50 protein-coding genes, 1 tRNA gene, 4 pseudogenes and 1 riboswitch (1 of these 56 cut by a window edge) are annotated in these 56,827 nt (G+C 59.2%); of the genes and pseudogenes, 26 read left to right on the plus strand and 29 right to left on the minus strand.

The features are described from left to right. Window positions 1-292: transposase (locus BM321_RS24410; protein WP_139230479.1), on the minus strand; the 292-nt coding region annotated here is incomplete at its 3' end. 192 nt (window positions 293-484) lie between these two features. Here BM321_RS24410 and BM321_RS24415 point away from each other — a divergent pair. Continuing rightward, window positions 485-1,699 carry a class I SAM-dependent methyltransferase gene (locus tag BM321_RS24415; protein ID WP_092445302.1) on the plus strand — a complete coding sequence of 405 codons (1,215 nt, stop codon included), beginning with the start codon at window positions 485-487 and terminating at the stop codon, window positions 1,697-1,699. A gap of 224 nt (window positions 1,700-1,923) precedes the next feature. Further along, window positions 1,924-2,505 (plus strand): DJ-1/PfpI family protein, encoded by a 582-nt coding sequence (locus BM321_RS24420; RefSeq protein ID WP_092332775.1) that lies wholly within the window; start codon window positions 1,924-1,926, stop codon window positions 2,503-2,505. Between the two features lie 157 nt (window positions 2,506-2,662). Here BM321_RS24420 and BM321_RS24425 read toward each other — a convergent pair whose 3' ends face one another. Continuing rightward, on the minus strand, window positions 2,663-3,682 hold the full coding sequence (locus BM321_RS24425) for a DUF4917 family protein (RefSeq protein ID WP_092445305.1): 1,020 nt from the start codon (window positions 3,680-3,682) through the stop codon (window positions 2,663-2,665). 140 nt (window positions 3,683-3,822) lie between these two features. Between BM321_RS24425 and yiaY the strand changes: the two genes are divergently transcribed. Then, window positions 3,823-4,971 carry an L-threonine dehydrogenase gene (gene yiaY, locus BM321_RS24430; RefSeq protein WP_092445307.1) on the plus strand — a complete coding sequence of 383 codons (1,149 nt, stop codon included), beginning with the start codon at window positions 3,823-3,825 and terminating at the stop codon, window positions 4,969-4,971. Here the strand turns inward: yiaY and BM321_RS24435 are convergent. Further along, window positions 4,968-6,131, minus strand: a complete 1,164-nt coding sequence (locus BM321_RS24435) for an MFS transporter (protein WP_092332769.1) — start codon at window positions 6,129-6,131, stop codon at window positions 4,968-4,970. The genes yiaY and BM321_RS24435 overlap by 4 nt on opposite strands. A 13-nt stretch (window positions 6,132-6,144) precedes the next feature. After that, window positions 6,145-7,380: an aminotransferase class I/II-fold pyridoxal phosphate-dependent enzyme gene (locus tag BM321_RS24440; protein ID WP_092445310.1), complete on the minus strand. Its 1,236-nt coding sequence runs from the start codon at window positions 7,378-7,380 to the stop codon at window positions 6,145-6,147. Window positions 7,381-7,636: 256 nt separating this feature from the next. Between BM321_RS24440 and BM321_RS24445 the strand changes: the two genes are divergently transcribed. From BM321_RS24445 to BM321_RS24465, 4 genes are all read left to right on the plus strand, one after another. Then, window positions 7,637-8,053, plus strand: coding sequence for a VOC family protein (locus BM321_RS24445; protein WP_092332765.1), 417 nt, complete (start codon window positions 7,637-7,639; stop codon window positions 8,051-8,053). 175 nt (window positions 8,054-8,228) lie between these two features. Beyond that, complete coding sequence (locus BM321_RS24450; protein WP_092445311.1) at window positions 8,229-9,578, plus strand: sensor domain-containing protein; 1,350 nt, start codon at window positions 8,229-8,231, stop codon at window positions 9,576-9,578. A 344-nt stretch (window positions 9,579-9,922) separates the two neighbouring features. After that, the gene (locus BM321_RS24460; RefSeq protein ID WP_092204403.1) at window positions 9,923-10,426 is read left to right on the plus strand and encodes a DUF4142 domain-containing protein; all 504 of its coding nucleotides are present in this window, start codon (window positions 9,923-9,925) and stop codon (window positions 10,424-10,426) included. A 79-nt stretch (window positions 10,427-10,505) separates the two neighbouring features. Then, on the plus strand, window positions 10,506-11,414 hold the full coding sequence (locus BM321_RS24465; protein WP_092332759.1) for an SDR family oxidoreductase: 909 nt from the start codon (window positions 10,506-10,508) through the stop codon (window positions 11,412-11,414). A 46-nt stretch (window positions 11,415-11,460) separates the two neighbouring features. Here the strand turns inward: BM321_RS24465 and BM321_RS24470 are convergent, their stop codons facing one another. Beyond that, window positions 11,461-11,865: a low affinity iron permease family protein gene (locus tag BM321_RS24470; RefSeq protein WP_025212333.1), complete on the minus strand. Its 405-nt coding sequence runs from the start codon at window positions 11,863-11,865 to the stop codon at window positions 11,461-11,463. 176 nt (window positions 11,866-12,041) lie between these two features. On the opposite strand from BM321_RS24470, the gene BM321_RS30610 reads away from it, so the two are divergent. After that, window positions 12,042-12,188 (plus strand): hypothetical protein, encoded by a 147-nt coding sequence (locus BM321_RS30610; protein ID WP_170866878.1) that lies wholly within the window; start codon window positions 12,042-12,044, stop codon window positions 12,186-12,188. A gap of 139 nt (window positions 12,189-12,327) precedes the next feature. Here the strand turns inward: BM321_RS30610 and BM321_RS24475 are convergent, their stop codons facing one another. From BM321_RS24475 to BM321_RS24485, 3 genes and pseudogenes are all read right to left on the minus strand, one after another. Then, window positions 12,328-12,738, minus strand: coding sequence for a type II toxin-antitoxin system HicB family antitoxin (locus tag BM321_RS24475; protein ID WP_058543061.1), 411 nt, complete (start codon window positions 12,736-12,738; stop codon window positions 12,328-12,330). Window positions 12,739-12,778: 40 nt separating this feature from the next. Then, a pseudogene (locus tag BM321_RS24480) lies at window positions 12,779-12,955 on the minus strand (type II toxin-antitoxin system HicA family toxin); the annotation flags it as partial. Window positions 12,956-13,250: 295 nt separating this feature from the next. Continuing rightward, window positions 13,251-13,880: a LysE family translocator gene (locus tag BM321_RS24485; protein ID WP_092445317.1), complete on the minus strand. Its 630-nt coding sequence runs from the start codon at window positions 13,878-13,880 to the stop codon at window positions 13,251-13,253. A 145-nt stretch (window positions 13,881-14,025) separates the two neighbouring features. Here BM321_RS24485 and BM321_RS24490 point away from each other — a divergent pair, with 145 nt between their 5' ends. Then, on the plus strand, window positions 14,026-14,502 hold the full coding sequence (locus BM321_RS24490) for an Lrp/AsnC family transcriptional regulator (protein ID WP_092445319.1): 477 nt from the start codon (window positions 14,026-14,028) through the stop codon (window positions 14,500-14,502). A 118-nt stretch (window positions 14,503-14,620) separates the two neighbouring features. Here BM321_RS24490 and BM321_RS24495 read toward each other — a convergent pair. Next, window positions 14,621-14,924 (minus strand): annotated as a pseudogene (locus tag BM321_RS24495) (DUF3077 domain-containing protein). A 530-nt stretch (window positions 14,925-15,454) separates the two neighbouring features. Here BM321_RS24495 and BM321_RS24500 point away from each other — a divergent pair. The 4 genes from BM321_RS24500 (at window position 15,455) to BM321_RS24515 (ending at window position 19,982) form a co-directional block, all read left to right on the plus strand. After that, window positions 15,455-15,640 carry a hypothetical protein gene (locus BM321_RS24500; RefSeq protein ID WP_092445321.1) on the plus strand — a complete coding sequence of 62 codons (186 nt, stop codon included), beginning with the start codon at window positions 15,455-15,457 and terminating at the stop codon, window positions 15,638-15,640. 643 nt (window positions 15,641-16,283) lie between these two features. After that, the gene (locus BM321_RS24505) at window positions 16,284-17,003 is read left to right on the plus strand and encodes a helix-turn-helix transcriptional regulator (RefSeq protein ID WP_092445323.1); all 720 of its coding nucleotides are present in this window, start codon (window positions 16,284-16,286) and stop codon (window positions 17,001-17,003) included. A gap of 100 nt (window positions 17,004-17,103) precedes the next feature. Further along, complete coding sequence (gene iaaH / locus BM321_RS24510; protein ID WP_092445325.1) at window positions 17,104-18,615, plus strand: indoleacetamide hydrolase; 1,512 nt, start codon at window positions 17,104-17,106, stop codon at window positions 18,613-18,615. Between the two features lie 65 nt (window positions 18,616-18,680). Next, window positions 18,681-19,982: a carbohydrate porin gene (locus BM321_RS24515; RefSeq protein WP_092445327.1), complete on the plus strand. Its 1,302-nt coding sequence runs from the start codon at window positions 18,681-18,683 to the stop codon at window positions 19,980-19,982. A 57-nt stretch (window positions 19,983-20,039) separates the two neighbouring features. On the opposite strand, the gene BM321_RS24520 is transcribed toward BM321_RS24515, so the two are convergent. Next, on the minus strand, window positions 20,040-20,954 hold the full coding sequence (locus BM321_RS24520) for a LysR family transcriptional regulator (RefSeq protein WP_092445329.1): 915 nt from the start codon (window positions 20,952-20,954) through the stop codon (window positions 20,040-20,042). 117 nt (window positions 20,955-21,071) lie between these two features. Between BM321_RS24520 and mdlC the strand changes: the two genes are divergently transcribed. The 5 genes from mdlC (at window position 21,072) to BM321_RS24545 (ending at window position 27,905) form a co-directional block, all read left to right on the plus strand. Then, window positions 21,072-22,661 (plus strand): benzoylformate decarboxylase, encoded by a 1,590-nt coding sequence (gene mdlC / locus BM321_RS24525; RefSeq protein ID WP_092445331.1) that lies wholly within the window; start codon window positions 21,072-21,074, stop codon window positions 22,659-22,661. Window positions 22,662-22,727: 66 nt separating this feature from the next. After that, on the plus strand, window positions 22,728-24,062 hold the full coding sequence (locus tag BM321_RS24530) for an MFS transporter (RefSeq protein ID WP_092445333.1): 1,335 nt from the start codon (window positions 22,728-22,730) through the stop codon (window positions 24,060-24,062). Between the two features lie 65 nt (window positions 24,063-24,127). Further along, entirely contained in the window at window positions 24,128-25,573 is a 1,446-nt protein-coding gene (locus tag BM321_RS24535) for an aldehyde dehydrogenase family protein (RefSeq protein WP_175534964.1), read from the plus strand. A gap of 150 nt (window positions 25,574-25,723) precedes the next feature. Continuing rightward, window positions 25,724-26,962: an OprD family porin gene (locus BM321_RS24540; RefSeq protein WP_371856650.1), complete on the plus strand. Its 1,239-nt coding sequence runs from the start codon at window positions 25,724-25,726 to the stop codon at window positions 26,960-26,962. A 10-nt stretch (window positions 26,963-26,972) separates the two neighbouring features. Beyond that, complete coding sequence (locus BM321_RS24545; RefSeq protein WP_092445339.1) at window positions 26,973-27,905, plus strand: ketopantoate reductase family protein; 933 nt, start codon at window positions 26,973-26,975, stop codon at window positions 27,903-27,905. A gap of 51 nt (window positions 27,906-27,956) precedes the next feature. On the opposite strand, the gene BM321_RS24550 is transcribed toward BM321_RS24545, so the two are convergent. Beyond that, entirely contained in the window at window positions 27,957-28,931 is a 975-nt protein-coding gene (locus BM321_RS24550) for an AraC-like ligand-binding domain-containing protein (protein WP_092445340.1), read from the minus strand. A gap of 421 nt (window positions 28,932-29,352) precedes the next feature. Between BM321_RS24550 and BM321_RS31400 the strand changes: the two are divergent. The 4 genes and pseudogenes from BM321_RS31400 to BM321_RS24570 all read left to right on the plus strand — a co-directional run. Further along, a pseudogene (locus BM321_RS31400) lies at window positions 29,353-29,796 on the plus strand (carbohydrate porin); the annotation flags it as partial. A 101-nt stretch (window positions 29,797-29,897) separates the two neighbouring features. Continuing rightward, the gene (locus BM321_RS24560) at window positions 29,898-30,905 is read left to right on the plus strand and encodes a carbon-nitrogen hydrolase family protein (RefSeq protein ID WP_175534962.1); all 1,008 of its coding nucleotides are present in this window, start codon (window positions 29,898-29,900) and stop codon (window positions 30,903-30,905) included. Between the two features lie 29 nt (window positions 30,906-30,934). Further along, window positions 30,935-32,182, plus strand: coding sequence for an MFS transporter (locus BM321_RS24565; RefSeq protein WP_256573480.1), 1,248 nt, complete (start codon window positions 30,935-30,937; stop codon window positions 32,180-32,182). A gap of 103 nt (window positions 32,183-32,285) precedes the next feature. Continuing rightward, complete coding sequence (locus tag BM321_RS24570) at window positions 32,286-33,416, plus strand: alpha-hydroxy-acid oxidizing protein (protein ID WP_092445344.1); 1,131 nt, start codon at window positions 32,286-32,288, stop codon at window positions 33,414-33,416. Window positions 33,417-33,841: 425 nt separating this feature from the next. Here BM321_RS24570 and BM321_RS24575 read toward each other — a convergent pair. The 12 genes and pseudogenes from BM321_RS24575 to BM321_RS24630 form a co-directional block, all read right to left on the minus strand. Continuing rightward, window positions 33,842-33,915 (minus strand) — tRNA-Gly (locus BM321_RS24575). A 159-nt stretch (window positions 33,916-34,074) separates the two neighbouring features. Further along, window positions 34,075-34,959, minus strand: a complete 885-nt coding sequence (locus BM321_RS24580) for an alpha/beta fold hydrolase (protein ID WP_092445346.1) — start codon at window positions 34,957-34,959, stop codon at window positions 34,075-34,077. A gap of 310 nt (window positions 34,960-35,269) precedes the next feature. Further along, a complete protein-coding gene (locus tag BM321_RS24585) occupies window positions 35,270-35,962 on the minus strand; it encodes a pseudouridine synthase (RefSeq protein WP_092445348.1) in 693 nt (230 codons plus the stop codon). Between the two features lie 35 nt (window positions 35,963-35,997). Beyond that, window positions 35,998-36,216 (minus strand): cysteine-rich CWC family protein, encoded by a 219-nt coding sequence (locus tag BM321_RS24590; protein ID WP_092445350.1) that lies wholly within the window; start codon window positions 36,214-36,216, stop codon window positions 35,998-36,000. Continuing rightward, window positions 36,209-36,814, minus strand: a pseudogene (locus BM321_RS24595) (GGDEF domain-containing protein); the annotation flags it as partial. The gene BM321_RS24590 and the pseudogene BM321_RS24595, both read right to left, overlap by 8 nt. A 356-nt stretch (window positions 36,815-37,170) precedes the next feature. Then, on the minus strand, window positions 37,171-38,949 hold the full coding sequence (gene atzF, locus BM321_RS24600) for an allophanate hydrolase (RefSeq protein ID WP_092445354.1): 1,779 nt from the start codon (window positions 38,947-38,949) through the stop codon (window positions 37,171-37,173). Between the two features lie 22 nt (window positions 38,950-38,971). Further along, a complete protein-coding gene (gene uca / locus BM321_RS24605) occupies window positions 38,972-42,613 on the minus strand; it encodes an urea carboxylase (RefSeq protein WP_092445356.1) in 3,642 nt (1,213 codons plus the stop codon). Between the two features lie 286 nt (window positions 42,614-42,899). Then, window positions 42,900-43,541, minus strand: coding sequence for an urea amidolyase associated protein UAAP2 (locus tag BM321_RS24610; protein ID WP_092445358.1), 642 nt, complete (start codon window positions 43,539-43,541; stop codon window positions 42,900-42,902). A gap of 11 nt (window positions 43,542-43,552) precedes the next feature. Next, entirely contained in the window at window positions 43,553-44,278 is a 726-nt protein-coding gene (locus BM321_RS24615) for an urea amidolyase associated protein UAAP1 (protein ID WP_060738779.1), read from the minus strand. A gap of 13 nt (window positions 44,279-44,291) precedes the next feature. After that, window positions 44,292-45,080, minus strand: coding sequence for an ABC transporter ATP-binding protein (locus BM321_RS24620; RefSeq protein ID WP_092445360.1), 789 nt, complete (start codon window positions 45,078-45,080; stop codon window positions 44,292-44,294). Then, entirely contained in the window at window positions 45,077-45,892 is an 816-nt protein-coding gene (locus tag BM321_RS24625; RefSeq protein ID WP_092445362.1) for an ABC transporter permease, read from the minus strand. The genes BM321_RS24620 and BM321_RS24625 overlap by 4 nt, the downstream gene beginning before the upstream one ends. 15 nt (window positions 45,893-45,907) lie before the next feature. Further along, window positions 45,908-46,975: a putative urea ABC transporter substrate-binding protein gene (locus tag BM321_RS24630; protein ID WP_092445364.1), complete on the minus strand. Its 1,068-nt coding sequence runs from the start codon at window positions 46,973-46,975 to the stop codon at window positions 45,908-45,910. A gap of 60 nt (window positions 46,976-47,035) precedes the next feature. Beyond that, a riboswitch (guanidine-I (ykkC/yxkD leader) is annotated at window positions 47,036-47,137 on the minus strand. A 304-nt stretch (window positions 47,138-47,441) separates the two neighbouring features. Between BM321_RS24630 and BM321_RS24635 the strand changes: the two genes are divergently transcribed. Further along, window positions 47,442-47,831: a hypothetical protein gene (locus BM321_RS24635; RefSeq protein WP_092445366.1), complete on the plus strand. Its 390-nt coding sequence runs from the start codon at window positions 47,442-47,444 to the stop codon at window positions 47,829-47,831. Between the two features lie 171 nt (window positions 47,832-48,002). On the opposite strand, the gene BM321_RS24640 is transcribed toward BM321_RS24635, so the two are convergent. Beyond that, window positions 48,003-49,115: an enoyl-CoA hydratase/isomerase family protein gene (locus tag BM321_RS24640; protein ID WP_092445368.1), complete on the minus strand. Its 1,113-nt coding sequence runs from the start codon at window positions 49,113-49,115 to the stop codon at window positions 48,003-48,005. Window positions 49,116-49,247: 132 nt separating this feature from the next. Between BM321_RS24640 and ung the strand changes: the two genes are divergently transcribed. After that, the gene (gene ung / locus BM321_RS24645; RefSeq protein ID WP_092332725.1) at window positions 49,248-49,940 is read left to right on the plus strand and encodes a uracil-DNA glycosylase; all 693 of its coding nucleotides are present in this window, start codon (window positions 49,248-49,250) and stop codon (window positions 49,938-49,940) included. 107 nt (window positions 49,941-50,047) lie between these two features. Here the strand turns inward: ung and BM321_RS24650 are convergent, their stop codons facing one another. Genes BM321_RS24650 through BM321_RS24665 form a run of 4 tightly spaced genes read right to left on the minus strand, consistent with a single transcriptional unit; the run spans window position 50,048 to window position 54,109 of the window. Then, window positions 50,048-51,085, minus strand: coding sequence for an AbrB family transcriptional regulator (locus tag BM321_RS24650; protein WP_092445370.1), 1,038 nt, complete (start codon window positions 51,083-51,085; stop codon window positions 50,048-50,050). Next, a complete protein-coding gene (locus BM321_RS24655) occupies window positions 51,078-52,592 on the minus strand; it encodes a tripartite tricarboxylate transporter permease (protein ID WP_092445372.1) in 1,515 nt (504 codons plus the stop codon). The genes BM321_RS24650 and BM321_RS24655 overlap by 8 nt, the downstream gene beginning before the upstream one ends. Before the next feature lies 1 nt (window position 52,593). After that, entirely contained in the window at window positions 52,594-53,055 is a 462-nt protein-coding gene (locus BM321_RS24660) for a tripartite tricarboxylate transporter TctB family protein (protein ID WP_060738771.1), read from the minus strand. Window positions 53,056-53,110: 55 nt separating this feature from the next. Further along, on the minus strand, window positions 53,111-54,109 hold the full coding sequence (locus tag BM321_RS24665) for a Bug family tripartite tricarboxylate transporter substrate binding protein (protein ID WP_170847648.1): 999 nt from the start codon (window positions 54,107-54,109) through the stop codon (window positions 53,111-53,113). Between the two features lie 448 nt (window positions 54,110-54,557). On the opposite strand from BM321_RS24665, the gene BM321_RS24670 reads away from it, so the two are divergent. Both BM321_RS24670 and BM321_RS24675 read left to right on the plus strand, forming a co-directional pair. Further along, entirely contained in the window at window positions 54,558-55,229 is a 672-nt protein-coding gene (locus BM321_RS24670) for a response regulator (RefSeq protein ID WP_003198779.1), read from the plus strand. Then, window positions 55,222-56,613, plus strand: a complete 1,392-nt coding sequence (locus BM321_RS24675; protein ID WP_092445374.1) for a sensor histidine kinase — start codon at window positions 55,222-55,224, stop codon at window positions 56,611-56,613. Before BM321_RS24670 ends, BM321_RS24675 begins: the two co-directional genes overlap by 8 nt. A gap of 165 nt (window positions 56,614-56,778) precedes the next feature. Here the strand turns inward: BM321_RS24675 and BM321_RS24680 are convergent, their stop codons facing one another. After that, a protein-coding gene (locus BM321_RS24680) for an HDOD domain-containing protein (RefSeq protein ID WP_092445376.1) crosses the window boundary here: on the minus strand, window positions 56,779-56,827 show its 3' portion. It continues 773 nt past the right edge of the window; 49 of the gene's 822 nt are visible here — the last part of the coding sequence; its start codon lies beyond the right edge, outside the window; it ends in the stop codon at window positions 56,779-56,781.

Genomic DNA, 56,827 nt, shown 5'->3' on the forward strand with positions numbered 1-56,827 from the left:
TGCCATCCCGGTCGCGTGGGATATCCAGCCGCAGCGGACCATCTCCGGTCAAAACGGTTTTTCCACTCTTGCCATTGCGCTGATTAGTTTCATCCTCCGGGCGCTGCGCGCCCGGGGGATAGCCCAAGTGGTGGCCGAGTTCAGCGGTCAAGGCTCGTTCAATCAGGGCCTTCTTGAACGCTGCCGAGGCGTCCTCGATGGCTTCCGCTGTCATCAGCCCCTCACCAAACTGCTCAAGCAGCTCTTTGGGGATTTTGGGCAGGTCACGCAGGGGTTTCTTTTTGGTTGGCATACATGCACCTCTTACTCATGTTATGCCCGAACACAAAATTTCTGACACTCCCGAATCGCGGCGTATTCATCGCGGGCAAGCCTTGCTCCCACAGAGGCTACTGCTCGCCACACCAACTTTTCCGTGCCCTCGCTGCCCATCCCCCCTAAAATACCGCCATTCCCGATCCGCCCGCCCCGAGGCCGCTTGTCCATGTCCGCCACCGCAACTCCAGCCCGTCCCGCGCCGGATCACCACGCCCAGTTCATCGAACTGCTGCACACCAGCCTTGAACAAAACGCTTTCATCAAACTGGTGCTGGCCAAGTACGTCGGGGATGAGGCGGACCTCCAGCGGCTGATCATCAAGCAGCTGACGGTCAAGGATCAGCCGTGCCTGTCCTTCGTCTACCGCTACAAGACTCGCGACATCACCAAGAACTTCCCGCTGGTCGAAGGCGTGGACACCATCGCCGCGTTGTTGCCAGCGTCGTTCAAGAACGCGCATTTGCTGGCGGTCACCGACGAGGCGCAACTGGAGTACAGCAAAAAGGGCAAGAGCTCGCTGTTCAAGAGCAAGCCCCAGCAACTGCGGGAAGTGCCGTCTGCCGAGCACAACCGCGAGAAGAACCGCTTCCTCGACCTGAGCCGGCCATTTTTGGCCGACCTGGGCGTGACCAACCACAAGCACGAGCTGATTCCGGCGATGTCGCGCAAGTGGAAGCAGATCAACAAGTTCATCGAGGTCTTCAGCCACGCGCTGACGTCTTCGCCGCTGGCCCTGGACAAACCGGTGCGGGTCTCGGATTTCGGTTCGGGCAAAGGCTACCTGACTTTCGCCATCCACGATTACCTGCGCAACACCTTGCAGGCCGAAGGCGTGGTGACCGGTGTCGAGCTGCGCGAGGACATGGTCAAGCTGTGCAACGAAGCCGCCGCGCGGCTGGAGCACCCGGGCCTGAGCTTCCAGCACGGTGACGTGCGCAGCGTGGCGCCGAGCGCGGTGGATGTGATGATTGCCTTGCATGCCTGCGACATCGCCACCGACTACGCGATCCACATGGGCATTCGCTCGGGTGCCTCGATCATCATGTGCTCGCCGTGCTGCCACAAGCAGATCCGCCTGCAGATCCAGAGCCCGGCCTTGCTCAAACCGATGCTGCAATACGGCCTGCACCTGGGCCAGCAGGCGGAAATGGTCACCGACAGTTTGCGGGCGCTGTTCCTGGAAGCCTGCGGCTACGAGACCAAGGTCTTCGAGTTCATCTCCCTGGACCACACCAACAAGAACAAAATGATCCTGGCCGTCAAGCGCGCCGAACCTGTGGATCCCTCCGAGCTGCTGGCAAAAATCGAAGCACTCAAGGCCTTCTACCACGTCACCGAGCATTGCTTGGAAACGCTACTGCGGGCGGATGGTTATCTCTAGCACCGAGCCCCTGTGGGCGCGAGCTTGCTCGCGATGGAACGATGACGCGGTGTGCCTGAAGGACCCCATCGCCTGAATCGCGAGCAAGCTCGCTCCCACAGACTGTCCTGCCACTTCATTTTTGTGCAGCCCGTCAGGTAATGACGGGTTATCGCTCATCCGACGACTTACCGGACTACCTTTAATGCGTTCACCCCTCACGCATTTCCAAAGGAGCCCAACCCATGGCCGCCAAGAAAATCCTGATGCTGGTCGGCGATTACGTCGAAGATTATGAAGTCATGGTGCCATTCCAGGCGTTGCAGATGATCGGTCACACCGTGCACGCGGTGTGTCCTGACAAAACAGCTGGGCAGACCGTGCGCACGGCGATCCACGACTTTGAAGGCGACCAGACCTACAGCGAGAAACCGGGGCACCTGTTTGCCCTCAACCATGATTTCGCCGATGTCGAAGCCGCTGACTACGACGCGTTATTGGTGCCGGGCGGTCGTGCGCCGGAATACCTGCGCCTGAATGAAAAAGTCCTGCAACTGGTGCGTGATTTCGATCTGGCGGGCAAGCCGATTGCCGCGGTGTGCCACGGTGCGCAATTGCTGGCCGCGGCAGGCATTCTTGATGGACGCGAATGCAGCGCCTACCCGGCGTGTGCGCCGGAAGTACGCCTGGCGGGCGGGACCTATATCGACATTCCGGTGACCGAGGGCCATGTCCAGGGCAACCTGGCGACCGCACCGGCCTGGCCCGCGCACCCGAACTGGCTGGCGGGGTTCCTGACCCTGCTGGGCACGGCCATCACCCTGTAGCGCTGCGACATCGTTGGTGCCAGGGATAAGGCCTTGGCGCGCGTTGACGGCAAACCAACCGACGCAATGCTGCGATCCTGTGGCGAGGGGATTTATCCCCTCGCCACAAGTCCAGCCTGTCTCTAATCCATAGAGTCGTGACCCCTGCAGGCTTACGCTAAATCTCCACCGGCACCGACAATTTCGGATCGCCCAGCGGATGACTCTTGGCATCAAAAAAGCGCAATTCAATATCCAGCCCATGGAAGACCTTGGCGTAATGCCGTTTCTGGTGCTGGATGAACGCCTGGCTGCGCGGGTAGATCGAAATCGCCACGGTTTTCGGTGCGGCCAGGCGCAGGGCATGGACAATGTGCCGGTCCTGCTCGCCCAGGGCATGGCCGAACAGGCACAGGTTGTCGCCATGGCGCAGCAACTGGTCGTAGCAGAACGATAGGTAATCGCTGCTGCGGATGGTCTTGAGCTTGTCCGCGCTGGGGCCTTCATTGACGAACAGCGGCACGTCGTCGAGGGTCTTGATCGTGTTGTTGATGGCGAAACTGCCCAGCAAGGTGCCTTCGGTGGACGTGAGCTTGCGCGCCGTGCCGTCCTGGTTGCGCACCAGGTGCAGGCCACCGTGCAGGTACAGCAAGCGCGGTTTGTCCGTGGTCACCTGGCTCAGGTCGAAACTGTGATCATCGCCGAGGAACAGGTCGCTGATGGTCTCGGTCCCATGCTGGATCGCCCAGTAGTTGAGCAGATCGTAGTTGGTGGTGAACACCGTGCGGTAGCGGCTCAGTTCCTGGTTGAGCGTCGCCAGGGTCGACGGTTGCACCAGGCGCCAAGGGATGTGCACGGCGTGTACGGTGTTGATCAGCGCTTCCTTGATCGCGTAATAGCGGTTACGCGGGGCGGCGGAGCTGACGGCCAGGGCCTTGTTGACCCGACTGGTGGTTTTCAGTGCCCCGAGCACCTGTTCGAAACTGCGGGTCTGCATCGCGTCGAACACGCTCAGTTCCGACGGGCTCAAGGGTTTCTCCTCGACGGTGCGGGCGTTTTCGAACAGCGAGTCATAGCCGAAATCGTCCCACACCGCACGGCTGGCCCCATTGCCCACCAGCAGGCCGCTGAAGGCGGTATCGGCGCGCACGGCCTCCCAGTTTTCGAGCCGGGTGTCGTATTCCTGGAAATCGGTCATCGCAAGGATCATCTCAAAACGTGGTAAAGGCAGGCCGCGACTTTATCACGCCCCAGTCTTGAGCCAGATCAAGATGCGTCGTGACTACTGGGTCATGCTGTAGGTCCTGCCGATCCGGCCTCTACCAGGAGTGTGACCCCATGAGCAGTACTTTTTTCATTCCCGCCGTGAACATCATGGGGCTGGGTTGCCTGGATGAAGCGATGACCGCCATCCGCAACTACGGCTTTCGCAAGGCGCTGATCGTCACCGATGTGGGGCTGGCCAAGGCCGGCGTCGCCAGCAAGGTGGCCGAACTGCTGGCGCTGCAGGACATCGATTCGGTGATTTTCGACGGTGCCAAGCCCAACCCGAGCATTGCCAATGTCGAGCTCGGCCTGGGGTTGTTGACGGAAAGCCGGTGCGATTTCGTGGTGTCCCTGGGCGGCGGTTCCCCTCACGATTGCGCCAAGGGCATCGCGTTGTGCGCCACCAACGGCGGGCAGATCAGTGACTATGAAGGCGTCGACCGCTCGAGCAAGCCGCAATTGCCGCTGATCGCCATCAACACCACGGCCGGCACCGCCAGCGAAATGACCCGCTTTTGTATCATCACCGACGAGACACGCCACGTGAAAATGGCGATTGTCGATCGCAACGTGACCCCGCTGATGTCGGTGAACGACCCTGCACTGATGGTGGCGATGCCCAAGGGCCTGACGGCCGCCACCGGCATGGATGCGCTGACACATGCGATCGAGGCTTATGTGTCCACCGCCGCCAATCCGATTACCGATGCCTGCGCCCTGAAGGCCATTACCCTGATCAGCGACAACCTGCGCCTGGCCGTGCGCGACGGCAACGATCTGGTGGCGCGGGAAAACATGGCCTACGCGCAGTTTCTCGCGGGAATGGCGTTCAACAATGCGTCGTTGGGTTTCGTGCACGCCATGGCCCATCAACTGGGTGGTTTTTACGACTTGCCTCACGGCGTGTGCAACGCGGTGTTGTTGCCCCATGTACAGCGCTTCAACGCCTCGGTGTGCGCCGCTCGCCTGAGCGACGTGGCCCATGCCATGGGCACCGATACACGTGGTTTCAGCTCGGAAGAGGGCGCACGGAGCGCTATTGCGACGATCCGCAGCTTGGCCCATGACGTGGACATTCCGGCCGGTTTGCGTGACTTGGGCGTGCGCCTCAACGACGTACCGTTGCTGGCCGCCAACGCTTTGAAAGACGCGTGCGGCCTGACCAACCCGCGGGCGGCGGACCAGCGGCAGATCGAGGAGATTTTCCGCAGCGCGTTCTAAGCGACCCGGGGCGGCACGAACCTCACACAGAGCATCGCCGCCGCCCCCAGCAGTGCGCACAATGCCGCCAACGGCCAGGCCTGTTGGCTCAACAACAGGCTGGCCATGGCGCCGATCACCGAGGCCATCAGTTGATGCAGGAACCCGCTCAACGCCATGGCATAAGCGCCGGCCACCGGTGAGCCTTCGTTGGCCAGGGACAGGCTGATGGGGTAGATCAACGATTGGCCAAACACCGCGAAGCAATACGGCAGCCAGAAGAGCAGCGCGATGCCGCTCAGGGTGAGGCTGCCTGCCAGCATGGTCATGCTGCCGCCCAGCACCAGCGCGATGCCCCAGCCCATCATTCGCCGTTGACCGGTGCGCAGCACAAACGCGTTCACCGCCAGCGCCCCGAGCAGGTACGCGGCACTGATCGGCCAGCCCAGCAGGCCGTACTCGATGGCCGACCAGTGGAAGCTTTCCTGCAGGATCAGCGGCGCGGCGGTATTGAAGGCGACGATCACGCCGTACCCCAGCCCACCGGCCATGGCCGGCAGCAGGAACGCGCGTTGTCGGAATATCTGCCCGTAGATCCCCCATGCCGATTGCCCATTGCTGGCGTGCACCAACATCGGGAACCTGGCCCGGGACACCGCCGCTGCCATGGCCAGGCTGACGGCGCCCAAACCCTGGAAAATCGCCTCCCAGCCGAAAGCGGCCTGGATCAGCGAGCCCAGGTACTGGCCGATACCGAGGGCTATCACAAAGGCGATCGATATCCAGGACAGGGCCTTGGCCAGCAGGTCGCCGCTGAAACTGTCGCGAATCAAGACCCGCGCCATCACCGAAATACCGCTGGCACCGATGCCCTGAATCAACCTGAACGTCAGGAACGCCTCCACGGTTGTGCCCAGCGGCAGGGCCAGGTTGCCCAGGCCATACAACCCCAGTGCCGCCAGCAAGACCGGTTTGCGCCCCAAGCGTTGGCTCAGGCTGCCCCACAGCAACATGGGCAGCGCCATGCCGATCAGGTACACCGACAGGCCCCAGGAAACCAGCGACGCATCGGCACCCAGGTCCCGGGCGATGCCGGGCAGGGCCGGCAAGTAGATGCTCATGCCCAGTTGTGCCAGGAAAACGGTGGTGCAGGTAAGGATCAAGGTTGTACGGTTCTTCATCGAGCGTCTTGTCTCAAGGGCGGAGGTCACGTCCGTGGGTCAGCAGCAGTTCGGTGATCGTTTCACAAAACGAGCGAATCACGTCCGGCTCCATGTCGGCGCGCAGGGTAATGCGAATGGCAGCCTTGCCTTGCGGCACCACGGGAAAAAATACCGCCGAGGTGAAATACCCCCGTTCGGCCAGTTCGACTGCCAGGCTGTTGGCCAGGGCCGCTTCACCGCAAGGCACCATACGGATCGCCATGGGGGTGCCGCGCTGTCCGGTCCGCACGAGGCTGTCGAAGAGGCGGATATTAGCCTGCAAACGCTCCTGCAGGGCACTGAGTTCGCGGCTGCGGTGCAGGCGGATCGACGCCATGCCGGCACCAATGGCCGCCGCGTTCAGGCTCTGGGACCAATTGCTCGGCCCACCGTAGCGCTGCACCAGCGCCTTGTACCGTTCACAGCCAAACATGACCAGCCCGCCGCTGGCACCGAAGGACTTGGCCAGCGAGGCAACGATCAGGGTGCGCTCGTCCACCGCCGGGATGCGCGAACGGACCAGGCCGGCGCCGGATTCCCCGACGGTAGACAGGGCGTGGGAGTCGTCCAGGTAAAGAAACAAGCCATAGCGCTGCTTGAGATACATCAGGCTGTCCAGGTCCGCCATCCCGCCCATGCTGTAGGCGCCGTCGGCCACATACGCCACGTCGCGCTGGCGTTTGCACACGTCTTCGATGAAATCCATGTCGTTGTGCGGGCAGGTGATGACCTGGGTTTCATCGGCGCAGGCGGCCTTGCTGTGGTTCATCGAGTAATGGGCCTGTTTGTCGAACACCATGACGGGCGCGCGATGGTCGGTGAATGCGCCGCTGGCCAGCAACGGCAGGATCCCGGCGCTTGCCGCACTGCAGGACAGGGCACTGAGGCAACTGGCGCCGAACAGCTCCGACAATTGGCTTTCGTACTGGTCCAGGATCGCCAACTTGCAGCGATTCCTTGAGTTGGCGACCCGCAGGGTCCCGGTTTCCCACAGGGCGGTCATGGCGCCGTCCAGCAGCGCGGGGTGATAGTCCAGGCCCAGGTAGGACGTGGTACAGAAGTGATGAAAGGTCCGACCGTATTGGTCGACCAGCACGTTGGGGGTCTTGACCTCGACATTCAGCCCTGAGATTTTTCCGGCCTCGGTGCCCTGCCAATCCTGGTCAGCGAGGGAAATGAGCTTGCGGTAGTTGGTGAAGTAATGAGGTGGTTGAGCAGTCTGGTCCATGGCCGATTACATTCCTTGGTTGATGGTGCTGTCCGTGGGGTGTTGCGATAGCGGGGTGTTTCCAGACTTTACAGATTGTTGTGCAGGGCTTTGAATCGGCTGTTTCCGGCATGTTTGAGTGTCACTGGGGATTTCCACGTAGGACTTTGCCTAGGACCCTGGCCGGGGAATCCATCGGCACTGTCGGAGCTTGGGAGCACCACGGATCTGTCCCAAGCCCGCTGGGTTATCACGCTTTTCTGAAGGTTGCTTGCTGATGCTCTCAGGCCTCAATCATCTGACCCTTTCGGTCACCGATCTGGATCGCAGTGTGGTTTTTTATGGCGAGCTCTTGCAGTTGCGTCTTGAGGCCAGGTGGAACAGCGGGGCGTATTTGTCGCTGCCGGGTTTGTGGTTATGCCTGTCTCTCGACCCGTTGCGCAGGCCCGAGCCGACTGCGGGCTACACCCATTACGCATTCAGCATCAGCGCCGAGCATTTTCCCGTGCTGGTGGCGCGGCTGAACGCGGCCCAAGTATCGTCGTGGCGAGACAACCGTAGCGAGGGTGATTCGTTCTACTTTCTCGACCCGGACGGGTACAAGCTGGAAGCCCATGTGGGCGACCTGGCGTCGCGACTCAAGGCCTGTCGACAGGCTCCGTATGCCGGCATGGTGTTCTTTACGGAGCCTTGATGGGCCGTGTCGAGTCGAGTGGCAGCGCCTGCCAGGCGTTTCATCCCCTTGAGTTTGATCGCCTGAGCTATCCTCATCGGTATTGGGCGCGTCGGTCTCGCTCGTTGTACAACGTCAGGAACTGACCATCGCCCGCTTCGCTCACCGTTGCATTATCCGGATGGCCTCCAGCCCCATGGACACTTCAAGTTCCGCGCCGCTGGCCAGCTACATCGACCTTCTGCTGGATGCCGTGTGTGCCGTCGACGGTCAAGGGCGTTTCGTGTTTGTCAGTGCCGCCTGCGAGCGCATTTTCGGCTACACCCCCCAAGAGCTGATCGGCCAGGCGATGATCGATCTGGTGCACCCTGCCGACCGCCAGCGGACCCTCGAGGCGGCGCGGGAGATCATGGAGGGCGAGCCCAAGCTCAATTTCGAGAATCGCTACCTGCGCAAGGACGGGCGGGTGGTACATATCCTGTGGTCGGCGCGCTGGTCGCCGGTGGACCAACTGCGCATCGCCGTGGCCCGGGACATCACTGAACGCAAGCAGGCCGAGTCCCGGCAGGCGGCGTTGTATGCGATTTCCGAGGCGGCCCATGCCGCGGCTGATTTGCTGGCGCTGTTCAAGCGCATCCACCTGATTATTGGCGAGTGGTTGCCGGCGCTGAATTTCTCGGTGGCGCTGTATGACGAACAATGTTCGCAGCTGAACTTCCCCTATCACGTCGATGATCGGGAAGGGCAGCCTGAGTTGCCGGGCACGGTCACCGGGCGTTTGTGCGCCGAGGTGATTCGCAGCGGCCAGCCGATCCTGCTGACGCCCGGTGGCACCTCGCTGTCAGCGGGGTTCGACGACCTGGTGGCGCAGCCGGACGCGCCGTGTTGGCTGGGTGTGCCGCTGAATTCGCAGAACGGCACGATTGGCGCGTTGATCGTCAAGAGTGCGCCGGACAACGAGCGCTATACCGAACAGGATAAGGAACTGCTGCAATACGTCTGCGCACAGATCACCATTGCCATCGAACGCAAGCAGTTGCACGCCCGATTGCAGCACATGGCTCAGTATGATCAGTTGACCCAGGTGCCCAACCGCGAATTGCTCCGTGAACGTTTCAAGTGCGCCCTGGCGACCGCCCGCGCCGCATCCGGGCGCATGGCTTTGCTGTATATCGACCTGGACCGTTTCAAACAGGTCAACGACACCCATGGCCACGGAGTGGGCGACATGCTGTTACAGGCGGTGGCCAATCGTATCAAGGGCTGTATCCGCGACACCGACACCGTGGCGCGCATCGGCGGAGACGAGTTCGTGGTCCTGCTGCACAGCATCCAGTCCTTGGAGGATGCCCACAGCGTGCGGGAAAAAATCCACCATGCACTGGCCCAGCCGCTGCGTCTGGACGGGCACTGCCTGAGCATCGAGCCGAGCATCGGCGTGGCCTGTTTCCCCGACCATGGCACTGAAGATGTCGCGCTGTTCCGCCACGCCGACGAGGCGATGTACGCCGCCAAACGCCAAAATCACCAGACGTCCGGCATTTGATAGTGCGTCACCGTTCGTCGTGGCGCCAGCACCTTTCTCAAACCTTCAGCCCGTATCCCATTCGAATACAAGACAGGGCCTGTGTGCCCGGTATTCACGAATAGGGAGGGCTGAACCTGCCTGGTTCAAGCAATGTTTATCCGACAAACATTGCTCACGATCGAACGAAGGTGTCCGAAGCAGGTCGCAAAAGTGGGAGAACCACCATCACGACCGTCGATAGAAACCCGTCGAAAGCCGAAATTGGCCGAAAGCCGGGTCGGACGTCTCGCTGAACATTCATGGCTGGTTCTGATTCAACGGTGGATAACCCACCAGAACTTTTATCAGAGGAGGGCGCAACCATGAGCCGTATGGCCAGCTTTTTTCGCACCACCAGTCTCATCGTGCTGATGGGCCTGGGTGCCAACAGTGCCTGGGCCCAATCGCCTGCCGAATTCATCGACGATGCTTCCGCCAAGGGCATGGCCGACATCGAGACAAGTCGCATGGCCCACGCAAAAGCCGAATCCAGGGAGGTCAAGGACTACACCATTATGGTGATCAACGACCGCACCACCGCCAATCAACATCTGGCGAAGATCGCCAAGAAGCTCGACTTGCCTGTCGCTCCCCGGGAAGAAGTGGCCGACAAGGCCAAGGCCTTGATGCCACAGGTCACGGAAGGCGAGTCGTTCGAAGCGGCGTATGCCGCCAGCCAGGTCAAGGCTACCGAGGAGGCCATCGCGCAGATTCAGCAGCAGGCCCAGACCACCGAAGTACCAGAGATCAAGGCCTTCGCTGACGAAACCCTGCCCAAGTTGCAGACCCATCTCGAGATGGCCAAGGCACTGCAGGCCAGCCGTTGATCTGCCGCATCTGCTTTTACATTCAGGACCGGGGCGTCAGCGTCCCGGCTGATTTTGCCCGCCGAAAAGGAGAACCTCGATGTCCACACGCCGAGAACCCAACCAATACGCGATGCAGAACCCACTGACCCAGTATCCGCGCCCACCCTTTCCCGATCAGCCGCAGTCGCCACCGGGTATTGACCAGGACATGGTGCCCAAGCCCGATCATGGTGAAAAAAGTTACCAGGGCTTCGGGCGCCTGGAAGGACGCAAGGCCCTGGTCACCGGCGGTGACTCAGGCATCGGTCGTGCCGCCGCCATCGCCTATGCCCGCGAGGGCGCGGATGTCGCGATCAACTACTTGCCCAGCGAAGAGCGGGATGCGCGACAAGTCATCGAACTGATCGAAGCCGAAGGCCGCAAGGCGATTGCGATTCCCGGCGACCTCAAGGACGAAACCTTTTGTGTGCAATTGGTGAGCAGTGCCCATGAGCAATTGGGCGGCCTGGATATTGTGGTGAACGTTGCCGGTAAGCAGGAAGCGCAAAAAGACATTGCCGACATCACCACTGCGCAATTCGACGACACTATGAAAACCAACATCTATGCGATGTTCTGGATCTGCAAGGCAGCGGTGCCGCTGATGCCGGCGGGGGCGACCATCATCAACACCGCATCGATCCAATCCTACGACCCGTCTGCGACCCTGTTGGATTACGCCACCACCAAAGCGGCCATCGTGGCGTTTACCAAGGCACTGGCCGGGCAGGTCATCAGCAAAGGTATCCGCGTCAATGCGGTGGCACCAGGGCCGATCTGGACCGTGCTGCAACCGAGCGGCGGTCAGCCTCGGGAAAAGATTCCTACCTTCGGCTCCCAGGTGCCGATGAAGCGCCCAGGTCAACCGGCTGAGTGCGCGCCGCTCTATGTATTGCTGGCATCCCAGGAGTCGAGCTACATCACTGGGGAAGTGTTTGGCGTGACGGGCGGTAATCCGTTGCCCTGATAAGTTGCCGACCGCGCGAGTGGCATGTCGCCCACTCGCGCATCTCTCAGCACTGGTTCAGGTCGATCTTGCTTTTCGCTTCCAGGCCTTCAAGGCTTTTGACCTCGTCGTTGCCCATGGCTTGGTAGTGCTTCCTCAGCGCCTCCAGTTGCTTGAGGTCCAGCGATTCGAGTCCAAGCATCGCGTTCTGTGCCTCTTTGGTCGCTCGCAACAACTCATCGATCTTCAGATGCAAGATGTCCGTATCGCGGTTCTGCGTATTCTGGATCAGGAACACCATGAGGAAGGTAATGATGGTAGTCGAGGTGTTGATGATCAATTGCCAGGTGTCGTTGAAACCGAAGAAAGGTCCGCTGGCTGCCCACAGGGCCAACAACACGATGGCCCCCAGGAATGTCTTGGGGCTCCCCGCCCAGAGGGCCAGTTTCTGCGCGATTTTTGCGAACGTCATTGCCGTGTTTCCTTATTGGATGCATCTGTCTGGTGTGACAGCAACGAGGCGGTGAAAATTCTACTTACATTTCAGTCGCCAGCATCCGTCGACGTTCATCGTCCGGCACGATGACAGTCGCAACCATTGCCGCTCTCGCAGGTCACTGCTCAAAGCCCTCGGCATTGGAGTACATCATGAATCTCGCCCGCACTTTTTGCCTTGCCTGCTGCTTGTTCGCTCTGCAAGGCTGTTTCGACAACTCGGATAACGAGACCAAGGACAACACCGACGGCACCAAGTCTTCGGTGCAGATGCAGGAATCCGGGGCGGAGAAAAAATAGACGGCCCGCCGCCATCGGTGGAGCGATTGCAAACCCCTGTGGGAGCGAGCTTGCTCGCGATAGCGTCAGATCAGCAGCATCCCTGTTGGCTGACAGGGCGCTATCGCGAGCAAGCTCGCTCCCACCTGGTGGCGGCTCCTCACCGGCCTTGTTGCAACACCTTCAGCGCTGCCGACGCCAGGAAGCCGGAGCGGCTCTTCTCTTCAGGATGGTGCAGCACGTATTCATCGATACGGTTGAGCAGATAACCGGGCAACGTGATGTTGAGTTTCTGCGCCTTGCCCAGGTATTTGGTCACATCAATGTCCACCAGTGCCCAAGTGCAGCCGGCATATTTCGGATTGGCGGCGTGCAAGGTGACGGTGTTGGCCGGCGGAATCGGCGAGCCGTCTTCAGCCAGAATTTCAAAATGTCCCTCAATGGCCTCGCGCGCCATCGCCATGGCCTCGTCCAGGTCGTCACCTGCGGAAAAACACCCTGGGATATCCGGCACTTCAACACCCCAGGCGTGTTTGTCATCGCCCATGGAAATCGCAATCGGGTAAAGCATATTCATCGTCCTCCGGGAACGTCGCGCAACGGGCCGGCTGAAGCAGCGCCTGTTGCAAAATACTGATGGCCGTTTTCTTGAGCAGGTCCTTCTTCGGATGAGGAACCGTGACCAATCCCGGTTTGGTCGGGTGCTTGAAGTGATGGTGACTGCCCCGAACCCGCACCAGATACCAACCGTCCGCAATGATCTGGCTTATCAAAAATCGGCTATTCACAACACCTCCGTGTGGTGTGCATGGTGGGTACTATACCTACTGAAATTTAATGATCAACACCATAACCACCAGGGGCGACACTGGCGGGTGGGTGAGTGGGGTGCTCCGAAGTGTAGAAGCCGCGCCTGGCAAGGGGAGCGGCTAGGTGAGTGGGATTATTTCGGAATGTGAGGGGAGGGTAAAAAATACGACCGTGGCGAGGGAGCTTGCTCCCGCTGAGCTGCGCAGCAGCCCCCCGGTTTCAGCCCAGTTCGCTTCGCTCCAGGTGTCCGTCTGACCCGCTTATCCACAGGCACTACGCCTGCTGCACAAACGTCAGCCGCACCGCAAACCCAATCAAAAGACTCCCAAACAACCACTGCTGCACGCGCTGGGCCGAAGGGGAGCGTTGAAGCCAGCGCCCAAGCGCGACACCCACCAACGCGTAGGCGCTATCAAACAACAAACCCACGCTGACCAACACCACGCCCAGGGTCGCAAACTGCCCCAACACCGGTCCGCCCTGTGGATCGATGAACTGCGGCAATAACACCGAGCAAAACAGCAATGCCTTCGGGTTGAGCAAATTGGTTAGCAGCCCACGCCGAATCGCCTGATACCAACGCCGCTTTCCAGCCTCGATACCGGCCCCTTCAAAACTCGGCAACAACGTGGTCCGCAGGCATTGAAACCCGATCCATAACAGGTAGGCAGCCCCGGCCAGGCGCACCGCGTCAAAGGTCCAGGGCGCAGTCTTGAACAATGCCGAGAGCCCCAATGCGGCCAGCGCGACATGACATCCCCGGGCGACGCCCAGGCCCACCGCCGTCGCCAGCGCCGCGCCCCTGCCCTGACGGGCACCGGTTTGCAGCAGCAGAATCATGTCCGGCCCAGGCAGCACATACACCACCATCAAGGCCATCAGGAACAACCAGAGCTCTGCCATGCCACATCCCCCTTCATCGACGATTCGGTCGTGCCAGTCTAGGGCCGAGGGGCAGGGCAGGTGGTTGCGAAGTCAGCTTCTAAAGCTCTGGAAATTGGCATAACCTGCCATGTACTCGTGTCATTCCATCGGGAAATGCCAATTTATGAAACTGGATGCCTTCGACCGCAAAATCCTCGCCGCGCTGCAACGTGACGGTCGGCTGAGTAATGTGCAGCTGGCCGAAGAAATTGGCCTGTCTCCCTCACCCTGCCTGCGCCGCGTGCGGATGCTCGAAGAAGCCGGGGTGATTCGCGGCTATCAAGCCGTCCTCGACCGCGACGAAGTGGGCCTCGGGCTGACGATCTTTGTCGGCGTGAAGGTCGAACGACACAACGACGAACAAGCCGAAGCGTTTCGCCAGGCGGTCACGGCATTGCCGGAGGTGATCTCGGCGTTCCTGGTCTCAGGCGAATCGGATTTCCTGTTGCAAGTGGTGGTGCCGGATCTGCGGGCCTACGACCGATTCCTCACCGGGCGGCTGCTGAAGTTGCCGGGGGTGAGTGACATCCGGAGCAATTTTGCGATTCATACGGTGAAGACGCCGGGGGCGTTGCCGTTGGGGCATTTGCCTGGGGGCTGAGCAATGAACGACACAAGTAGGCCGCCAAGATACAAAAAGCCCCGCTGCGAAAAACGCCGGGGCTTTTTGGTTTGTCGTTAGGTGGGAGTCTTGCGGCTCCCATTCTCAAACGTACGGTCTATCTATTTTTCTCGGCTTTTTTTCTAACTTCAACTTCCGATCTAGGCGTAATGACTTTCACAACGTCATCAATTACCGCCTTGCTCATCTCCAACAAAAAGTGCGCAGCCCAGGCATAGCGGTCGGTGCTCTTTTCAAACGCCGCGTCTTCGGCAAGCCGGTGGGCGAGATGCAAAAGATCCGACGCCCGTTCCAATGCCTCTTGGATGGGGGACGCCGCCGTTGACACGGAACAGTGCTCGATCAGCGGAATAGTTGAAGGGGGTGTAGTCGATGGTTTTTAGCCCAGTGTTTTCGTTCATGGCCTGCCTCCGTTGATCGGAAGGTCGTTGGCTCGAAGCCGAAGCTTGGTTTGGTAAGCGTGGAAATAGGATGGAATTACGTTTCGCATAGTTTCACTCCTTGACTTGAGAAACCGCCGCCATCCTTTCCTAGATTCGGGTGGCGGCCGTACGTGGGCTAGGAACCGGGAATCAAGGCACCCGGCACACCCGAGGGTGTCCCACGCACAGCCGCCATAAAACATCATCGCAAACACAAAAAGCGCCTGCAATTTTCATGGGGCGCTGTGCGCCTTGAATTCAACGGGTTCCTAGGCCCGGTCGTTGAATTTGCAGCGACGTCTGGGAGAGTAGCCATCAAAGGGCAAGGGCAACAAGGCGAAAACTCGCCGAAAAGTAAAGTAAGCGCACCCCCTTCGCAATTCTCGGAATTTGCCTACAAATCTTCAGGGTAGCCATACGGTATTTTAATTGCGCTGATTCTCCAGACCCAGGGATCAGATGCTGTTGATGGACAGACAGGGCCCCGCGACCTCGGAGGAGAAAAAGACATGTCCACCCATCGAAGTCATCAAGCAAGCATTGAGCAATTGCATCGAGAGGTAGAGGCTTTGGCAGAAGAAATGAGGCGCCCGGCCCCGGCCACATTCCGCGTTACGTGGTTGCCGTTCAGCATCGGTGCAGCGTTCGCTCTGATCGTATTTGTCGTCGTCGCTTTTGTCGCTAAGCACGTTTGATGCGCTATCGCTGAGATACCTTTTTCGGCGATGCCGTGGCGGTAGCCGGCTCGAGGCGTATTCGTGGGACATGGGGACAGCCCCTTCCCACTGACGGAATGAATCCGGTAGATGAAAGGATCCCATTTGTTGGCATGGGCGCACTCTGATCCGATCGTGCTTTCTGAAACTTGTCTCCTGGGTTTGAAGGACTACCGGTGCTCGTACTCGACTCAGACGCTGATTGATCGTTACGAGTTGCTCATCAGGGCAAATGCCCGCGCTCTGGGTGAGTTATGGCTGTCGTAGGTCGGTAGATTCAAAGGCGCTGCAGGTTGGCTTTGGCCAGTCTGGGTAGGCCCGATAACCTCGTTGTGTCGAGCTCCTCCAAGTGTTACTGCCAGTTTTGATGAGGCTAGGATTGGGTTTTTTTCACTCACCCCAGTCGGATTTCCCCAACGAAATAGAGTAAAAGCGCCACTCCCCTCGGAGCAACGATCTGGCTTTCGGTGGCCTGAGTTGTTTTCGTAGGGAGCCAATATCGACTTCCGTGAGCCTACTGGAGCCCCACGGCTTCATCGCAAGAAGACTTCTGACCTAGACATTACCCAAGATCGGGCTTGAAAATTGCTGTGGCAATCGGGTGACCAACCGGAGCATGCCCATGCAAATCAATCAGATGGACATGACGAGCTCAGAGCTCGATCTTTTCGCTCAAATCATCTGGCGCCTACGCACAGGTGGGGCTGGGGATGACGTGCGCCAGCAGGTGCTCGGAGATGTGACCCTGCTACTTCGTTCAGACTTCGGTGCCTCTTATCTCTGGGATAGCTCTCGCAAACTTTCCACGCGTTGTGCCGCAGTTAACATCGATGCACGTATGCTTAGGGAGTATGACGAGCAGAACCACCTACGGGATACCGTTACTCCGGTGTTAAGAGCGACTCGGCAAGCGGCGTGTGTCGATGAAGTCATCGGCAGGCGATGCCTGGAGAGAAGTGAACACTACTCCGAATTTTTGAAGCCATGCGGGATGCATCACGGCGTGAACGTATTCTTCTTCAACCAGGGAAAGGACGTTGGTGATTTACGGATATGGCGCAGCTCTGGGCAACCTGCATTCGGAACCAGAGAGATCTCGCTGCTCAACACCCTGACTCCATATTTTCAGGAAGCGCTTGCAGTAAAGTTGCCTCTCAATGGTGCCTTGAGCCCTCGCGAGCGAGCCGTTGTCGAGCACGTCGCAGCAGGTCGTAGTGATAAGGAAATAGCCCGGCTTATGTCTATCGGCTTCACTACCGTGCGGACTCACCTGAAAAACGCTATGGCCAAGACGAATTCTGTTAATCGAACCGAACTGGCCATGCGTGCGGGAGTGCATTAAGACATCCTCATTAATGAGGATGTTTGGTGGATTATTCCTTGTGAGTAAATGAGTTCACCGAGACCTGTAGTAGGTATCGACTGATTCTCAAGGAATACTCATGAAGACCAGACTTTCTTGCTTGGTGGTCAGCTTTATGGTCGCAAGTGCTGGCGCATCCGCGTCGGGCTTACCGAAAGACCTCTATCTGATGAGTGCTGAGCAGACAGCACACGCCATCTGTGAAAAGAAGATTTCCAGTGAGTCAGTTGTGACGTACTGGTTAGGGCGTATCCAGGCCCATCCCGAGCTTAACGCCTTCATCTCGCTAGACCCCAAACAAGCCTTGGCACAAGCGCGTGCAGCCGATAGCCGCCTTGCAAATGGTGAGGGTTGTCTTCCGCTTGGAGGCGTACCCATTGCGATCAAGGACAATATCCAGGTCGTGGGTTTTCCGAATACTGCCGGCACGCCTGCTTTGGCAAATTTCTATCCTAAGGCCAATGCTCCCATCATCGACAAGCTCCAAGCTGCTGGCGCCATCGTAGTCGGCAAGACCAACATGCATGAGCTGGCGTTCGGAGCCACGGGATACAACACGGCTTTTCACTTACCAGGCGTCGTAGGCGTTCGCAATGCCTATGACTCCAGCCGCATCGCAGGTGGCTCATCGTCTGGAAGCGCAGCAGCCTTGGGTGCTCGTATGATTCCTATCGCGATGGGTACCGATACAGGGGGCTCGACTCGTGAGCCTTGTGCGCTCAACGGCTGCGTAGGGTTTCGTCCCACTGTCGGTAGGTATAGCGGGGTGGGGATTACCCCTATCTCACCCAGCCGTGACACAGCCGGGCCTATGGCTAACAGCGTCGCGGACATCGTTTTGTTGGACTCGATCCTGAGTGGCGCATCGCCTCTGCGTCCAGTGCCAGCAAACCGTATCCGGGTTGGCATCCCTGACTTTTTCTGGGAGACCCTTGAGCCTGAAGTCTCCGTACAGGCCCAGTCTGCGGTTGAGAGGCTTCGCAGTTCGGGGGTTCAGGTTGTCTCTGTCACAATGCCCGATATTGCTAAGTTGGCCTCCGCTGTCGCGACTCCAATTGCGATCATGGAAGCCCGCAAAGCACTGACGGACTATCTGAAGACCCAATCTACAGGCGTTTCATTCGAAACGCTTGCTTCTCAGGTGTCCAGTCCCGATGTCCAGGGTATTGTTTCGGGCTTGGTTGTGCCGGGCAAAGTGCCTGGGCCTGAGGGAACATTGATTGCAGGAACGCAAGCGTATGAGCATGCACTCAGGACTGGGGTACCAGCATTGTTGGCTCTCTACCAGAAGACGTTCAAAGACAACAAAATTGATGCCTTGCTCTTTCCTACCGTCCCAGAGGTAGCGATCAAAACTGGGCCAGATGCAAGCACTGCTCAAAAATTCGCGCGGATCATTCGTAACACCGATCCCAGCAGCAACGTAAAGATGCCTGGACTTAGTATCCCTGTAGGCGTGGGGATTGAATCAGGTCTTCCGGTCGGGATGGAGATCGATGGGCTGCCTGGTACTGATGACCGTCTTTTGGCCATCGGTCGTACGCTCGAATCCATCTGGGGCCCTGGCCCGATCCCAATCATTGCACGCTGATCAGCGGAACAGGCAGTAGCACGCGGCAATAGCTGCGTTACCAAAGAACCTTTTCGGATTAAATCATGAACGCGATTACATTCTTCGCAGGTACTTCTGCGCGCCGAATTTTTGTATCAGCAAGTTTGGCACTGAGTAGCATGACAAGCTCAGCATGGGCTGAAACCGCACCTGCCGATGGCAGCGCGCTGAAAACCCATCTCATCGTAAGCGACCTGATGCTGGAAAACCTGAACACTGGCCCACGCCCTCACACCTTTGCCAACGCGGGGGTGATTTTTGCTGGCGCTGATGTAGACATGTCCAAATTGCTGGGTCTGACAGGTGGCACCTTCCAGTTTGAATACACCTTCTTTCCCTGGATGCGCAACGAGGGGCAACCCACTGCAAACGCTTGGCAGGGAGCGGTGGGGAGTGGGCTCGGCGGTGCCCCGATGCATAACGACATCGACAATGGCTATCTATCGACCTTCCAATATCGGCAAATGCTTTTGGATGATCATCTTGAGGTCGACGTGGGCCGGAGCAATGCCAAACAGCATTTCTACATGATGAACTGTGCCAACTGGGTAACGTGTAACGATCCGATTATTGAAAACACAACCGGAATTCTGCCCTACCCATACGGAAGCTGGAGTGCCTATTCACGCTACTCGTTCGATAATGGTCAGTACGTCCATGGTGGTGCTTTCGAGTCCAATCCTGCGCACTACATCAAACATACCAAAGGCTGGAATTGGGATCCGGGTGACGCAAGCGGTATCACCTGGCTGGCTGGTGTCGGTGATCAGAAGAGTTATGCACAAACGCCTTTGGCGTATCACTACGAGCTCAACGGCTTTTACAACAGCTCCGAACAGACAGATGTTCTGGATGGATCTACCCGTCGGGGCAGCAGCGGTTTGATCTTCCGTTTCATGCAGACGCTTTCTCGTGAGGGCAGCTCCGCCACTGGGGCACCGGATAACGCCTGGCAAGTATTCGGCGCTTGGACTTGGAGTGCGGACGATTTGCAGCCCTTCGAGCACTTTGTTGAAGCCGGTGTTACCCGCGTCGGCCCATTTGGTCGTCCTCAAGACTCTGTGAGTCTGAAGGCCAGTTATCTTCGCTTAGGTGACAAACAGGTTCAGTACCAGCATGACCAGCGGCTGCGCTCAACGGGTGTTGATCAAGGAATGTCGAGAGGAGAATCGCGTCTGGAGCTCAACATGGTTTGGCAGGCGACGCATTATCTGTCGTTCCAACCGAGCGTGCAGTACATTTTCAATCCGAGCAATTTCTACAACTCTCAGGCCGAGGTGAGCAGCAATGGTGCTGTCGTCGGACTGCAGGTGGTTTACGACTTGGGATCGCAGTTGGGGCTTTGATGCCCTTCGCGGAAAGAGTCATCAGTAGCCATAAGCGCAACCGTCGCATTGAAATCCTCAGGCCATCTCTGACTCACCCAGAGCGGCCTGAATTTGATCAAAGAACCAACTTAGCCCCGTTGACTGGACGCTTCTGGAATGCCAGTGAAGGGTGACCTCGAATGCTGGAACTTCAAAAGGGAGCTCAAGAGTCTTCAGCGGTTTGGCCGATGGCCGCTCGCAAAAGCTCTCGGCAATTTGGGACGGAAGGATGGCCAGCAACTCGGTGCCAGGTATCACCTTGGGCAAGACGGAGAAATGGGGAAGTCTCAACTTGACTCTTCGCTTCACTCCGAGTTTCTGAAGCACATCTTCCGCCATGCCATGGCCCGATGTTCTGGTGACAAGGACGTGGCGTTCCGCGAGGAACTGATCCATGGACATCTCAGATCGGACTCGGGGGTGGGCGGCATCGAGCAAGCAAACGTACCTTTCGCTGACCAGCTTTTGGCTTGCTAGACCGGCGCTGGAAATCGCGCGGCTGCAGATCGCCGCATCAATGTAGCCATCGTTCAACCAAGTTCCCACCTGATCGATTTCGAGAGGAATGATCTCCAGCTCGATATTGGGCGCCAGTTTATTCAGCCGTTCCATGAGCCTAGGTAGTAGCGCCATCTCTCCCAAGTCGGACAGGGCCAAGCGAAATTGCCGGCTCGAGTGACTTGGGTCAAATTTCCGGGCCTCAGATACCGAGTCTTCAATGCAGCGTGACGCTTGTTTGAAGCCCACGTAAAGCTGGGCAGCAAGCCTCGTGGGCTGCATGCCTTGGCTAGTCCGTACGAACAATGGATCGTCGAATTGCTCACGAAGCTTACCCAGCGCGTAGCTGATCGATGGTTGAGTCACGAAGAGCCGTTCAGCGGTGATCGTCAGACTTTGTGTCTCGTACAACGTGACGAAAGTAGTAATCAGGTTGAGATCGAAATTAGCCATTCATAGACCTATTAAAAATAAGTGATGTCTATTTTGGTGACATAAAGGATTGATTTGATCGATCTTAACCCAATTTTTACAGTAGGAGGACTTGGACATACCCTGGAATTTGACCCAATGAAAACAATCCATTCTGCCTCCTACGCCCTGTTGCGCCGTCATGGCATGACAACCATCTTTGGTAACCCCGGATCCAACGAGCTTCCGTTCCTCAAGGATTTTCCGGAGGACTTTCAGTATGTCCTGGGTCTCCACGAAGGTGCTGTCGTAGGTATGGCTGATGGTTACGCGCTCGCAAGCGGTAAGCCCGCGTTCGTTAACCTGCACGCGGCAGCGGGTACCGGGAATGGAATGGGGGCTCTCACCAACTCGTGGTATTCGCACAGCCCACTGGTGATCACTGCAGGGCAGCAAGTACGGTCGATGATAGGGGTCGAGGCAATGCTGGCGAACGTAGATGCCCCTCAGCTGCCGAAGCCTCTCGTTAAGTGGAGCTACGAGCCGGCGACCGCTCAAGACGTGCCCAGAGCGTTGAGCCAGGCTATCCACATCGCCAATACGTCTCCTAAGGCTCCGGTCTACCTGTCGATTCCGTACGATGATTGGGAGAAAGCATCACCAGCGGGTGTAGAACACTTGCTCCAACGGGAAGTCCAAACTGCCGGTGCTCCTGATGCGCGCCAATTGGAAGCTTTGATCAAGCAGTTGAACAGCGCTAAAAATCCAGTTCTGGTACTTGGCCCCGATGTCGATGCCACTCGTGCCAATGATCATGCCGTTGCGTTAGCCGATAAATTGAAGCTGCCAGTTTGGGTCGCTCCTTCGGCATCGCGCTGCCCGTTCCCAACGCGTCACCCCAGCTTCCGGGGTGTTCTGCCTGCCGCAATCGCTGGCATCAGCAAGACCCTTGATGGCCACGATCTTATCGTCGTAGTCGGCGCTCCAGTCTTCCGCTATCACCAATTCGCTCCAGGCGATTACCTGCCTGCCGGCGCCCAACTCCTGCATATCACCTCCGATCCTCAGGAAGCCGCTCGCGCTCCGATGGGAGACGCGTTGATTGGCGACATCGCTGAAACGCTAAGGGTTTTGGCTGAGGGTGTTGAAGAGAGGACGAAATCCTACCCTGTGCCAATCCCGGCGCTGGTATCGATGCAGGATGAGCCTCATCACTTGCGCCCAGAGACCCTGTTTGACGTCTTGGATGAAGTGGCTCCGCCGGACGCTATTTATGTCAAGGAGTCCACTTCCACAACCACGGCATTCTGGCAGCGAGTGAACATGCGCAATCCTGGGAGTTACTACTTCCCTGCAGCGGGTGGCTTGGGTTTCGGATTGCCGGCTGCTGTTGGTGTCCAGCTTGCCCAACCTGACCGGCGCGTAGTCGCTTTAATCGGCGATGGTTCTGCGAACTACGGCATCACAGCGCTCTGGACAGCTGCGCAATACCACATCCCGGTGGTCTTCATCATTCTCAAAAACGGCACCTATGGCGCGTTGCGCTGGTTCGCTGGCGTCTTGAAGGTCGAGGACGCTCCTGGCCTCGACGTACCAGGTCTCGATTTCTGCGCGATTGCCAAAGGGTATGGCGTGAAGGCTGTTCATACCGATACGCGTGAAAGTTTCGAGGCCGCGCTCCGGGCAGCGCTGGACTCCACTGAACCAACAGTGATCGAGGTTCCTACAGTGACGATCCAGCCTCATTGATGAGGGACGGGGCCCCCCGAGTGGGGCCCTTAGCAAATCCGAAATAACAAAAACAAGAGACTAATCATGACCCAAAAAAATGCGATAGAGATTGCGAGCACGGCTCCGTTGGGGAAATTCCACTACGGCCTGCTGTTCTGGTGCTCCTTCATCATGTTGTTTGATGGATACGACCTGGTCATATACGGCTCTGTCATTCCACGCCTCATGGAACAGTGGTCAATACCTCCTGTTCAGGCAGGCTGGATGGGGAGCGCTGCGCTGTTCGGCATGATGTTCGGTGCCGTCATGATTGGGCCTTTGGCTGATCGCCTTGGCCGACGTAAAGTCATTCTCGGAGCGATCACTCTGGCGAGCGTTGGTGCACTTGCCAACGCATTTGCATGGGATGCTTTGAGCTTCGCCGCTCTGCGTTTCCTGACTGGCGTTGGGCTGGGTGGAGCGGTTCCTAACATCGTAGCGCTAATGAGCGATCTATCGCCCACAACCCGTCGCAGCACACTCACGACCATCATGCTCAGCTTCTACTCCATTGGTGCGATGGTTTCCGCGTTAGTGGCCATGCTTCTGATTCCGAAGTTCGGATGGGAGGCGACGTTCTTCATCGGGGGCCTGCCGTTGCTCTGCCTACCATGGATGTACCGTTACCTTCCCGAATCCCTGCCTTACTTGCTGGAGAAGGACAAGGCTGCTGCCAGCCGGCTCCTGGCCCGGATTCGTCCTGGCATTGATACTTCCTCTGTTCGATTTGAGTCGCCCGTCCGGACATCCTCGTCTACACCTCTGTCACGCCTTTTCAAAGAGGGGCGAGGTGTCAGTACGGTATTCCTGTGGCTGGGGTTCGGCATGTGCCTGCTGATGGTCTATGGCCTCAATACCTGGCTGCCAAAAATCATGGTTGCTGGAGGCTATCCATTGGTCTCAAGCCTGATGTTCCTCGTGACATTGAATCTCGGCGCGACCGTTGGTGCGCTTGGTGGCGGCTGGCTGGCGGATCGTTGGGGATGCAAACCTACCCTGATCCTGTTCTTCACGCTCGCTGTCGCCTCACTTTGCACCCTTGGTATCAAGCCGGGCCCTGTATTGCTCAACGTCATGTTACTCATTGCTGGTGCTACCACCATTGGCACCCTTGCGGTTATTCATGCGTTTGCGGCGCAGCAGTATCCGAGTGAAATCCGTTCGACTGCAGTGAGCTGGTGTTCAGCGGTTGGCCGTTTCGGTGGTGTGGCTGGCCCTGCTCTGGGAGGGCTCATGCTGAGCCTGAACTTGCCACTCCAGTTGAATTTCATTTTCTGCGCGATACCTGGGCTGCTCGCGATCTGCGCCATCGCCATGGTGAAACGACGTGCCCAGTATTCGAATGAAAGCCTATCCCAGCCTATAGATGCACATTCCTGATACCCAAGTATCACCGTCTAAGGAGACTTTACGTGAGCCAAAGTAACCGCACGCCTTACCAAGACATGCACCTACTGCCAATTGCAGGTGAGTGGCGCAAGGGCAGCACCGGGAACGTCCTCAACGTTACTGATCCGTACAACGGAGACTCGCTGCTGGAAATCAGCCAGGCTGATGGCGAGGATCTGAATCAAGCTTACCTGGTAGCGGAGCAGGCGCAGGCAAGCTGGGCGGCAATGGGCCCAGGGCAACGCTCAGCGATCATGCTTAAAGCAGTCCAAATCTTCGATGAGCGTCGCGAAGAAATCATAAACTGGATCATTCGAGAGTCCGGCAGCACGCGCATTAAAGCCCAGATCGAATGGGGCGCCGCTCGGGGGATTACCCAAGAGTCCGCCTCGTTTCCTGCTCGGGTACATGGTCGTATCTTACCGTCCAACGTACCTGGCAAGGAAAACCGAGTTTACCGTGAGCCCCTCGGCGTGGTGGGTGTGATCAGTCCCTGGAATTTCCCGTTCCACCTGACTCAACGATCTGTGGCACCTGCATTGGCACTGGGCAATGCGATTGTCATCAAGCCGGCGAGCGATACTCCCGTCACTGGGGGATTGCTGGTGGCGAGGATCTTTGAAGAAGCTGGCGTTCCTAAAGGGGTGATCAGCGTGCTGGTGGGTTCCGGTGCACAAATCGGTGATGCATTTGTGGAGCATCACATTCCTAAGTTTATCTCCTTCACGGGCTCAACGCCGGTAGGATTGAACATCGGGCGGATTGCAAGTGGCGGTAAGCACCTCAAACATGTGGCGTTGGAGCTTGGCGGTAATAGCCCATTCGTGGTGCTTGCAGATGCCGATCTTGACCAGGCTGTCGCTGCGGCTGTCATGGGCAAATTCTTGCACCAAGGCCAGATCTGCATGGCCATTAACCGAATCATTGTCGAAGACGCGTTGTACGACCGTTTTGTGGAGCTCTACGCCTCCAAAGTCAGGGCACTGAAGGTTGGTAATCCAAACGACCCCGATACCGTTGTTGGCCCAATCATCAATCGCAAACAACTTGAAGGGCTCCTGAGCAAAGTTTCCCGTGCGAAGGAAGAAGGAGCCAGGACAGTTGTGGAGGGTGAGGCGAAAGGGAATCTCCTTCCTCCACACGTCTTCGCCGACGTCACAGCAGACATGGAAATCGCTCGGGAAGAGATCTTCGGGCCGCTTGTTGGGATTCAGCGTGCTCGGGATGAAGCTCACGCCTTGGCGCTGGCGAATGACAGCGAGTTTGGTCTTTCGAGCGCTGTATTCACCAAGGATCTGGAGCGTGGGGCTCGTTTTGCTCGAAAAATCAAAGCTGGCATGACACATGTCAACGATATTCCGGTGAACGACGAAGCCCATGCGCCGTTCGGTGGGGAGAAGAACTCCGGGCTTGGCCGATTCAATGGAGATTGGGCAATCGAGGAATTTACAACCGATCACTGGGTTAGCGTTCAAATGGCGCCACGTACTTACCCGTTCTAAATGAAGCTCTAAGACTATAGTTCGACCCTTGTTTGTAAGCAGTTTCTGCCCTTTAGATTTCTAAAGGGCAGCCTGTTGTTGTCTTCTAAAAAAAAATAAAAAGGTATATTCATGCAAAACTTCACTAGGTCCAAGTGCAGTGCTATCGTCATGAGTTGCGTAACTTTGGGTCAACCATTCTCGGCAAAGGCGGATTTTGTCGAGGATAGTAAAGTTACACTGGGGCTGCGTAATGCTTATATAGATCGCGACTTCAAACAAAACGATGCTCCAAAGTCCCGAGTTGGAAGCTGGACGCAAGGTTTTGATTTGCGATTCATTTCAGGCTATACCAATGGCCCTGTGCAGTTCGGTTTTGACAGTAGCGCACAATGGGCTTATCGACTGGACGGAGGCGGAGGGAGGGGGCCTGATAGCGTGATCCCGTACGATAGCAGTCGCGGGGAACAGGTGAAGGAGTATGGCCGCTCCAGTCTGACGGGGAAAATCCGGGTTTCCAAAACAGAGCTTAAGGTAGGCGAGCTCAGGCCGATGCTTCCGGTTGCTTACGTGGACGAATCTCGTCAGCTCATCACAACCTACCAAGGTGCGCTGCTGGAATCGAAAGAGTGGGATGGTTTGACGCTTACAGGTGGGCGCATCACGGAAATTGCGGCCCGAGAATCGTCCAGTCACGAAAAGATTTATTTGATGAACGGCCCCGATGTCAAACACCGTAGCGATGGATTGAATTTCGCTGGCGCGACGTACCAATTTACTCCGGAGCTTTCGGGTACTTATTTTTATGGCCAATTGGAAGATATATACAAGCAGCATTATTTTGGACTGACTGATGTTTTGGGGCTGGGCAATGGTTACTCGCTCAAAACTGATCTCAGGTATTATCATAATGCAGAAGATGGTGATGCTCTCTATGGCAAGATCGACAACCAGACCTATGGTGCCATGACCACATTGCGAAAAGCTGGTCACGGAATTGGGGTTGGCTACCAGCGTATGCTCGGAGATTCTGCGTTTCCTCTCTTTAACGGCTATGCACCTCAGCCCTATTTGGTTAACTGGTCTACCTTGGGCTTCTTTAAGCCCAATGAAAGTTCGTGGCAGGTCAGATACGACTATGATTTTGCAGCGATGGGTGTGCCAGGACTGAAAGTCATGACTCGGTATATGCGTGGCACTGGAATCGACAGGGGCAGCAACGCTCTACCAAAAAACGTCGAAAGCGAAAGTAATTGGGTGCTCAGCTACGTGATACAGAGCGGACTATTCAAAAACGTAGGGTTTGAGTGGCGGCACATTGATGTAAAAACCAAATATGGCAACGGGCGATTGGCGGGTGCGGACTACGACGAAAATCGCATCATCACTACCTACACCTACCAGTTTTAGTGGAGCCTACATGCGTATTGGAGTGATTGGCGCGGGGGCAATGGGCGGACTTTTTGGTGCTCGCTTGTTTCTTGGTGGCCACACCGTGGTGTTTATAGAGGTTTCAAAACCTACTATCGAGGCCATACGGAGTGAAGGTTTACAGCTGATTGATGATCAGTCCAGTCAGCGTGTATGGCCTGAAATTGGGGAGTCGAGTAGTTTTCAAGGCCCGTTTGATCTGCTGATCGTGTTCACAAAGGGCTTTCACACCGCGAAGGCGATCAGTGACGCCCGTCATCTTGTGAATGCATCCACATGGGTTTTGTCGGTGCAGAATGGTTTGGGGAATGCTGAACTGATCTCCGAGGTCGTGAGCCCACACCGGTTAATCGTCGGGATGACTGATTTCCCTGCTCAACTCAGATCGCCAGGGAATATCTACAGCCAGGGCCATGGCCTCGTGAAAATCTGGAGCTACACGGGAGTAGAGGTCAGCCAAGTCCGGAGGATCGCTGAAGCATTCGATAATGCCGGCCTGGCGTGTACCGCTGATCCTGATGTCCAGATGTATATCTGGGAGAAGCTTGCGTTCAATGTCGCTTTGAATTCGATATGTGCCGTTTCTGGGCTGACCGTAGGGGGCGTGGCTCTCGCGAAGGGCGGGGCATGTTTGGCCAACGCCGTTGTGGAAGAGGTTGCGTCCGTGGCTCGAGCCGTTGGCGTAGTGGTAAGTACGTCTCGAGTTCTAGAGGCTATCAATCATGCTTTCTCACACCACAACACTCACAAACCATCAATGCTCCAAGACATCGAGGCCGGACGTAGGACAGAAAACGACTTTATCGCAGGTGCGATTGTCATGATTGGGCGTGAGCGCGAGGTCGCGGTACCGATCACGACGAGCCTCTACACGTTAGTTGGGATGAAAGAGCAGGCCCTCAGGTCTGATTCCCTGTTATAGCCAGCGGGGCTCTCTGTCAAAAGGGCTCCGTGCTCCCTCCAATGCCACTGTTCACACGGCGCTTATCTCCCGACCTGAGAAATGCTGTTGCCTAAACTCTTTTGGTGTCATCCCCGTTTCGCGTTTGAATGCACGGCTGAAATGGGTACAGTTGCTGAAACCCCAGTCGAACGCGATCTCTCCGATATTCTTACCTTTAAGGGCGTGGCTTTTCAGGTCTTTCTGACAGAGCTGAAGCCTCTGGCTCCATATCCATTGGGAGAGTGGCTGCTCTTCATGCCCGAAAATTCGGTAGAGTGAACTTACTGACATTTTGAGATCCATAGCGACTTTCTCAACATTCAGACTAGGATCACGCAAGTTCTGAATGACGTAGTTCTTCACTCTGGAGATATGGAACATATGCAATCTCGATACTTCGCATTGCCGTGACTGGGGGAGAGACTGTAACCCTCCCACTACCAGCTCAATAAGCGCATTGGCTATTGAATCTGAAACTGGCGATGTGAGCTCAATATTATTCTCTGCCAATGAACGCAACATTCCACCAAGTAAAATGCTCGGGCTGGCTTTGGAATCTATAGTTAGGCCGCAAAGTTTTTCTGGGCTGCTTATATGGGCATTGAGCAGGCGGCGAGGAATCCTAAGGATGTATTTGCTGAAATTTCCATCGTACTCCATATCAAATGGCCGGGTACTGTCGTAAACAACAAAATCACCAGCCTTTTGCTTGGACTCTTTATCTTCCTGCTTCAAATATCCGTGTCCAGAGATTTGATAACTGACCATGAAGTAGTCAGCGTCAGACTTCCGGGCCAAGCGAGCGCTCCGTGTGACTGCGTGTGGGCTAGCAGCCATGGTCATCAAGTCTAAGGCGCCCACAGGAGCATGATGCAGATCAGCACTGAAAGACGTCCCGGCACCGGCAGCGCACTCCAGAGGCATAAACATCCTACCGATCAGGTCCCGCCAAAAATCAAGACGTTCGCCTTCAGGAATGGCCTGGGTGGAGAGAGTCGTTTGCATGGTGTGTTTCCTGCGCAAGCTGCTTGGCTATAGGCAAGCAAATAAGATGCCCGCCACCCCCAGTCAGGTCAACCCGAGCAACTAAGGCAAGAAAAATTGGAAGGTGAGTACAAATCAGTTTATTGCTTTTGTATTTCCCGCCCATGTCACGCCCTTTTTCAGAGCATTTCAATTTGTTCTGCACGCATTTGGAAACGCATTCCAACGTAAGAAACAGAGGCAATTTCCGCAGGAAGTGGAGGGCCGCGACTCAAGTCTATTTCCTGACAAACTGCCCGTCGCCGCAGCGCTTTTTAATTACGACCTGAGCAAAAGAAATGGACGGGGAGTTTAGCCTTGTCGTAACGAATCGAAACAACCATGAGTTACTGACTAACACGCGCGTTAACGACCCACACACCGGCTCACTTCCCAACCTGTAGCAGAGGTATGGGGCTTCGGTTCGGTGACTCATCTCACCCGGCTGGCCCACCAACAAAATTTCTTTAACAAGCAACTGAGTGTGCGGGTTGGGAAAATGACCCCCACAGAATTTTTTCTGTCCACTTGTGAGTTTCAGAGTTTGGTCAACTGCGGCACCGTGCCCGGTATCAGCATCATCTGGTACGGATGGCCTATCAGCACACGGGCAGCTTCTACAACCTATCACATCACCCTAGATTGGTACTTGAAGCTTATCCTACATGTGGATTCGCGATTGCTCGCAGACTTTGACGCCAAAGCACAAGGTTGGGCGGTGGCACCGGGGGCGTATGCGTTGGGGTTGGCCATAGTGCGACCGAATTGGTGGCACCACAGCATGTTGCCTTGCAGAGGCAGAACTTCTCGGACGTTGCTGTCAGCCCCTAAGCGCTTCCCTCCTTAGGGAAGCTCAAGCAAATTTCGCAAGACTTTCAGCACATTTTCCCTGCTCTTTTTCAGCAAAGATGCAGGGGACGGCTGCGTGCCATATTTTTTGAGGTCTTTATGTCTTCTTCAGTTTCGTATCGAGTTGCGGTGGTACAAGCCGCACCTGTTTTTATGGATCGTGCGGCGACCGTCGAGAAATGCATTCGGCTCATTGCTGAGGCGGCGTCGAGCGGGGCCCGATTGATTGCGTTTCCCGAAAATTTCATCCCAGGCTATCCATGGTTCTTCTGGCTCGGCTCTCCCGCATGGGCAATGCAGTACATGCTCAAGTACCACGACCAGGCTTTGGTGATCGACAGCCCAGACTATCGGCGTTTGGAGCAAGCGGCTGCGGAGCACCAGATTTTCGTCTGCGTTGGTTTTACTGAAAAGTCTAATGGGAGCTTGTATATGGCCCAAGCTTTTATCGATGACCAAGGACGTACGCTGTCGACGCGTCGCAAGCTCAAGCCGACTGTTGCTGAGCGAATGGTGTTTGGGGAGGGTGACGGTAGTGATATCCAAGTCCATGAGACCCGTATTGGTCGGCTTGGTGGTCTCTGCTGTTGGGAACATATCCAGCCGCTCACGAAGTTCGCCATGTACAGCAAGCACGAGCAAGTTCACGTGGCCGCATGGCCTGGCTTCTCGCTCTATACCGATGTCACTGCAGCGATTGGCGGTGAGGTGAATAACGCTGTCAGCCGTACCTATGCCGCCGAAGGCCAGTGTTTTGTCCTCGCTCCCTGTGGGATGGTTTCTGAGGACGTGGTCGAGTCCCTTTGCCAAAACGATGACACCCGCCGTCTGCTCAAGGTGGGTGGCGGATATGCGCGAATTTACGGCCCAGACGGGGCGGATTTGGTGACTCCCTTGGCACCGGATCAAGAAGGTCTGCTCTACGCAGATGTGAATCTCGATGCCGTCACGCTGGCTAAAGTTGCGGCAGATCCGGTTGGCCATTACTCCCGCAGTGACGTGACACGTCTGCTGTTCAATGGTGAGTCGCGCCGGCCTGTAACGGAAAAGGCATCAGCCCGTGCGGACGACGAAGTCGTCCTCGTTGGCGACCTCGAGTCCAATTAATCGATTCCACCCTCCTTTGAGGATATAACATGCAACATAAATCGCATGGTGATTCGGCTTACGAGTGGAAGATGGTTTGGTTGCTTGCAGTGCTATTTGGCATTGTGGGCCTTGATCGGCTGGTAGTTGTATACCTGTTCCCGATTTTGATTCCAGAGTTGGGATTGAGTAATACCCAAGCTGGAGCCATTGCTTCCGTACTGGCGTTGACGTGGGCGTTATCAACCTATTTTCTTGGCGGTGTGAGTGATCGTCACGGGCGGAAAAAGGTGCTGATTTACTCAGGCATCTTCTTCTCACTGATGACCTGGATGACTGGGGTTGTAAAAAACTTCACTGGCATGCTGATTGTCCGAGGGTTGCTCGGCGTGGGCGAGGGCGGTGTATTCAGCGTTAGCGTTGCAACGCTTGCAGAGATCTCGACGCCTAAGCGGCGTGGACTGAACATGGGAGTCCACCAAGCGTTTTTTCCGTTGCTCGGTATCGGCCTGGGCCCAATCATCGCGACCCAGTTGAGCCTGTACATGCCGTGGGAGTGGGTGTTTTTCTTACTGGGGATCCCTGGACTGATCCTGACGGCGATGTTGGCCAAGCTAATGCGAGAGCCCAGCAAGAGTCTTCCTGAGGTCGACGCTGTCAAAAGCACACCTCTCAGGAGTGTTCTTAGATTCCGCAATATCTGGGTGACGACGATCATTGGTTCGCTGTTCCAAACCGGTCTGTTCGTGTTTTCGACCTTTGTAGCTCTATACCTCACTCAAGTGGTGGGGCTGTCGTTAAGCACAACGGGACTGATCGTGTCGGGCTGGGGATTTGGTGGTTTCATCGGGATGATCGCTGTGCCTGCGTTATCAGATCGCTGGGGGCGTAAATCCGTGCTGGTGGCTTGCGCTACGATGTACGGCGTTTTGATGTTGGCGTTTGCTCTCAGTCATGCAGGTCCGGTAGTGATGTTTTCTATCCTGTTCGTTGCCGGCATCTTCGGATTTGGCATCGCGCCGTTGTTCCTGGCCGTGATACCGAGTGAATCGGTACCCTCTACCATGACGGGTTCAGCAGTCGGTGTACCCACCGGGGTGAGTGAGTTGATAGGCGGCGTTTTAATGCCTGTTGTCGCTGGAGGTTTGGCTGACATGTACGGGTTGGCTGTCCCGATGATGGTTGTGGGGGCAGTGTCGCTCGGAGCAGCTGTGACTGGCATGTTTCTGATCGAAACTGCGCCCGGCGCAGCTGCACGTCGGCCAAATTCATTAACTCTGCCGATCTCAACTGAATAAGCAGTATCTATTCGGCGTTGAGATAATATCGATTTGATCAATTAGACCCTGCTCAATAGAGTGGGGTTTTAGTTTTCAATTTTCGTACTGCCTTGAGGGCTTCATGAACTCAGCATTTAGCGTAGAAGGCTTTCGCTCCTTGGCACGGCGGCGTCTTCCCCGAATGGTCTTCGACTACCTTGACGGTGGTGCGGATGATGAAAAATGTCTACAGCGTAATCGGGATGCGTTCGATCAATGGGAGCTGATCCCAAGACGTCTGGTCGACGTCGCCCAGCGAGACCTCGGTGTTGACGTGTTTGGCACGTCCCAGCCACTGCCACTTATGGTCGCGCCGATGGGGCTTAACGGTGCTTTCTGGCCGAAAGGCGATATCGCATTGGCAAGGGCAGCAGCGAAAGCGGGTATCCCATTCATGCTTTCTACGGCTGCCAATGCATCAATTGAGGAGGTTGCCGACGAGGCCGGCGGCGATCTTTGGTTCCAACTGTATGTTGTGCATCCCTCTCTTGCTGACCAACTTGTCTCACGTGCTCTGGCGGCTGGATACAAGACCCTGGTGCTCACCACCGATGTCGCTGTGAACGGAAAGCGTGAGCGCGATCTGCGCAGTGGATTTGGTCTTCCATTCAAGTACACGCCCAAGGTGGTGTTGGATGGTGCGCTGCACCCTCGGTGGTCGCTCAGTTTGCTTGCTGGGGGAATGCCTCAGATGGCGAACTTTGCCAATCAGGACGCCAACAACGTGGAACTCCAGGCTGCGTTGCTTTCCCGGAAAATGGACGCAAGCTATAACTGGGCTTCTCTTGAGCGTTTGCGAGCCATATGGCCGCATCGACTGATCGTTAAAGGGATTCTCCACCCTGAAGATGCCGCGCGATGTATGGAGTTGGGGGCCGACGGCGTAGTGCTTTCGAATCACGGTGGCCGTCAATTGGACTCCAGCTGTTCACCTATGGTGTCTCTTCAGGAGATTTCCGCTACTCATCCAGGAAAGGTGCTAGTGGACAGCGGTTTCAGGAGAGGCTCGGATGTGATCAAAGCCTTGGCGCTTGGCGCTGGCGCTGTGCTCATCGGTCGACCTCTCCTTTACGGATTGGCGGCAGCTGGCGAGGAGGGTGCGAGCGAAGTTCTCAACATCATTCGTGACGAGATGGATCGTACGCTCGCGAATATGGGGTGTGCTTCGGTTAGAGATTTGTCACCGGATTATCTGAAAAAACGCCATAGCTAATTCGGATTGCAGGTGGCCAGTATGGAGGCCTGGACAGATCCTCGACCAGCTTCCTGCTTGCGGACCGTTGCTTGACCCGCGCTATCTCTGAGCCCATACGGGATACCGCTCCGTCGTTGGTGGCTGCCCCTGCTGTGAGGACGCAAAGCCAGCTTTTCTATCGATGCGATCCAGGCAATTCCGTAGGGATTCTATAGAATCGCTCGTTCGAATTGTGTGAAGTCGCGTTTTGTTATTCTTTGTGAAAGATACTGAGTGTTGGGGCGGTGCGGGATGAAGGGTTAGAGCTATGGAGCCAGGCTCAGTCATTTGTGGACCGTGACCTGTAGATGGCGGAGGTGCCTGTTTCTGTTCGTTGTCCAGTTGCGTGAATACGATAACAGACACCTGGGTGAAGCGGGGAAGGCTGGAAGCCTTGAAAATAATGGAGCGGGTGAAGGGAATCGAACCCTCGTTATCAGCTTGGGAAGCTGGAGTAATGCCATTATACGACACCCGCTCAGAGCGGCTGACTTTGTACCAGATGTGGCCACGGATTTGAAGTTTTTCTTTACGTATGGCGAGGTCACTCGCCTACGCAAGGCTCAAACCAGAGCGGTCGTTGACGGGCAAGCCCCTGTGCTGAAGGGGAAGGGGGCTTGCTCGCGAGGACTCGGTTTCAGATAGCCAGTGCATGGTAGCCCTGCACGTAGTTGTAGCGCGGTCGGCTTTCGTGGTGTTCCGGTGTGAGGAAACCCAGCAAGGCGTTGCGGCTGTCGCGGCAGGCGGCTTTGTGTTCCATGTCCAGGAAGTGCCCGGTGGCTTGCAGCGTGCTGAAGGTGCTGTGCTCGACGTGGTTGGCGAACAGCCTGGCGTCGACGGCCGAGGTGTATTCGTCCCATTCGCCGTTCAGGAACAGCACCGGCACGTTGATTTTCCTGGCCGCGTTGACGTAGCACTGCTGGTCGCTGTGGAGCACGTCGGTGATGTGAAAGTGCATCTGCCCGTACTCATGCTCGGCCAAGCTGCTGACGTGGCGATAGTTGAAGCGCTTGAACAACGGCGGCAAGTGCTTGCCGATGGTGCTGTTGACCAAGTGCCCGACACGGTCGCCGTCCAGGCTGCCCAGGTAATCCACGCCGCGTTCCAGGTAGTCGCGCATCGGCGCGTTGAGCACCGGTGAGAACGAGCTGATCACCGCTTTTTCGATGCGCCTTGGCCGATGGGCCAGGGCGCTCAGCGTGGCGGCGCCGCCCCAGGAAAACGACAGCACGTGCTCGGCGGCGAAGTGGTCGATCAGCTCCAGGAGGATCTGCCCTTCGATCTCCTTCGTCAGCATTTTCTCGTGACGATTGTGAGCCTTGGACTTGCCCGCGTAGGGTTGGTCGTACAGCACGACATTGAATTGCGGGTAGAGGTTTTTGGCGGTCTGTGCAAACGACGCGGTGGTGGCCATCGATCCGTTGACCAGGATAATGGTCTTTTGTGCGGCGTCTGCGCGATAGAACTCCGTGTAAACCCGATACTGACCCTGTATATCCAGCACAGCGATTTCTGGCCTCATGTCATAAGACTCCTGGCAAGCGGGTATGCGCGCAATGAGATTGCACGGGCAATGTGACAGGTAGGCATACGCCTGGAAGATAAGGCCCATGTCGATCCAAGGAAGACGGTCGACGGGTGTTGTTATGGCGGGCAGTTTGCCGGGCGGACAAGGCGGAACCTGAGGGTTCCCGCCGGCAAAAAGTTTCTTGGAAGTATGTGGTGACTCATCGGTCACATTTCGGCCGACGGTTTGATTCAAGCAGGGGGGCGACCGTTGCGCAAGTACCTGTCGGAAAATTGTTCGACACTTCTGCCCGACGGTCATCGACTCAGATCAGGCTGACTTCCTCAGGCGTCAAGGCGCGGTACTGACCGGGCTCGAGGTTGGCGTCCAGCAGCAGTGGCCCCATGCATTCACGGTGCAGGCGCAGCACCTTGTTGTCGAAGTGGCCGAACATGCGTTTGACCTGATGGTAGCGCCCTTCAACAATGCTCAAACGCGCCGATTTTTCCCCCAGCAGCGTCAGTTCTGCCGGCTGGGTGGTGAGGTCTTCGAAGGCGAAATACAGGCCTTGGGCGAAGGTGTCGGCGTATTCGGCCGTGATGGTTCGCTCGGTTTCGACGTAGTAGACCTTGGGCAGCTTGGTCTGCGGTTGGGTCAGGCGCCGCGACCAGCTGCCGTCATTGGTGATCAGCATCAGCCCGGTGGTGTTGAAATCCAGGCGCCCGGCGATGTGCAGGTCGTCCTTGTCCGGTTCGTCCAGCCAGTCGAGCACGGTGGGGTGTTGCGGGTCGCGAGTGGCACTGACGCAGCCGGCCGGCTTGTGCAACATGAAGTAGCGCGCCGGTCTGCCGGCTTGCAGCACTTCGTCGTCGACTTCGACGCGGCTGAACTCACGTACCGCTGCATGGGGATCGTTGACGGTCTGGCCGTCGATCCGCACCCGGCGCTCCACCAGCAACAGGCGCACTTGTTGGCGATTGAATCGCGGCAGATTGCTGAGGAAACGGTCGACGCGCATGGGCAGTTCAGGCAGGGCAGCGGAGGGTGGGCATCTTACGCGATCGGCTGGGGCTTGGCGCGCAACTGGGCTTGGACCTGGGCGCAGCGTGGGCACAGGCAGGACTGATCGCGCAGTTCGGCCGGCAATGCTTCAAGCACCGCCGGGTCGATGCTCACGCCATAACACCAGCAGGCCCGGTCGGCGGTTCGTGGGTCGGCCAGGGTGCAGTCGTTGATGCCGCCGCAGGCCGGGCAAAGGTCGGGTTTATTCATAACTGGAGTGAGGCATGTCCACGCAGGTTCGGTTGCGCCCGGTCTGCCGGGCGCGTTGCAACGCATGATCGGTCCGCGACAGCAAGCTGTGCAAGGTGTCTTCGTCCTGCAAGGTGGTGAGGCCGAGGCTGACGGTGACCAACAATTGTTTACCACTGCAGAAATAGCGCTGCTTTTCGATGTGCTGACGAATTTTCTCCGCGATTTTCAGACCGGTCTGTCCGTCGGTGTCCTTGAGCAGGACGACAAAGGCTTCGGCGCTCCAGCGACAGACGATGTCCGAATGCCGCAGGCTCTCAGTCAGGCTGCGGGCGAACCCGGTCAACAGTTGATCGGTGGCGATATGACCGTGAGTGGTGTCCAGCCGCTTGAAGTCGTCCAGTTCCACCAGCAGCGCCGTCAAGGGTCTGGGCTCGCGCTGGGCTTCGTGCAGGGCTTGCACGGCCAGCAGGTCGAAGCCACGGCGGTTCGGCAATTCGGTCAGGCTGTCGAGGGTGGCCTGGGCGTCGATGCGCTGCTGGTAGTTGTTGATCAGCCGACAAAGAATGGCCAGGACCGCCAGCGTCACGAGCAGGCCGACCAGCAGGTTCACGCACAGCGTCTTGAGAATGTGATCGCGTATCGAGGTATGGGCGGCGTAGTAGCCCGACAATGAAATGATCAGGAAGCTTGTACCAAGCAACGCCACCACGACCAGCAGCGGCTTGCGCTGGGAATACAACGGCGAACGAAGCGACATGGCGATTCCCTTGGCTAGGACCCAATGGAGTCAGTTTAGTGGCCTTGTGGGAAAAGACAGTCGAATTTACAGGTTTGCAAAATTGTGGCGAGGGGATTTATCCCCGTTGGGCCGCGAAGCGGCCCCAATGCACTCTGTCTGATACACCACGCTGACAGGTTTTGGGGCTGCTGCGCAGCCCAGCGGGGATAAATCCCCTCGCCACAGGGTACTGTTTACTCAAGGGTCGTTAGATAAGCCCGCCATCCCCCCAGATGACTGATGTCCCGCGCGCCTTCCAGGCCATACGATTCACAGATGAATCCGCTTTCCCAGCGTCCATCGGCCAGTTGCACCTTGCCCAGCCCCAACGGTGCGGGAATGCCCGTCAGGAACGAGCCCAGTTCGCTGCTCGGCAGCTCCCAGACTTCGACCTCGATCGCCACGCCACCTTCACGAACCCGAACCATACCGGGTCGCAAGGGGGGGCCCCCGGCCAAGGCATGGAGGCGGTAGTCCGGCGAGCTTTGGGTGGCCTCGATCAGCCGGGCACCGCGTTGCTTGAGCTGCCAGTTCAGTGCCAACCCGTCCAGGTGTGCGCCGCACACGACCAGCCGCGCCCGGTCGTGGCGCGCCGGGTGGGCGGGCACGGGCAAGGTCTTGTCCTGTTGACGCTGCAAGGCATCGGCCAGGCTCAGGAGGTATTGATCGGTGAACGCTCGACCGAACAGCGTCACGCCCCAGGGCAAACCGTTGGCCATGAACGCGCTGGGAACGGCGACGGCGGCGTAGTCCAGCAGGTTCATGAAATTGGTGTAATAACCCAGTTCCGAGTTGCGTAGCACCGGTTCGGCGTCCAGTTCGGCGAGGGTCACTGGCCGGCCGATGGTCGGTGTGAGTACACAGTCAAGCGCGTCCATGGCCCGGTCGCAGTGGGCTTTGAGCGTTTGTAAACGGTAGCGGGCACGGAAGGTTTGTACGCCATCCACCGTAGGCGCTTTCGCCAGTACGGCACGGATGACGGGCAGCACGGCGTCGGGCTCGCGCTCCATCAATGGGCCGGCGACGCTGTAGCGTTCGGCCACCCACGGACCTTCATAAAGCAGCCGTGCGGCTTCCAGGAACGGCGACAGGTCCAGCTCCACGGCTTCGCCGCCCAGACGTTCGAGTCGCTCGATGGCATCCAGAAACAGGTGCGGACCTTCAGGACAGCCGAAAAATGCCAGGTCCTGCTGGCGCGGTACGCCGAAGCGAAAGCGCCGAGGCGCGCCGAACGCAGAGCCGTCGTTCCACTGCGGGTTGTGGCGGCTGTAGTCGTCACGAGGGTCTGGACGGGCCGTCAGCGCCAACAGCTGGCTGGCTTCCTTGGCCGTCGCCGTGAAGGTCGTGACGCAGTCCAGCGTGCGACAGGCCGGGACCACGCCCGCCGTGGAGATCAAGCCCAGGGTGGCTTTCAATCCCAGCAGATTGTTCAGCGCGGCGGGCACCCGACCGGAGCCGGCGGTATCGGTGCCCAAGGCAAAACTCGCCACCCCCAGGGCCACGGCCAGCGACGAACCGGCGCTCGAACCACCGGCCGGATAGTCGGGCAACACGCTGTTGCGGCAGGCGCCGTAGGGCGAGCGGGTGCCATTGAGCCCGGTGGCGAACTGGTCGAGGTTGGTCTTGCCCAGGGGGATCGCGCCCAGTGCCAGCAACTGCTCGACGATGGTCGCCGAGCGTGGCGGCACATAGGCAAACGCCGGGCAGGCTGCGGTGGTCGGAATGCCGGCCAGGTCGATGTTGTCCTTGATGGCAAAAGGTACGCCGTACAAGGGCAGGCTCTCCAGGTCGCGGCCTTCCAACGCGGCCAGGTAGGGCTCCAGTTCCTCGACTGTCAGCAGGTGGATGAACAGGTGATAGTCCGGGTTCAGCGCCGCGGCTTTTTCCCGCAGGTCCAACAGCAATTTGCGGGGCGTCAGTTCGCCGCTGCGATAGGCATCGCGCAGGTCGTCCAAGCGAAGCGAAAGGTTCATGGTGTTAATCCTTTGATTGAGTTCAGTCACGTTCCAGCACCACGACGCGCTGTCCGGCGCGCACCGCCGAACCGGCCTGGACGCGCACCTCGCGCACCACGCCGGCCGAGGGCGCAAGCACCGGGATTTCCATCTTCATCGACTCCAGGATGACCAGCACATCACCGGCGGCCACCCGCGTGCCAACGTCGACCTGCACTTGCCAGAGGTTGCCAGCGATGTGGCTGTCGACGCTCAGTTGACCTTCGGTCAGCAGCGAATCTTCGCTTGGCGCGATGGCCGGTTCTTCACTGTCGAAGTGCGCCTGGCCACTGGCGATCCAACGCTCGCGCTCGGCCTCGAAGGCGCCTTGTTGCTTGCGGCGGAACGCGGCGATGCTGTCGGCTTCCTGCACCAGGAAACGCCGGTAGTCAGCGAGGTTGAGCTGGCTGTGCTCGATCTTCAGGTCGAAGCGGCCCAGGGGGAATTCGCGGCGGATGTGCAGCAACTCATCGGCGCTGACCGGGTAGAAGCGGATCTGATCGAAGAACCGCAGCAACCAGGGCTTGCCGTCGAATGCGGCGACCTCCCGATAACGATTCCACATCTGCAACGTGCGCCCGACGAACTGATAGCCGCCAGGCCCTTCCATGCCGTACACGCACATGTAGGCGCCGCCGATGCCGACCGAGTTTTCCGCGGTCCAGGTGCGGGCCGGGTTGTACTTGGTGGTCACCAGTCGATGGCGTGGGTCGAGCGGTGTGGCGACTGGTGCGCCGAGGTAGACGTCCCCCAGGCCCATCACCAGGTAGCTGGCGTCGAACACCGTACGCTGCACTTCATCGAGGTTGGGCAGGTCGTTGATGCGTCGGATGAACTCCAGGTTGCTCGGGCACCAGGGCGCGTCCTTGCGCACCGTGGTCATGTATTTCTCGATGGCCAGCTGGCAAGCCGGATCGTCCCAGGACAGTGGCAGGTGAACGATGCGCGACGGCACTTGCAGGTCCTGCGCGGCGCACACGGCGTCCCACTCGCCGGCGACGATGCTCAGTAGATCGGCCAGGGGCAATTGTTCGGGTTGATAGTGCACTTGCAGCGAGCGAATGCCCGGCGTCAGGTCGATCACACCGTGCAATTGTTTGTGTTCCAAAGCCTGCATCAAGGCATGGGCGCGAAAGCGCAGCACCAGGTCCAGTTCGGGGGCGCCGATTTCCAGCAGCAGATGAGTGTCGCCGGCTAATCTCGCCACCATCCGGGTGTCGTCCTGGCCGATATCCAATACCACAGGCGACACGATCCCCTGTGGGAGCGAGCTTGCTCGCGAAAGCGATGGCACATTCAGCATGGATGTATCAGACAGACCGCTTTCGCGAGCAAGCCCGCTCCCACAGTTAGCGTATTCCAAGGCAAGTGAGCGGGCGGTCTTCAGGTCCACCGGCACGAATCGCACCTTGTCCCCGGCCTTGAGCTGCCCCAACTGCCAGAGATCCGCTTCGATCACCGTCACCGGGCAGACGAAACCGCCCAGGCTCGGGCCGTCGGGGCCGAGGATGACGGGCATGTCGCCGGTGAAGTCCACGGCGCCGATGGCGTAGGGGTTGTCATGGATGTTGGAAGGATGCAGCCCGGCCTCGCCACCGTCGGCGCGAACCCATTCAGGTTTTGGCCCGATCAGTCGGACGCCGGTGCGGCTGGAGTTGAAGTGCACTTCCCAGGCGGTGTCGAAGAACGTCTGGATGTAGCGCTCGGTGAAATATTCGGGCGCGCCGTGGGGGCCATAGATCACGCGGATCTGGCGCACGCTCGGCAATTCGAGGATCGGCGCGCTGGTTGGCGCCGGGGGCGTATGCTCATCCAGCGGCATCAGATGCAACACATCGCCGGTACACAACGCCCGTCCGCCATGGCCGCCGAACTGACCGAGGGTAAAGGTGCTTTTGCTGCCCAGGTAATCCGGCACTTGTACGCCACCCTGCAGGCACAGGTAGCTGCGCACCCCGGCACCGGAAATGTTGCCGATGGCGAGGGTGGCGCCGGCAGCGATCGACAATGGGGTGTTCATCGGGACGGCTTCACCGTCGAGCGTGAGGGCAATCACCGCACCGGTCACCGCCACCCGGGCCTCGCAATTGAAACGCAGCAGCGGCCCGTTCATGGTGATTTCCAATGCCGCCGCACCTTCTTCATTGCCCAGCAGGCGATTGCCCAGGCGCAACGAACGGCTGTCCATCGGTCCTGACGGCGGCACCCCCACCGCCCAATAACCGAGGCGGCCGGGATAGTCCTGGACGCTGGTCTGGGTGCCGGGGCTGAGCACTTCAACGGTGTGGGCGCGGTAGACCAACGCGTCCAGGCAGCGGGTCCAGGGCTGGCCGTTGGCAAACGGTGCATCGAGGAGAATCTGTTGCAGGTAGTCGCGATTGGTTTCGACGCCGTACAACAGGCTTTCGTCCAGTGCTTGATAAAGGCCCAGGCGCGCTTGCTCGCGAGTCGGCGCCCAGCGAATGACTTTTGCGATCATCGGGTCGAAATAGGGCGGGATCTGGCAGCCGGCCTCGACCCAGGTGTCGATGCGCAACTGTTTGCCGTCGGCCTCGGGGAATTTCACGGCGGTCAAAAGCCCAGGGCTTGGCTGGAAGTCCCGGCCTGGATCCTCGGCATACAAGCGGGCCTGGATCGCATGGCCCTCGGCTTTTAAACCCACGCTCAACTCGTTCAGTGGCGGCAGGTCTCCGGCCGCCAGTTGCACCATCCAGCGCACCAGGTCCACGCCCCACACCTGCTCGGTGACGCCGTGCTCCACTTGCAGGCGGGTGTTCACTTCCAGAAAGTAAAAGCGCCCGGCGTCGCTGTCGAACACGAACTCCACGGTGCCGGCGCTGCGGTAGTTCACGGCCTGGGCCAGTTGGATCGCCGCTGCGCAGAGTTCGTCGGCCATGCCCTCGGGCAGGTTGGGCGCCGGGGTTTCCTCGAGGACTTTCTGGTTGCGCCGTTGCACCGAGCAGTCGCGCACGCCCAGGGCGATCACCTGGCCCTGGCCGTCGCCGAACACCTGCACTTCCAGATGCCGCGCGCGTTCGATGTACTTCTCGACGAATACCCCGGCGTCGCTGAAGTTGTTCTGGCCCAGGCGCTTGACCGCTTCGAAGGATTCGCTCAGTTCGGCGGCGCTGCGACACACGCGCATGCCGATTCCGCCGCCGCCGGCGGTGCTTTTGAGCATCACCGGATAACCGATCCGGGTGCCGGCCAACAGTGCGGCGTCGAGGCTGTCCAGCAGTTCGGTGCCTTCGAGCAGGGGCACGCCGTGCTGCCGTGCCAGATCGCGGGCGGTGTGCTTGAGACCGAACACGCGCAGTTGTTGTGGCGTCGGACCAATGAAGGCGACACCGGCCGCTTCGCAGGCTTCGGCGAAGGCTGCGTTTTCCGAGAGAAAACCGTAGCCGGGATGAATCGCCGTCGCGCCGCTGCTTTTGGCAATCGCCAGGAGCTTGTCCACCGCCAGATACGTATTGGCCGCCGCGCCTTCGCCCAGGCTGTGGGCTTCGTCGGCCTGCAGGATATGCAGGCTGGCGGCGTCGGCTTGGGAATACACCGCGACGCCTTGGACCTTCAGTTCGCCCAGGGTCCGCAGGATGCGGCAAGCGATGGCGCCACGGTTGGCGATGAGGATTTTTTCGAACATGGCATTGCCCCCTCAGGCATGAGTGCTGCCTGAACTGGGATGCGGGCCGTCCCGCAGTTGTCGATGGCCGCCGGGGTCGTCCCAGGTGGCGAAACTTCCAAACATCAATTCCCCCCTGTGGGAGCGAGCTTGCTCGCGATAGCGGTGGTACATCCAACATCAATGTGACTGACAGACCGCTACCGCGAGCAAGCTCGCTCCCACAGGGGATCAGGGCGTTATTTGATGCATTGCCCCGACCGGCTCTGGCACAGCATGAACAGCCAGCGACGCAAGCGGATGAGTTTCAGTTCCATATCAAAAGCTCCGCTGGCGTGGGGTTGTAGGCGTTGCAGGGGTTATTCAGTTGCGGGCAGTTGGAGATCAATACGATCACATCCATCTCGGCTCGCAGGTCGACGTATTTGCCTGGCGCCGAGATCCCGTCTTCGAAGGTCAGGCCACCGTCGGCGGTGACCGGCACGTTCATGAAGAAGTTGATGTTCGGCCCGATATCGCCCTTGCCCAGGCGACCGTCGTGGACGCAGGCCCGCAGGTAATTGTCACGGCAGCTGTGCATGTAGCGTTTTTCCAGGGCGTAGCGCACGGTGTTGCTTTCCTGGGCGCAGGCGCCGCCGAGGGTGTCGTGGCGTCCACAGGTGTCTTCGACGATGGTCAGCATCGGGTGGCCGAGGTTGGAATACAGCACGCTGCCGGTGCTCAGGTAAACGCTGTTTTGCCGGCGCAGGGTGCGCTGCACGTCGTAGCGTTCCTTGGGGTTGGCCAGGCTGTAGAACAGCGTATCGACCGCCTGGTTGCCTTCCAGGTCGAGGATGCGCAGGGTCTGGCCCGCCTTGACCTCCACCAGCCAGGGTTCCCCGGCGGGAATCGTGGCACGGTAGACGGCGGTATCGGGTTGCTTGTGTGCGGTGGCGATGGCGAGTGACATGGCAGCGATCCTCAGGCGAACAGGCGGTCGGTATTGATGAAGCCGCGTTGGTTTTCCGGGCGCGAAAGGCGGCAGTGCTCGGCGACGCTGGCGTCGGCATTCATCCAGCTGAGCTTGATCGGTTGCGGGGCGTATTGCGGGTTTGGGTCCATCGGGTGTTGCAGCGCGGTCAGCACCACCAGGGTGTCCATCGGTGCGTACAGCTCGATGTAGTCGCCAGTCAGGGAGTTGCCCTCGACGAAGTGAAAGTTTCCCGCCTCATCGACATCGACCCGGCTGAACAGGTTGAGGGTCATCAGCAGGTCGGACAGCCCCAGGCCCCATTTGCCCAGTTCCACCAACAGGTTGTCGGTGCCGTTGCGAAAGAAGCCGTTGCGCAGTTCCTGATAGCGGCCCTGACCGTATTTTTGCGCGACTTCCTCGGCACAGAGCACGCCGCCCAGGCTGTCGCTCCAGCCGCAGGTATCGGCGGTGATGGCCGCCAGCACCCGCCCCATGTCCGAGTAGAGGCAATGGCCGGCGGTGAGCTTGGCGGTGTGTTGGCATTTGAGGCTGTCGGGCAGGTTCAAGCGTTCGGTTTTCTCGTTGGCATTGAGTAGCGTCAGGCTCACGTTGGCCCCGCCGCGCAGATCGGTCAGGCGCAGCAGCTGGCCGCGCTTGAGCACGAACGAACGGTGGCCGCCGCCGGGCAGCAGTTCTTCGGCGAAGGGGGTAAACAAGCGGGTCGAGTCGGGCATGGAAAAACTCCTTTCAAGCGATACGCAAGGTGCCGGCCAGTTCGGCGGGCAGGGCGTCGACGGCGGCACGGGCGGTGCGGCGGTCGCTGTTCAATGGAATGTCGTAGGTGATGCGTGCGCCATAGGCGCCGGGGGCGTGGGGATCGACACGGACTTTGTCGAACACCAGCAGGCGCGTGCCGAGGCTGAAACCTTCGGACAGGTCATGGGTGACCATGAACACGGTCAGGCGGGTTTCGCGCCACAGCTCCAGCAACAAGGCGTGCATGTCCTTGCGAATACCCGGATCGAGGGCACCGAAGGGTTCGTCCAGCAGCAGGACACGCGGCTTCATGATCAGTGCCTGGGCGATGGCCAGTCGCTGCTGCATGCCCCCGGACAGTTGCGCCGGGTATTTATCCTGCCCATGGCCGAGTCCGACCTTGTCCAGCAAGTGTGCGGCTTCTTCCCGGGCCTGGCGCTTGGCGCTGCCGAACAGACGGCCCAGCAGCGGCGAGCGCGGCAGTTCCAGGCCCAGGGCCACATTGTCCAGCACGGTCAGGTGCGGGAACACCGAGTAACGCTGGAACACCACGCCCCGGCTGGCATCCGGCTCGCCGGCCAAGGGTTCGCCATCCAGGAGAATCTGTCCGCGACTGGCGCGTTCCTGGCCCAGCAGCAAGCGCAGGAAGGTCGACTTGCCACAACCCGACGCCCCCACCAAGGTGCAGAACTCACCCTCGGCGACGCTCAGGTTCAAGCGCTCGAGCACCACCTGGTCGCCGTACTGTTGCCAGACGTTGTTCACGTTGATGAAACTCATGCCTTCGCCCCCTCATACCAGGGGAACGCTTGGCGGGTCAGGCGCTTGAGACCCCAGTCCATCAGCCAGGCGAGCAGGGTGATCCACACCACGTACGGCAAGATCACGTCCATCGCCAGGTAACGGCGCACGAGGAAAATCCGATAGCCCAGCCCGTCGGTGGAGGCGATGGCTTCGGCGGCGATCAGAAACAGCCAGGCCGAACCGAGCATCAGTCGCAGGGAAATCAACAGGCGCGGCAGTAATTGCGGCAGCACCACCCGCAGCATCAGGGTCCAGGTCGAAGCGCCGAGGGTCTGGGCCTTGATCAGCAGCTCGGGGGGAATCTCCCGGGCGCGCTGTTCCAGGTCCCGGGCCAGGCACGGTGTGATGCCAATCACGATCAGCATCACTTTCGACAACTCTCCCAGGCCGAAGACGATGAACAGGATCGGCAGGATGGCCAGCGGCGGCACCATCGACACCACGGTGAGCAGCGGCGATAACGGCGCGCCCAATAGCGGCAACGTGCCGGCGGCAATGCCCAGACACAGCCCGGCCAGGGCACTGATGCCCAGGCCGATGACCAACCGGCGCAGGCTTGAGGCGGTGTCTTGCCAGAGCAGGTATTCGCCGCTGCGGGCGTCAGCGGTAAAGGCCAGGCGCTTGACCGCATCGGCCATTTGCACGGCGCTGGGCAGCAGTTTGTCGTTGGGGTTGTCCGTCAACCGTTCGGCCGAGCCCATGAAGTAGGCGAACAACACCAGCGCGAAGGGCAGGATCACCAGCAACAAGCGGCTGGGACGATCCGGGTAGCGGTTGATCAGGCGCATGCCAGGTCCTCCGGTTTACAGCTTGGCGTCGGCGGCCAGCTGTACGTAGGTCGGGTCAAAGCGCAGCTTGAGGTTGGCCTTGTCGCCGCGGGTCACGCCATTGGCGAAGGCCATGCCGATCGCGTTCGTGTCCTTGGCGCCTTCGCCCAACAAGCCGTGCTGGAACGAGAACTCGGCCACCTTGCCCATGGTAGCGGGCAGTTGTTCGCTGGTGGCGAAACCGAGGGCTTCTTTGGGCGTGGCGAACAGCTTGGTGGTGTCCAGTTGCGCCTGGAAACCTTTGAGGTCGGTGCCCGAGGCTTTGGCCATGTGTTCCAACGCGGCCTGGCTGGCTGCGTTTTTCGCATTCATCAGCGCCACCACTTCGAACCAGGCGCCGGTCAACGCTTTGCCCAGGGCCGGGTTATCCTGCAGGGTCTGGGTGTTGACCACCATCATGTCCATGATCTCGCCAGGGACCTGACTGGAATTAAACACTTCGCTCACGCCTGGCTGGGCCTTGATGTCCGAGAGCATCGGGTTCCAGGTGGTGACGGCCTTGACCTGATCGGTGTTGAACGCGGCGGAGATGTCGGCGTCGGAGGTGTTGACGACTTTCAGGTCTTTTTCGGCGAGGCCCACGGAATCCAGGGCGCGGGCCAGCAGGTAATGGGACACCGACAGTTCCACCAGGTTGACGTCCATGCCCTTGAGGTCGGCCACTTTCTTGCCTTCGCCCTTGAGGACGATGCCGTCGTTGCCGTTGGAGAAATCGCTGACGATCAGCGCGGTGCTGTCCACGCCACCGGCGGCGGGAATGGTCAGGGCGTCCATGTTGGTCATGGTGCAGCCGTCGAACTGACCGGCGGTGTACTGGTTGATGGATTCGACGTAATCGTTGAGCTGCACGACATCGATCTTGATGCCGTATTTTTTCGCCCATTTGTCGACGATGCCCTGGCTGCCGGCGTATTCCCAGGGCATCCAGCCGGCGTAAATGGTCCAGCAGACGCTGAAGTGGTCTTTTTGTGCGGCGGCGGATGAAAAGCTCACGAGGGCCGAGAGGGCGGCGAGGAGCAGGGCGGACAGACGAAGCTTGAGCATGGTGGTTCTCCAGTTGATCAAGGGCGGACAGGAGCAACGCGGCACCGCGAACGGTGGCTTGTCTCCCGGGCTTTTGTCCCGCCGTGTAACCTCAACTGGAGGTCGCCAACTCTCGGACCAGCCACTCGCCAGAAGCGAGCCGGAACCCTAGTCAGCCATTGCAAATTGTGGTGCCGCGAACCTGTGATGACTCCTGCACGGAGTTTGTTAAAGCGAGAGCCGTGCCAATTCCGGCAAAGGCCCGGGCCAGAGACGGCAGGTGTTGGAGAAGGAGGGGCGAGAGCGGACTTGTGCTTGCTTGTGGTGCTCTCGCGCACCGGAAGAGGGCGACGAGGGACATGTTTCTAGTTGTTGCCAGGTCGCACCAGATTCCGATTTTGCTGTCTGAATATGCGTCAGTCACACAAAGTTGGCTGCCGCCCATCAGCGTCGCTGATGTGGCCCATCCGCGGTCCAGGAGGCCGCCATGTATCGACGACTGCTCCTCATTGCGTTTCTCGGTTTGACTCTTTCGGCCTGCGTGCCTTACTACGACGGAGATTCGAGCTACTACCGTTCCGAGGTCTACACCTCACCGGCGCCGGTCTATTACGGTGGCGGGAGTTATTATTCGGTTCCGCGTGGCTATTACGCCCCGCGGTATTACCAACCGGCGCCGCGCTATTACTCGCCGCCGCGTTACTACCAACAAGGCCCACGCTACTACTCGCCACCGCGAGCGGCGTACCGGTCTTATCCGAATCGGGGCGGCTGGGACGGCCGTGACCGGGGCGGTTGGAATGACGACCGAGGCGGGCGAGGCGGGAGTGATCATCGGGGACGCGGTGGTCATGACGGAAGGGGCGGTCACCGCTGATCGTTAGGCAACAAGAAGCGGCGCATTGAGCGCCGCTTTTTTTGTGCTTGCCATAAAACGACCTGTGGGAGCGGGCTTGCCCGCGAAGGCGGCGGCACATCCAACAGTGATGCAAGCTGCTCCATTGCTTTCGCGAGCAAGCCCGCTCCCACAGGAGATCATTCAGGCCATTCACTCGTTGGACAAATCCGCCAACGGATGCCGCCCTTCCCACGCCTTGTGAAAGTGTGCCTCGACCGCCGCTTCGGGCACATGATTGATGTCCGGCCAGTGCCAGCGCGGCTTGTGGTCCTTGTCGATCAATCGCGCCCGCACGCCTTCGCTGAATTCGGGATGACGGCAGCAGTTGAGGCTCAAGGTGTATTCCATCCGGAACACACCGGCCAGGGACAAATGCCGAGCCCGGGCGATCTGCTCCCAGACCAGATGAGCGGTCAACGGCGAGCCTTCGGTCATGGTCTTGGCGGCCCGGGCGATCAGTGGATCAGGGTGCTCCACCAACAGGCTGAGGGCTTTCCAGGCGCAGCGCACATCGCTGACATCCAGCCACTCGTCGATTTTCGGCCGCCGCGGCAGCCATTGGGCTTCGGGCAGTTGGGCGACAGCTTCCTGCTGCAAGGCCTTGAGCAAACTGTTGAGCTGCATCTCGGTCTGCTCTTGCCAGTTGAGTTGCAGCAGGCCTTCGATCAGGTCGTCCTGTTGTTCATCCAGCAAGAAGCGGTCGGCCAGGCCCAGGTCGATGGCGTCCCGGGCATTCATGTGGGCGCCGGTCAGGCCGAGAAACAGCCCGAGCTTGCCGGGCAGGCGTGACAAGAACCAACTGGCGCCGACATCCGGGTACAGGCCGATGCTGATTTCCGGCATGGCCAGGCGGCTGCTTGGCGTGACGATGCGGGTACTGGCGCCTTGCAGCAGCCCCATGCCACCGCCCAGTACATAACCGTGGCCCCAGCACAGCAAGGGTTTGGGGTAGGTGTGCAGGTTGAAGTCCAAGCGGTATTCCGCCGCGAAGAATTGTGCCGCCAACGGCGGTACTTCGCCGGGATGAGCGCGGCAGGCCTCTACCAGGCTGCGCACTTCACCGCCGGCGCAGAAGGCCTTGGCGCCATTGCCGCGCAACAGCACACAAACGACCTGTGGTTCCCGGGCCCAGGCATCGAGGCGATCGCGCAAGGCATTGATCATCGTCAGGGACAGGGCGTTCAGGGATTTTTCGGCATCCAGGGTGGCGATGCCGATGCGGGCACCGTCGATGCCGGTGAGCTCTTCGAAGTGCAGATTCATCGTGACCTCGATCAGAAATTTGAATGTTCAGTATGACCGCTGTGTAGGAAAGTGCCGGTTCTGCGTCAGATCAATTGACAAGCGCTGTAGGCTTTCCTAGGGTGCGCCCATTGTTTTTTACCGGATGCAACCATGACTGCTGACGACCGTATCAAACTCGAACCGAGCTGGAAGCAGGCACTGCGTGCCGAGTTCGACCAGCCCTACATGGCGGAGTTGCGTGAGTTCCTACGCAGTGAATACGCTGCTGGCAAGGAGATCTATCCGCCGGCTCCACTGATTTTCAACGCCCTCAATTCCACGCCGCTGGATAAGGTCAAGGTGGTGATTCTCGGCCAGGACCCTTACCACGGTCCAGGGCAGGCCCATGGCTTGTGCTTCTCGGTACAGCCGGGCGTGCCGACACCGCCGTCCCTGGTGAACATCTACAAGGAGTTGAAGCGCGACCTGAACATCGATATCCCCAATCACGGCTACCTGCAAAGCTGGGCCGACCAGGGCGTGTTGCTACTCAACACGACCCTGACCGTGGAGCGCGCCAATGCCAACGCCCACGCCAAAAAAGGCTGGCAGCACTTTACCGACAGGATCATTGAAGTCGTCAGTGAACACCAGCCGCACTTGGTGTTCCTGTTGTGGGGCGCCCATGCCCAGAGCAAGCAGAGGCTGATCGATGCGACCAAGCATTTGGTGCTGACTTCGGTCCACCCGTCACCGCTGTCGGCCCACCGAGGTTTCATCGGCTGCGGGCACTTCAGCCGGACCAACAAGTTTCTCCAGCAGCATGGCGAGACGCCGATCGATTGGCGGTTGCCGCCGCTTTAAGGGGGCGGCAGTCAGGGCCCCATCGCGAGCGAGCTCGCTCCCACAGGGATTGTGTTGCCCTGAACCTGTGGGAGCGAGCTTGCTCGCGATGAAGGCGCCGCGGACGATCAGGGCGAACTTGGCTGGCGCATCCAATACCTGAACAATGGTTCCGCCAGAAACAGCACGAACAGCAACCGCATCACCTGCAACGCCGTCACCAATGGCACCGACAGTTGCAGCGTCTCCGCCGTCAGGCTCATTTCCGCGATGCCGCCGGGCATCATGCCCAGCGTCAACGAACGCAGATCCAGATGGGTCAAGGTGCTCAAACCTAGGGCTGCAAGCGTGGCGATCAGCATCGTCAACACCGTGCCAACCAATGTGCGGCCCATGAACGACGGTGCCCGACGAAAGAACTGCCGGTTGAAATGACAACCCAACCCGCTGCCGATCAGCCACTGGCCGATCTGGCTGGCGCCGTTGGGCAGGCCGATGTGCAGGTCCCAACCGATGCTCACCGCCGCGCTCACCAGCAACGGCCCGAACAACCAGGGATTGGGTTGGCGCAAGCGCTCCCAGACCCAGGCGAGCAGGGCGCCCGCTGGAAACAGGAGCGCCAGCCACAGCCAGTCCACCGTCGTGGCATGTTGCACCGGCGCACCTTCGCCCAACAGGTACTTGAAGGCCGCCGGCACGCACAGCACCACCACCAGCACCCGCAAGCTCTGGCCTGCTGCGACCCGGCTCAGGTCCGCGCCGTTGCGGGCGCCGAGGTTGACCATTTCGCCGGAGCCGCCGGGCATGCTCGAGAAAAACGCGGTAGCACGGTCCTCGCCGGTGCGACGCATCAGCCAGACACTGACCACGCTGGACACGCTGGTGATCAGCGCGCCGAAAAAAATCAGGCCGAAGTGGCTCAGGACCTGTTCCATCACCACCGGGGTGAAGTGCAGGCCAATGCCGATGCCCACCATCCATTGGCCGCATTTGCGGCCGCCGGGGATTTCCGCCAATTGCCACGGCGTCAGGCAGCGCACCAGGATGATCGCCAGCAACGAGCCGACCATCCAGGGCAAAGGCCAGCCGATCAGGCTGGCCAGGTAACCGCCGGCCAGGCCGACCAGCGGTGTTCCCCACCATTGTCTGAAAGTCGCCTCAGACATTGGCCGGGGCGCGACGTTGTGCGGCGCGGCGACGCCAGATCCGCAGCAATGGCATGAACAGCATGATTGCCGTCAGGATCCAGCAGCCGAAGGTGATCGGGCTCGACCAGAGGATCTCCAGCGCACCGTTGGAGATCGACAGCGCACGACGCAGGTTCTGCTCCATCAGGCCACCGAGGATGAAGCCCAACAGCACGGGCGACAGCGGGAAATCCAACTTGCGCAGGATGTAGCCGAAGATACCGATGCCGATCATCAGGAACAGGTCGAACGTCGTGGCATGCACCGCATAGACGCCGATGCCGGTGATGATCGCGATGACCGGCACCAATGCCCAGTTCGGCACGGCCAGGATGCGGGTGAAGACGCGGATCATCGGGATGTTGAGGATCACCAGCATGATGTTGGCGATGAACAACGAGGCGATCAGGCCCCAGACAATGTCTGGCTGTTGCTGGAACAGCAGCGGACCGGGCGTGATGTTGTACAGCGACAATGCGCCGATCATCACTGCCGTGGTGCCCGAGCCGGGAACGCCGAGGGTCAGCATCGGCACCAGTGCCCCGCAGGCAGCACCGCCGATGGCGGTTTCCGGCGCGGCGAGGCCACGTTTGTCACCCTGGCCGAACTTGCCACTGGCACCGGCGATGCGCTTCTCGGTCATGTAGGCCACGGCACTGGCCAGGGTCGCCCCGGCACCTGGCAACACACCCATGATGAAACCGAGCACGCCGCAACGCAGGTTCACGACGAAGACCGACGCCGCTTCCTTGAAGTTGAACATCATCCGCCCAGTGGCTTCCACCGCTTCCTGGCCGCGATGGGTTTTCTCCAACAGCAACAGGATTTCACTGATGGAGAACAAACCCAGCACCAGCACGACGAACTGAATGCCGTCGGTCAGGTGGATGTTGTCACCGGTGAAGCGGTAGACGCCGCTGTTGGCATCGATCCCGACACTGGACAGGAACAGCCCGATCAGCGCCGCGATGAACGTCTTGAGCGGTCGGTCGCCGGCCATGCCGCCCAGGCAGACAATGGCGAACACCATCAGGACGAAATATTCCGCCGGTCCGAAGGCAATCGCCCATTTGGCCAGTAGCGGCGCGAACAGCACCATGCCGCAGGTGGCGATGAACGCACCGATGAACGAACTCCACGCCGACAGCGACAACGCCACCCCGGCCAGGCCCTGGCGAGCCATCGGGTAGCCGTCGAGGGTGGTCATCACGGTGGAGGCTTCCCCCGGGATGTTGAGCAGGATCGAGCTGATGCGCCCGCCGTATTCGCAACCCAGGTACACCGCCGCCAGCAGGATCAGCGCCGACTCCGGCGGCAGCCCTAGTGCGAAGGCGATCGGGATCAGCAGCGCCACACCGTTGATCGGGCCCAGGCCCGGCAGCAGGCCGACCACCGTGCCGATCAGCGTACCGGTCAATGCGGTGACGAGGTTGTAGGGGGTCAGTGCAACGCCAAAACCCTGGCCGAGATAATTCAGGGTATCCATATCAATTCTCCAGGACGTCGAGCAGGCCCAGGGGCAGCGGCACGTCCATCAGCTTGTCGAACAACAGATAAAGACCGATGGCCATCAGGCTGATGATCACCACGCTCGGCACCCAGCGCCCGCCATACAGGCGCGCCATCGGCACGCCGATCAGGATGCTGGCGACAATGAAGCCCAGGGGTTCGAAGGTGCCGGCGAATACCAGCAGCAGCGCCACGCAGATGCCGATCTTCTGCAGGGTTTCACGGTCCAGTTGCGGGTCTTCGTCGCTGTGCACGATGGGGGTCGGACGAAACAGCATGTACAGCAGCGCCAGGCCCATCAGCCCCAGCATCAGCAGGGGAAAGGCGCGCGGGCCGACCGGCTCGTAGGAAAAGGCGGCCTGATACGGCCAGGCCATCAGCGCGAGGCCGATGCAAACCAGCAGCAGCACCGCGGCAAAAATACGTTGGATGGTGAGCATGACTAACTCCTGGGCGGCGCCGGTGATGCCAGCGCCGACACGCGAACAGAGACGGTTACTGGATCAGGCCGAACTCTTTGGCCAGCACCTTGTAATCAGCCACTTGCTTCTTCACGTAGGTGTCCAGTTCCGGGCCGGTCATGGCAAACGGGAACAGCTCGCGCTGGTCGCGCAGCTTGGCGAACTCTTCGGAAGCCAGCAGCTTGTCGAATGCCTCTTTCCACCAGGCGTAGTCTTCATCGCTGACTTTTGGCCCGAGGTAGAAGCCGCGGACCACCGGCCAGACGATGTCATAGCCTTGCTCGCGGGCGGTGGGGATGTTTTTCATCTCCGGCTCGTCGATGCGCTTCTCGGCAAACACCGCCAACAGGCGCATGTCACCGCTCTGGATGTGGGGCATGGAGTCGGAAATGTCGGTACTGCCGACCTGGATGTGGCCGCCGAGCAGCGCCGTGGCGATCTCGCCGCCGCCTTCGAGGGCTACGTAACGCAGGTCGCGGGGGTTGATGCCGGCGGCCTTGGCGATCAGGGCGGTCTGCATCCAGTCCTGGCTGCCGACGGTGCCGCCGGAACCGATAACCACCGAGCCCGGATCTTTCTTCAGGGCCTGTACGAGATCGTCGAGGTTCTTGTAGGGCGAATCGCTTTTCACCGCGATGGCGCCATAGCTGGTGCCAACGGCGGCCAGCCAGCGCACGGCGCTTTCATCGAAACGACCGAACTTGCCCTGGGCCAGGTTCAGCAACGAGCCGCTGGACCAGGCCACCAGCGTGCCGGCGTCGGCCGGGCGCTGGGCGACCACTGCGTTATAAGCCACCGCGCCGACACCACCTGGCATGTAGGTGACGCGCATCGGCTTGGTCAACAGCTTCTGGTTGACCAGCGCGCTTTGCACCAGCTTGCACGTCAGGTCGAAGCCGCCGCCAGGGGAAGCCGGGGCGATGCATTCGGGGCGCTTGGGTTCTTTGGCCGGATCAGCGGCGAGCAACTGCCCGGCGAACATCAGGCATCCGGCGGCCAAGGCTACTTTACGCAGTGATAGGTTCATCGTTATCTCCATAGGAGTTGTTGTTGTGTGTGGTGTAGATTCGGTGTTGCTGGCCCCCGGCCCTCGCGTCGCGGATGGCGGGCGCAGGTCGTTGCCGAACGTATCGGGATTGAAGGCGCGGGAGGGCCTCAGACCGAGGCGTGATGGCGCTGGCCAGGGTGGTCTGATTGATGCGGGAAAGGCGGGCAGGCATTGGGGCCTGGAGCTGTAGAGACAGCATGTGATAACTCCGCTTTTATTGTTTTTATTCGGCGAAAACGCTTCGAGGCGTTTTTCGTTCGCGATGTGCGTCGCGACGGGCAGTCGAAACCGTCCGTGGGAGGACTCTAACGGCCCAACCTTTCGCTAACCTTTCAAAAGCTTTCAACGTGTTTTTGGCTTCACAGTGGCGGATGCGGCTGTAAACTCCGCGCCAAAGAATGGCGTCGACCATCCCTGAATCGAGGAATAACCCATGCGTGTTCTGCTCGTCGAAGACCATCTGCAGCTCGCCGAAAGCGTTGCCCAGGCGCTCAAGAGCACCGGTTTGACTGTGGATGTGCTGCACGACGGTGTCGCGGCCGACCTGGCCTTGAGCAGCGAGGAATACGCCGTGGCGGTGCTCGATGTCGGGCTGCCGCGCATGGACGGTTTCGAGGTGCTGGCGCGCCTGCGGGCCCGCGGCAAAACTTTGCCCGTGCTGATGTTGACCGCCCGCAGCGACGTCAAGGACCGCGTCCATGGCCTCAACCTCGGTGCCGACGACTACCTGGCCAAGCCATTCGAACTCACTGAGCTGGAGGCCCGGGTCAAGGCCCTGTTGCGCCGCAGCGTACTGGGCGGTGAACGCCAGCAGCGTTGTGGCGGGCTGGTCTACGACCTGGATACCCGGCGTTTCACCCTCGACGATGAATTGCTCACCCTGACCTCCCGCGAGCAGGCCGTGCTGGAAGCGTTGATTGCCCGGCCGGGGCGGGTGATGAGCAAGGAGCAACTGGCGGCCCAGGTGTTCGGCCTGGACGAAGAAGCCAGCCCGGACGCCATCGAAATCTACGTCCATCGCCTGCGCAAGAAACTCGACGGCCATGCGGTCGCGATCGTGACGTTCCGCGGCTTGGGCTACCTGCTGGAAAATCGCAATGCATAAGCCCGACAGCCTGCGTTGGCGGCTGCTCTGGAACCTGGCGTTGCTGCTGGTGGTGCTGATGCTCGCCAGCGGCCTGAGCGCTTACTGGAATGGTCGCGAAGCGGCGGACACCGCCTATGACCGGACCCTGCTGGCCTCGGCCCGGACTATCGCCGCGGGCCTGTCCCAGCGCGACGGCAGCCTCAGCGCGGATGTGCCCTACGTGGCCCTGGATACTTTTGCCTACGACAGTGCCGGACGCATTTATTACCAAGTCAATGACATCGACAAGAAGCTGATTTCCGGCTACGAAAACCTTCCCGGCCCGCCGCCCGGGACGCCCCGCACGGACGATTACCCGGCCCTGGCGCGCTTCTATAACGCCCAATACCAGGGGCAGAGCGTGCGAGTGGTGAGCCTGCTCAAGGCGGTGAGCGAGCCGAACATGAATGGCATGGCGGAAATTCGCGTGGCCGAGACCGAAGAAGCGCGGGTCAGCATGGCCCGTGGCCTGATGGCCGACACCCTGTTGCGCCTGGGCATGCTGGCCGTGGGCGCGTTGCTGTTGGTGTGGTTTGCGGTCAGCGCGGCGTTGCGCCCGTTGGAGCGCTTGCGCACGGCGGTGGAGGAACGCCAGCCGGACGATCTGCGGCCGTTGCCGCTGGTGGAGGTGCAGCACGAATTATGGCCGCTGGTGCGGGCCCTCAACCATTTCACCGAGCGCCTGCGCGGGCAATTCGAGCGGCAGGCGCAGTTCATCGCCGATGCCGCCCATGAACTGCGTACGCCGCTGGCCGCGCTCAAGGCGCGCCTGGAGCTGGGTTTGCGCGCCAGCGAGCCGGCGACCTGGCGTGAAACCCTGGAGACCGCGGCTCAGGGGACCGATCGACTGACTCACCTGGCCAACCAGTTGCTGTCCCTGGCGCGGGTGGAAAATGGCGCCCGGGCCATTGCCGAAGGCGGCGCTCAGTTGCTCGATCTCAGCCAGTTGGCCCGTGAGCTGGGCATGGCCATGGCCCCGCTGGCCCATGCCCGAGGCGTGGCGCTGGCCCTGGAAGCCGACGAGCCGGTATGGCTGCGGGGCGAGCCGACCTTGTTGAACGAGCTGTTGAGCAACCTGGTGGACAACGCCCTGGCCCACACACCGTCCGGCGGCAACGTGATCCTGCGGGTCATCGCACCGGCGGTCCTGGAAGTCGAGGACGACGGGCCAGGCATTCCGCTGCATGAGCGGGACCGGGTGTTCGAGCGCTTCTATCGACGCAACCAGCAAGTGGCCGGTTCCGGATTGGGGTTGGCGATCGTCGGCGAAATCTGCCGCGCGCACTTGGCGCAGATCACCTTGCATGACGGGCAGGAACGCGGGCTGAAGGTGCGGGTGAGCTTTATTCCAGGTTCAGATTAAGCCCGCTATTGTGGCGAGGGGATTTATCCCCGCTGGGGCGCGAACCGCCCCTCGTTGTCTGTTTGAATAGGCCGCAATCGCCAGTTGAGGCTGCTGCGCAGCCCAGCGGGGATAAATCCCCTCGCCACAGGTCAGTGTCTGATCCAGGTTTCGTGGTTGTCGGCCTTAATAAAACATCGACCGCGCTTCTTCGATATCCGCACACCGGGCCTTG

Source organism: Pseudomonas sp. NFIX10 (genome assembly GCF_900111955.1).
In the GTDB taxonomy this organism is placed as follows: Bacteria; Pseudomonadota; Gammaproteobacteria; order Pseudomonadales; family Pseudomonadaceae; genus Aquipseudomonas; species Aquipseudomonas fluorescens_AA.

Bases quoted from the DNA above. Each gene is read 5' to 3' on its own strand.
- BM321_RS24415 (WP_092445302.1), top strand. From the start codon at position 485: ATGTCCGCCACCGCAACTCCAGCCCGTCCCGCGCCGGATCACCACGCC.
- BM321_RS24420 (WP_092332775.1), top strand. From the start codon at position 1,924: ATGGCCGCCAAGAAAATCCTGATGCTGGTCGGCGATTACGTCGAAGAT.
- BM321_RS24425 (WP_092445305.1), bottom strand. From the start codon at position 3,682: ATGACCGATTTCCAGGAATACGACACCCGGCTCGAAAACTGGGAGGCC.
- yiaY (WP_092445307.1), top strand. From the start codon at position 3,823: ATGAGCAGTACTTTTTTCATTCCCGCCGTGAACATCATGGGGCTGGGT.
- BM321_RS24435 (WP_092332769.1), bottom strand. From the start codon at position 6,131: ATGAAGAACCGTACAACCTTGATCCTTACCTGCACCACCGTTTTCCTG.
- BM321_RS24440 (WP_092445310.1), bottom strand. From the start codon at position 7,380: ATGGACCAGACTGCTCAACCACCTCATTACTTCACCAACTACCGCAAG.
- BM321_RS24445 (WP_092332765.1), top strand. From the start codon at position 7,637: ATGCTCTCAGGCCTCAATCATCTGACCCTTTCGGTCACCGATCTGGAT.
- BM321_RS24450 (WP_092445311.1), top strand. From the start codon at position 8,229: ATGGACACTTCAAGTTCCGCGCCGCTGGCCAGCTACATCGACCTTCTG.
- BM321_RS24460 (WP_092204403.1), top strand. From the start codon at position 9,923: ATGAGCCGTATGGCCAGCTTTTTTCGCACCACCAGTCTCATCGTGCTG.
- BM321_RS24465 (WP_092332759.1), top strand. From the start codon at position 10,506: ATGTCCACACGCCGAGAACCCAACCAATACGCGATGCAGAACCCACTG.
- BM321_RS24470 (WP_025212333.1), bottom strand. From the start codon at position 11,865: ATGACGTTCGCAAAAATCGCGCAGAAACTGGCCCTCTGGGCGGGGAGC.
- BM321_RS30610 (WP_170866878.1), top strand. From the start codon at position 12,042: ATGAATCTCGCCCGCACTTTTTGCCTTGCCTGCTGCTTGTTCGCTCTG.
- BM321_RS24475 (WP_058543061.1), bottom strand. From the start codon at position 12,738: ATGCTTTACCCGATTGCGATTTCCATGGGCGATGACAAACACGCCTGG.
- BM321_RS24485 (WP_092445317.1), bottom strand. From the start codon at position 13,880: ATGGCAGAGCTCTGGTTGTTCCTGATGGCCTTGATGGTGGTGTATGTG.
- BM321_RS24490 (WP_092445319.1), top strand. From the start codon at position 14,026: ATGAAACTGGATGCCTTCGACCGCAAAATCCTCGCCGCGCTGCAACGT.
- BM321_RS24500 (WP_092445321.1), top strand. From the start codon at position 15,455: ATGTCCACCCATCGAAGTCATCAAGCAAGCATTGAGCAATTGCATCGA.
- BM321_RS24505 (WP_092445323.1), top strand. From the start codon at position 16,284: ATGCAAATCAATCAGATGGACATGACGAGCTCAGAGCTCGATCTTTTC.
- iaaH (WP_092445325.1), top strand. From the start codon at position 17,104: ATGAAGACCAGACTTTCTTGCTTGGTGGTCAGCTTTATGGTCGCAAGT.
- BM321_RS24515 (WP_092445327.1), top strand. From the start codon at position 18,681: ATGAACGCGATTACATTCTTCGCAGGTACTTCTGCGCGCCGAATTTTT.
- BM321_RS24520 (WP_092445329.1), bottom strand. From the start codon at position 20,954: ATGGCTAATTTCGATCTCAACCTGATTACTACTTTCGTCACGTTGTAC.
- mdlC (WP_092445331.1), top strand. From the start codon at position 21,072: ATGAAAACAATCCATTCTGCCTCCTACGCCCTGTTGCGCCGTCATGGC.
- BM321_RS24530 (WP_092445333.1), top strand. From the start codon at position 22,728: ATGACCCAAAAAAATGCGATAGAGATTGCGAGCACGGCTCCGTTGGGG.
- BM321_RS24535 (WP_175534964.1), top strand. From the start codon at position 24,128: ATGCACCTACTGCCAATTGCAGGTGAGTGGCGCAAGGGCAGCACCGGG.
- BM321_RS24540 (WP_371856650.1), top strand. From the start codon at position 25,724: ATGAGTTGCGTAACTTTGGGTCAACCATTCTCGGCAAAGGCGGATTTT.
- BM321_RS24545 (WP_092445339.1), top strand. From the start codon at position 26,973: ATGCGTATTGGAGTGATTGGCGCGGGGGCAATGGGCGGACTTTTTGGT.
- BM321_RS24550 (WP_092445340.1), bottom strand. From the start codon at position 28,931: ATGCAAACGACTCTCTCCACCCAGGCCATTCCTGAAGGCGAACGTCTT.
- BM321_RS24560 (WP_175534962.1), top strand. From the start codon at position 29,898: ATGTCTTCTTCAGTTTCGTATCGAGTTGCGGTGGTACAAGCCGCACCT.
- BM321_RS24565 (WP_256573480.1), top strand. From the start codon at position 30,935: ATGCAACATAAATCGCATGGTGATTCGGCTTACGAGTGGAAGATGGTT.
- BM321_RS24570 (WP_092445344.1), top strand. From the start codon at position 32,286: ATGAACTCAGCATTTAGCGTAGAAGGCTTTCGCTCCTTGGCACGGCGG.
- BM321_RS24580 (WP_092445346.1), bottom strand. From the start codon at position 34,959: ATGAGGCCAGAAATCGCTGTGCTGGATATACAGGGTCAGTATCGGGTT.
- BM321_RS24585 (WP_092445348.1), bottom strand. From the start codon at position 35,962: ATGCGCGTCGACCGTTTCCTCAGCAATCTGCCGCGATTCAATCGCCAA.
- BM321_RS24590 (WP_092445350.1), bottom strand. From the start codon at position 36,216: ATGAATAAACCCGACCTTTGCCCGGCCTGCGGCGGCATCAACGACTGC.
- atzF (WP_092445354.1), bottom strand. From the start codon at position 38,949: ATGAACCTTTCGCTTCGCTTGGACGACCTGCGCGATGCCTATCGCAGC.
- uca (WP_092445356.1), bottom strand. From the start codon at position 42,613: ATGTTCGAAAAAATCCTCATCGCCAACCGTGGCGCCATCGCTTGCCGC.
- BM321_RS24610 (WP_092445358.1), bottom strand. From the start codon at position 43,541: ATGTCACTCGCCATCGCCACCGCACACAAGCAACCCGATACCGCCGTC.
- BM321_RS24615 (WP_060738779.1), bottom strand. From the start codon at position 44,278: ATGCCCGACTCGACCCGCTTGTTTACCCCCTTCGCCGAAGAACTGCTG.
- BM321_RS24620 (WP_092445360.1), bottom strand. From the start codon at position 45,080: ATGAGTTTCATCAACGTGAACAACGTCTGGCAACAGTACGGCGACCAG.
- BM321_RS24625 (WP_092445362.1), bottom strand. From the start codon at position 45,892: ATGCGCCTGATCAACCGCTACCCGGATCGTCCCAGCCGCTTGTTGCTG.
- BM321_RS24630 (WP_092445364.1), bottom strand. From the start codon at position 46,975: ATGCTCAAGCTTCGTCTGTCCGCCCTGCTCCTCGCCGCCCTCTCGGCC.
- BM321_RS24635 (WP_092445366.1), top strand. From the start codon at position 47,442: ATGTATCGACGACTGCTCCTCATTGCGTTTCTCGGTTTGACTCTTTCG.
- BM321_RS24640 (WP_092445368.1), bottom strand. From the start codon at position 49,115: ATGAATCTGCACTTCGAAGAGCTCACCGGCATCGACGGTGCCCGCATC.
- ung (WP_092332725.1), top strand. From the start codon at position 49,248: ATGACTGCTGACGACCGTATCAAACTCGAACCGAGCTGGAAGCAGGCA.
- BM321_RS24650 (WP_092445370.1), bottom strand. From the start codon at position 51,085: ATGTCTGAGGCGACTTTCAGACAATGGTGGGGAACACCGCTGGTCGGC.
- BM321_RS24655 (WP_092445372.1), bottom strand. From the start codon at position 52,592: ATGGATACCCTGAATTATCTCGGCCAGGGTTTTGGCGTTGCACTGACC.
- BM321_RS24660 (WP_060738771.1), bottom strand. From the start codon at position 53,055: ATGCTCACCATCCAACGTATTTTTGCCGCGGTGCTGCTGCTGGTTTGC.
- BM321_RS24670 (WP_003198779.1), top strand. From the start codon at position 54,558: ATGCGTGTTCTGCTCGTCGAAGACCATCTGCAGCTCGCCGAAAGCGTT.
- BM321_RS24675 (WP_092445374.1), top strand. From the start codon at position 55,222: ATGCATAAGCCCGACAGCCTGCGTTGGCGGCTGCTCTGGAACCTGGCG.